General features: G+C 30.4%; 66 protein-coding genes and 3 tRNA genes (1 of these 69 only partly in view). 51 read left to right on the forward strand and 18 right to left on the reverse strand.

The window, feature by feature from the left end:
- On the reverse strand, positions 1-273 hold a 273-nt coding region (locus AMN99_RS04315), incomplete at its 3' end, for an abscisic acid-deficient protein Aba4 family protein (RefSeq protein ID WP_256998109.1).
- 24 nt (positions 274-297) lie between these two features.
- Here AMN99_RS04315 and AMN99_RS04320 point away from each other — a divergent pair.
- Entirely contained in the window at positions 298-861 is a 564-nt protein-coding gene (locus tag AMN99_RS04320) for a regulatory protein RecX (RefSeq protein ID WP_075506598.1), read from the forward strand.
- Here AMN99_RS04320 and AMN99_RS05790 read toward each other — a convergent pair.
- The 3 genes from AMN99_RS05790 to AMN99_RS04330 are packed head-to-tail and all read right to left on the reverse strand — an operon-like array spanning position 853 to position 1934.
- A complete protein-coding gene (locus tag AMN99_RS05790) occupies positions 853-996 on the reverse strand; it encodes a hypothetical protein (RefSeq protein WP_179850440.1) in 144 nt (47 codons plus the stop codon). The genes AMN99_RS04320 and AMN99_RS05790 overlap by 9 nt on opposite strands.
- The gene (locus AMN99_RS04325) at positions 996-1760 is read right to left on the reverse strand and encodes a 3'(2'),5'-bisphosphate nucleotidase CysQ family protein (protein WP_075506599.1); all 765 of its coding nucleotides are present in this window, start codon (positions 1758-1760) and stop codon (positions 996-998) included. The genes AMN99_RS05790 and AMN99_RS04325 overlap by 1 nt, the downstream gene beginning before the upstream one ends.
- Positions 1761-1763: 3 nt before the next feature.
- Positions 1764-1934: a DUF3553 domain-containing protein gene (locus tag AMN99_RS04330; RefSeq protein ID WP_075506600.1), complete on the reverse strand. Its 171-nt coding sequence runs from the start codon at positions 1932-1934 to the stop codon at positions 1764-1766.
- Positions 1935-1975: 41 nt separating this feature from the next.
- On the opposite strand from AMN99_RS04330, the gene mnmA reads away from it, so the two are divergent.
- From mnmA to AMN99_RS04390, 12 genes are all read left to right on the forward strand, one after another.
- Positions 1976-3094 carry a tRNA 2-thiouridine(34) synthase MnmA gene (mnmA, locus tag AMN99_RS04335; RefSeq protein ID WP_075506601.1) on the forward strand — a complete coding sequence of 373 codons (1119 nt, stop codon included), beginning with the start codon at positions 1976-1978 and terminating at the stop codon, positions 3092-3094.
- 163 nt (positions 3095-3257) lie between these two features.
- A complete protein-coding gene (locus tag AMN99_RS04340) occupies positions 3258-4433 on the forward strand; it encodes a trans-sulfuration enzyme family protein (protein WP_075506602.1) in 1176 nt (391 codons plus the stop codon).
- 3 nt (positions 4434-4436) lie between these two features.
- A complete protein-coding gene (locus AMN99_RS04345) occupies positions 4437-5651 on the forward strand; it encodes an MFS transporter (RefSeq protein WP_256998110.1) in 1215 nt (404 codons plus the stop codon).
- Positions 5617-6837 carry a chorismate-binding protein gene (locus tag AMN99_RS04350; RefSeq protein WP_075506603.1) on the forward strand — a complete coding sequence of 407 codons (1221 nt, stop codon included), beginning with the start codon at positions 5617-5619 and terminating at the stop codon, positions 6835-6837. The genes AMN99_RS04345 and AMN99_RS04350 overlap by 35 nt, the downstream gene beginning before the upstream one ends.
- Positions 6834-7394 (forward strand): aminodeoxychorismate/anthranilate synthase component II, encoded by a 561-nt coding sequence (locus tag AMN99_RS04355; RefSeq protein WP_075506604.1) that lies wholly within the window; start codon positions 6834-6836, stop codon positions 7392-7394. The genes AMN99_RS04350 and AMN99_RS04355 overlap by 4 nt, the downstream gene beginning before the upstream one ends.
- Complete coding sequence (locus AMN99_RS04360; RefSeq protein WP_075506605.1) at positions 7354-8097, forward strand: aminotransferase class IV; 744 nt, start codon at positions 7354-7356, stop codon at positions 8095-8097. Before AMN99_RS04355 ends, AMN99_RS04360 begins: the two co-directional genes overlap by 41 nt.
- Before the next feature lie 2 nt (positions 8098-8099).
- Positions 8100-8498 carry an HIT family protein gene (locus tag AMN99_RS04365; RefSeq protein ID WP_075506606.1) on the forward strand — a complete coding sequence of 133 codons (399 nt, stop codon included), beginning with the start codon at positions 8100-8102 and terminating at the stop codon, positions 8496-8498.
- A gap of 98 nt (positions 8499-8596) precedes the next feature.
- Positions 8597-9391 carry an adenylyl-sulfate reductase gene (locus AMN99_RS04370; RefSeq protein ID WP_075506607.1) on the forward strand — a complete coding sequence of 265 codons (795 nt, stop codon included), beginning with the start codon at positions 8597-8599 and terminating at the stop codon, positions 9389-9391.
- A gap of 33 nt (positions 9392-9424) precedes the next feature.
- Positions 9425-9895, forward strand: coding sequence for an adenylyl-sulfate reductase subunit beta (aprB, locus tag AMN99_RS04375; protein ID WP_075506608.1), 471 nt, complete (start codon positions 9425-9427; stop codon positions 9893-9895).
- A complete protein-coding gene (aprA, locus tag AMN99_RS04380; RefSeq protein WP_075506609.1) occupies positions 9895-11754 on the forward strand; it encodes an adenylyl-sulfate reductase subunit alpha in 1860 nt (619 codons plus the stop codon). The genes aprB and aprA overlap by 1 nt, the downstream gene beginning before the upstream one ends.
- Before the next feature lie 27 nt (positions 11755-11781).
- Entirely contained in the window at positions 11782-12132 is a 351-nt protein-coding gene (locus tag AMN99_RS04385; RefSeq protein WP_075506610.1) for a hypothetical protein, read from the forward strand.
- Positions 12133-12360: 228 nt separating this feature from the next.
- Positions 12361-13440, forward strand: coding sequence for a sulfite exporter TauE/SafE family protein (locus AMN99_RS04390; protein WP_075506611.1), 1080 nt, complete (start codon positions 12361-12363; stop codon positions 13438-13440).
- On the opposite strand, the gene AMN99_RS04395 is transcribed toward AMN99_RS04390, so the two are convergent.
- From AMN99_RS04395 to AMN99_RS04405, 3 genes are read right to left on the reverse strand one after another with little or no spacing between them, the layout of a single operon-like run.
- Positions 13437-14510, reverse strand: coding sequence for a YeiH family protein (locus tag AMN99_RS04395; RefSeq protein ID WP_075506612.1), 1074 nt, complete (start codon positions 14508-14510; stop codon positions 13437-13439). The two genes, AMN99_RS04390 and AMN99_RS04395, sit on opposite strands and share 4 nt — an antisense overlap.
- Before the next feature lie 16 nt (positions 14511-14526).
- The gene (locus tag AMN99_RS04400; RefSeq protein WP_075506613.1) at positions 14527-15693 is read right to left on the reverse strand and encodes a UxaA family hydrolase; all 1167 of its coding nucleotides are present in this window, start codon (positions 15691-15693) and stop codon (positions 14527-14529) included.
- A 4-nt stretch (positions 15694-15697) separates the two neighbouring features.
- Positions 15698-15982 (reverse strand): UxaA family hydrolase, encoded by a 285-nt coding sequence (locus AMN99_RS04405; RefSeq protein ID WP_075506614.1) that lies wholly within the window; start codon positions 15980-15982, stop codon positions 15698-15700.
- Between the two features lie 116 nt (positions 15983-16098).
- Between AMN99_RS04405 and xsc the strand changes: the two genes are divergently transcribed.
- Both xsc and AMN99_RS04415 read left to right on the forward strand, forming a co-directional pair.
- Complete coding sequence (gene xsc / locus AMN99_RS04410; protein WP_075506615.1) at positions 16099-17883, forward strand: sulfoacetaldehyde acetyltransferase; 1785 nt, start codon at positions 16099-16101, stop codon at positions 17881-17883.
- A gap of 39 nt (positions 17884-17922) precedes the next feature.
- Positions 17923-19227, forward strand: a complete 1305-nt coding sequence (locus AMN99_RS04415) for an NAD(P)/FAD-dependent oxidoreductase (protein WP_075506616.1) — start codon at positions 17923-17925, stop codon at positions 19225-19227.
- Here the strand turns inward: AMN99_RS04415 and AMN99_RS04420 are convergent.
- Positions 19224-20000: a fumarylacetoacetate hydrolase gene (locus AMN99_RS04420; protein ID WP_075506704.1), complete on the reverse strand. Its 777-nt coding sequence runs from the start codon at positions 19998-20000 to the stop codon at positions 19224-19226. The two genes, AMN99_RS04415 and AMN99_RS04420, sit on opposite strands and share 4 nt — an antisense overlap.
- 13 nt (positions 20001-20013) lie before the next feature.
- On the reverse strand, positions 20014-20874 hold the full coding sequence (locus AMN99_RS04425) for a DMT family transporter (protein ID WP_075506617.1): 861 nt from the start codon (positions 20872-20874) through the stop codon (positions 20014-20016).
- A 50-nt stretch (positions 20875-20924) separates the two neighbouring features.
- Between AMN99_RS04425 and AMN99_RS04430 the strand changes: the two genes are divergently transcribed.
- On the forward strand, positions 20925-21524 hold the full coding sequence (locus AMN99_RS04430; RefSeq protein ID WP_075506618.1) for a LysE family translocator: 600 nt from the start codon (positions 20925-20927) through the stop codon (positions 21522-21524).
- Here the strand turns inward: AMN99_RS04430 and AMN99_RS04435 are convergent.
- Genes AMN99_RS04435 through AMN99_RS04450 form a run of 4 tightly spaced genes read right to left on the reverse strand, consistent with a single transcriptional unit; the run spans position 21521 to position 25255 of the window.
- Positions 21521-22324: a M23 family metallopeptidase gene (locus AMN99_RS04435; protein ID WP_075506619.1), complete on the reverse strand. Its 804-nt coding sequence runs from the start codon at positions 22322-22324 to the stop codon at positions 21521-21523. The two genes, AMN99_RS04430 and AMN99_RS04435, sit on opposite strands and share 4 nt — an antisense overlap.
- Complete coding sequence (locus AMN99_RS04440; RefSeq protein WP_075506620.1) at positions 22309-23067, reverse strand: SDR family NAD(P)-dependent oxidoreductase; 759 nt, start codon at positions 23065-23067, stop codon at positions 22309-22311. Before AMN99_RS04440 ends, AMN99_RS04435 begins: the two co-directional genes overlap by 16 nt.
- The gene (locus AMN99_RS04445) at positions 23067-23660 is read right to left on the reverse strand and encodes a TerC family protein (RefSeq protein WP_075506621.1); all 594 of its coding nucleotides are present in this window, start codon (positions 23658-23660) and stop codon (positions 23067-23069) included. The genes AMN99_RS04440 and AMN99_RS04445 overlap by 1 nt, the downstream gene beginning before the upstream one ends.
- Positions 23660-25255, reverse strand: coding sequence for a GMC family oxidoreductase (locus tag AMN99_RS04450; RefSeq protein WP_075506622.1), 1596 nt, complete (start codon positions 25253-25255; stop codon positions 23660-23662). Before AMN99_RS04450 ends, AMN99_RS04445 begins: the two co-directional genes overlap by 1 nt.
- A 140-nt stretch (positions 25256-25395) precedes the next feature.
- On the opposite strand from AMN99_RS04450, the gene AMN99_RS04455 reads away from it, so the two are divergent.
- The 6 genes from AMN99_RS04455 (at position 25396) to AMN99_RS04475 (ending at position 31002) form a co-directional block, all read left to right on the forward strand.
- Positions 25396-26490, forward strand: a complete 1095-nt coding sequence (locus tag AMN99_RS04455; RefSeq protein WP_075506623.1) for a TRAP transporter substrate-binding protein — start codon at positions 25396-25398, stop codon at positions 26488-26490.
- 72 nt (positions 26491-26562) lie between these two features.
- Complete coding sequence (locus tag AMN99_RS04460; protein WP_075506706.1) at positions 26563-27177, forward strand: TRAP transporter small permease subunit; 615 nt, start codon at positions 26563-26565, stop codon at positions 27175-27177.
- Complete coding sequence (locus AMN99_RS04465) at positions 27177-28511, forward strand: TRAP transporter large permease (RefSeq protein WP_082255158.1); 1335 nt, start codon at positions 27177-27179, stop codon at positions 28509-28511. The genes AMN99_RS04460 and AMN99_RS04465 overlap by 1 nt, the downstream gene beginning before the upstream one ends.
- A 26-nt stretch (positions 28512-28537) precedes the next feature.
- Entirely contained in the window at positions 28538-29758 is a 1221-nt protein-coding gene (locus AMN99_RS04470; RefSeq protein ID WP_256998111.1) for a cytosine permease, read from the forward strand.
- Positions 29718-29996 (forward strand): cytosine permease, encoded by a 279-nt coding sequence (locus tag AMN99_RS05895; RefSeq protein ID WP_256998112.1) that lies wholly within the window; start codon positions 29718-29720, stop codon positions 29994-29996. Before AMN99_RS04470 ends, AMN99_RS05895 begins: the two co-directional genes overlap by 41 nt.
- Position 29997: 1 nt before the next feature.
- Positions 29998-31002: an alcohol dehydrogenase catalytic domain-containing protein gene (locus AMN99_RS04475; protein ID WP_075506624.1), complete on the forward strand. Its 1005-nt coding sequence runs from the start codon at positions 29998-30000 to the stop codon at positions 31000-31002.
- Here AMN99_RS04475 and AMN99_RS05900 read toward each other — a convergent pair.
- Entirely contained in the window at positions 30986-31120 is a 135-nt protein-coding gene (locus AMN99_RS05900; protein ID WP_256998113.1) for a hypothetical protein, read from the reverse strand. The genes AMN99_RS04475 and AMN99_RS05900 overlap by 17 nt on opposite strands.
- Positions 31121-31195: 75 nt before the next feature.
- On the opposite strand from AMN99_RS05900, the gene AMN99_RS04480 reads away from it, so the two are divergent.
- Together AMN99_RS04480 and AMN99_RS04485 are read left to right on the forward strand one after the other, a co-directional pair.
- Positions 31196-31846: a DUF3047 domain-containing protein gene (locus AMN99_RS04480; protein WP_075506625.1), complete on the forward strand. Its 651-nt coding sequence runs from the start codon at positions 31196-31198 to the stop codon at positions 31844-31846.
- A 199-nt stretch (positions 31847-32045) separates the two neighbouring features.
- Positions 32046-32462 carry a YbgC/FadM family acyl-CoA thioesterase gene (locus AMN99_RS04485; protein WP_075506626.1) on the forward strand — a complete coding sequence of 139 codons (417 nt, stop codon included), beginning with the start codon at positions 32046-32048 and terminating at the stop codon, positions 32460-32462.
- Here AMN99_RS04485 and AMN99_RS04490 read toward each other — a convergent pair.
- Positions 32455-33135: a uracil-DNA glycosylase gene (locus AMN99_RS04490; RefSeq protein ID WP_075506627.1), complete on the reverse strand. Its 681-nt coding sequence runs from the start codon at positions 33133-33135 to the stop codon at positions 32455-32457. The genes AMN99_RS04485 and AMN99_RS04490 overlap by 8 nt on opposite strands.
- Positions 33136-33137: 2 nt before the next feature.
- Here AMN99_RS04490 and AMN99_RS04495 point away from each other — a divergent pair, with 2 nt between their 5' ends.
- Both AMN99_RS04495 and AMN99_RS05795 read left to right on the forward strand, forming a co-directional pair.
- On the forward strand, positions 33138-33695 hold the full coding sequence (locus AMN99_RS04495) for a histidine phosphatase family protein (protein WP_075506628.1): 558 nt from the start codon (positions 33138-33140) through the stop codon (positions 33693-33695).
- Positions 33696-33705: 10 nt separating this feature from the next.
- Entirely contained in the window at positions 33706-33843 is a 138-nt protein-coding gene (locus AMN99_RS05795; RefSeq protein ID WP_179850441.1) for a hypothetical protein, read from the forward strand.
- Here AMN99_RS05795 and AMN99_RS04500 read toward each other — a convergent pair.
- The 3 genes from AMN99_RS04500 to AMN99_RS04505 are packed head-to-tail and all read right to left on the reverse strand — an operon-like array spanning position 33840 to position 34717.
- Positions 33840-34268: a hypothetical protein gene (locus tag AMN99_RS04500; RefSeq protein ID WP_075506629.1), complete on the reverse strand. Its 429-nt coding sequence runs from the start codon at positions 34266-34268 to the stop codon at positions 33840-33842. The genes AMN99_RS05795 and AMN99_RS04500 overlap by 4 nt on opposite strands.
- Positions 34255-34425, reverse strand: coding sequence for a hypothetical protein (locus AMN99_RS05800; protein WP_179850442.1), 171 nt, complete (start codon positions 34423-34425; stop codon positions 34255-34257). Before AMN99_RS05800 ends, AMN99_RS04500 begins: the two co-directional genes overlap by 14 nt.
- Positions 34418-34717: a DUF1289 domain-containing protein gene (locus AMN99_RS04505; protein WP_256998114.1), complete on the reverse strand. Its 300-nt coding sequence runs from the start codon at positions 34715-34717 to the stop codon at positions 34418-34420. Before AMN99_RS04505 ends, AMN99_RS05800 begins: the two co-directional genes overlap by 8 nt.
- Positions 34718-34753: 36 nt before the next feature.
- Here AMN99_RS04505 and AMN99_RS04510 point away from each other — a divergent pair.
- The 25 genes from AMN99_RS04510 to AMN99_RS04625 all read left to right on the forward strand — a co-directional run.
- A tRNA-Leu gene (locus AMN99_RS04510) sits at positions 34754-34838 on the forward strand.
- A gap of 10 nt (positions 34839-34848) precedes the next feature.
- A complete protein-coding gene (tig, locus tag AMN99_RS04515; RefSeq protein ID WP_256998115.1) occupies positions 34849-35841 on the forward strand; it encodes a trigger factor in 993 nt (330 codons plus the stop codon).
- Entirely contained in the window at positions 35768-36301 is a 534-nt protein-coding gene (locus AMN99_RS05905) for a trigger factor (RefSeq protein ID WP_256998116.1), read from the forward strand. The genes tig and AMN99_RS05905 overlap by 74 nt, the downstream gene beginning before the upstream one ends.
- Before the next feature lie 32 nt (positions 36302-36333).
- Positions 36334-36945, forward strand: coding sequence for an ATP-dependent Clp endopeptidase proteolytic subunit ClpP (clpP, locus tag AMN99_RS04520; protein WP_075506631.1), 612 nt, complete (start codon positions 36334-36336; stop codon positions 36943-36945).
- Between the two features lie 89 nt (positions 36946-37034).
- Positions 37035-38303: an ATP-dependent Clp protease ATP-binding subunit ClpX gene (gene clpX / locus AMN99_RS04525; RefSeq protein ID WP_075506632.1), complete on the forward strand. Its 1269-nt coding sequence runs from the start codon at positions 37035-37037 to the stop codon at positions 38301-38303.
- 60 nt (positions 38304-38363) lie between these two features.
- On the forward strand, positions 38364-40742 hold the full coding sequence (lon, locus tag AMN99_RS04530) for an endopeptidase La (RefSeq protein WP_075506633.1): 2379 nt from the start codon (positions 38364-38366) through the stop codon (positions 40740-40742).
- 50 nt (positions 40743-40792) lie between these two features.
- Positions 40793-40868, forward strand: a tRNA-Val gene (locus AMN99_RS04535).
- Positions 40869-40880: 12 nt separating this feature from the next.
- Positions 40881-40957: transfer RNA gene (locus AMN99_RS04540), tRNA-Asp, on the forward strand.
- Positions 40958-41045: 88 nt separating this feature from the next.
- A complete protein-coding gene (locus AMN99_RS04545; RefSeq protein WP_075506634.1) occupies positions 41046-41414 on the forward strand; it encodes an NADH-quinone oxidoreductase subunit A in 369 nt (122 codons plus the stop codon).
- A gap of 10 nt (positions 41415-41424) precedes the next feature.
- The gene (locus AMN99_RS04550) at positions 41425-41940 is read left to right on the forward strand and encodes a NuoB/complex I 20 kDa subunit family protein (protein ID WP_075506635.1); all 516 of its coding nucleotides are present in this window, start codon (positions 41425-41427) and stop codon (positions 41938-41940) included.
- Positions 41941-41942: 2 nt separating this feature from the next.
- Complete coding sequence (locus AMN99_RS04555) at positions 41943-42548, forward strand: NADH-quinone oxidoreductase subunit C (protein ID WP_075506636.1); 606 nt, start codon at positions 41943-41945, stop codon at positions 42546-42548.
- Positions 42532-43707, forward strand: coding sequence for an NADH-quinone oxidoreductase subunit D (locus tag AMN99_RS04560; protein ID WP_218836792.1), 1176 nt, complete (start codon positions 42532-42534; stop codon positions 43705-43707). The genes AMN99_RS04555 and AMN99_RS04560 overlap by 17 nt, the downstream gene beginning before the upstream one ends.
- Complete coding sequence (gene nuoE, locus AMN99_RS04565; RefSeq protein ID WP_075506638.1) at positions 43704-44312, forward strand: NADH-quinone oxidoreductase subunit NuoE; 609 nt, start codon at positions 43704-43706, stop codon at positions 44310-44312. The genes AMN99_RS04560 and nuoE overlap by 4 nt, the downstream gene beginning before the upstream one ends.
- Entirely contained in the window at positions 44305-45636 is a 1332-nt protein-coding gene (gene nuoF, locus AMN99_RS04570; RefSeq protein WP_075506639.1) for an NADH-quinone oxidoreductase subunit NuoF, read from the forward strand. The genes nuoE and nuoF overlap by 8 nt, the downstream gene beginning before the upstream one ends.
- Positions 45629-47659, forward strand: a complete 2031-nt coding sequence (nuoG, locus tag AMN99_RS04575; RefSeq protein ID WP_075506640.1) for an NADH-quinone oxidoreductase subunit NuoG — start codon at positions 45629-45631, stop codon at positions 47657-47659. Before nuoF ends, nuoG begins: the two co-directional genes overlap by 8 nt.
- 1 nt (position 47660) lies before the next feature.
- Positions 47661-48659, forward strand: a complete 999-nt coding sequence (gene nuoH / locus AMN99_RS04580; RefSeq protein ID WP_075506641.1) for an NADH-quinone oxidoreductase subunit NuoH — start codon at positions 47661-47663, stop codon at positions 48657-48659.
- Positions 48660-48661: 2 nt separating this feature from the next.
- A complete protein-coding gene (gene nuoI / locus AMN99_RS04585; protein ID WP_075506642.1) occupies positions 48662-49147 on the forward strand; it encodes an NADH-quinone oxidoreductase subunit NuoI in 486 nt (161 codons plus the stop codon).
- The gene (locus AMN99_RS04590) at positions 49148-49780 is read left to right on the forward strand and encodes an NADH-quinone oxidoreductase subunit J (RefSeq protein ID WP_075506643.1); all 633 of its coding nucleotides are present in this window, start codon (positions 49148-49150) and stop codon (positions 49778-49780) included.
- A complete protein-coding gene (nuoK, locus tag AMN99_RS04595; RefSeq protein ID WP_075506644.1) occupies positions 49773-50084 on the forward strand; it encodes an NADH-quinone oxidoreductase subunit NuoK in 312 nt (103 codons plus the stop codon). The genes AMN99_RS04590 and nuoK overlap by 8 nt, the downstream gene beginning before the upstream one ends.
- Positions 50085-50086: 2 nt before the next feature.
- Entirely contained in the window at positions 50087-52000 is a 1914-nt protein-coding gene (nuoL, locus tag AMN99_RS04600) for an NADH-quinone oxidoreductase subunit L (protein ID WP_075506645.1), read from the forward strand.
- A complete protein-coding gene (locus AMN99_RS04605) occupies positions 52000-53481 on the forward strand; it encodes an NADH-quinone oxidoreductase subunit M (RefSeq protein WP_082255160.1) in 1482 nt (493 codons plus the stop codon). Before nuoL ends, AMN99_RS04605 begins: the two co-directional genes overlap by 1 nt.
- A 1-nt stretch (position 53482) precedes the next feature.
- On the forward strand, positions 53483-54901 hold the full coding sequence (nuoN, locus tag AMN99_RS04610; protein WP_075506647.1) for an NADH-quinone oxidoreductase subunit NuoN: 1419 nt from the start codon (positions 53483-53485) through the stop codon (positions 54899-54901).
- Positions 54901-55437 (forward strand): biotin--[acetyl-CoA-carboxylase] ligase, encoded by a 537-nt coding sequence (locus AMN99_RS04615; RefSeq protein ID WP_075506648.1) that lies wholly within the window; start codon positions 54901-54903, stop codon positions 55435-55437. The genes nuoN and AMN99_RS04615 overlap by 1 nt, the downstream gene beginning before the upstream one ends.
- A 5-nt stretch (positions 55438-55442) precedes the next feature.
- Complete coding sequence (locus tag AMN99_RS04620) at positions 55443-56189, forward strand: type III pantothenate kinase (RefSeq protein ID WP_075506649.1); 747 nt, start codon at positions 55443-55445, stop codon at positions 56187-56189.
- A 1-nt stretch (position 56190) separates the two neighbouring features.
- Positions 56191-56712: the 5' end (the start) of a ribonuclease J gene (locus tag AMN99_RS04625; protein WP_075506650.1), read on the forward strand. The gene runs 1137 nt beyond the window's last position; 522 of the gene's 1659 nt are visible here — the first part of the coding sequence; the start codon lies at positions 56191-56193; its stop codon lies beyond the right edge, outside the window.

Consider the following 56712-nt stretch of genomic DNA (forward strand, 5'->3'; position numbering starts at 1 on the left):
GTATAGATTGTCTTCAAATAGCCGAGATAACTCAACCAAACCAAGGTACAAACTAAAATTAGCATCGAAGTCATAACCAACGATGAAAGATCTATATAAAATATAAATATAAACCCCGCCTAATAATAGAAATGGAAATATAGTGGTTACTACATATCTACTCAAATGAGACTGGGGAAATACAATTAATATGAACCAAAAAGGTATAACTCCTAAATTGATCCACATATACAGCACATCAATTGTGAAATAGTTATAAATTTGTTCGATCATGTTTATATTATATAAAATCTAACGATGATTCCTATAAGAAATAAGAGAAAAACACTTCAAGTTACTGTCGATGAAATGAGGAATTTTGCGTTTGCCTATGTTGAAAAATATGCACCTTCAAAACAACAGCTTAAAACGTATTTATTAAAAAAATATATGAAACTTTCTGCGACAGATACAAGGAAAAAAGATGTAAACAAATTAATTGATATTGTTTTGTCTGATCTAGAAAAAAATAAATTTATTAACGATAAATTTTATTCAGAAAGCAAAGCGAAGAGCATGATCCAAAGAGGAAATTCGATAAATAAAATTAGAAATTTTTTAATGGGAAAAGGAATAGATGATGGTTTTATCAAGGATACAGTTGATAAAATAAAAGAAGATAATTCTGATCAGGATTTCTTTTCAGCTATAAAATTATGTAAAAAAAAGAGAATAGGACCTTCAAGAGCAGAAGATAATAGAACTTTGTTTTATAAAAAAGATATTTCTTTATTAGCAAGGAATGGATTTGATTTTGAAACATCAAAAAAAGTAATGGATATTGATAAAAACGAATATGAAAAAATAATTAAATTACTTTAATTTTCTTTTTTTCTCTTCATCAACAAGATGATTTATTTTGTTTCTAATATAATTTTTAACAAAAACAAAAACTAGTAATCCAAAAATTGAGACTGATACTATTATAATTAAAATAATTCTTAATTGCTCATCCATTAAATTATATTTTTACTTTTCAAAATTAAACTTGGATTTTTTAAATCTTTCTTACCATATAAAATTTCATTACCATCAAAGTCTCTAACAGTTCCTCCTGCATTTTCTAAAATTGCATGTCCTGCAGCAATATCCCACTCGAAAGCTCTAGGCTCAGCAACATAACCATCAAATTCACATGCAGCAACAACGCAAAATTTTAAAGAACTTTTCATTCTTGTGTGTTCTTTCACACCTATTTCATCATAAATTTTTTGTATCTCAGGTTTAATTTTATTGCTGTAAGAAATGAAATTAAGCGGCTCTGTTCTTTTAGATGGTAACTCAGAAAGGTTTATTGTTTTTTCATTAGTAAACTCAAAAGATTTACCTCTCCCATACGAATAAAACATTCTTTTTTTAGCAGGTGCATTTATTAAACCTGCAACAGGTTTATTGTTAATAATTAAACCTGCATTAATAGTAAATTCCTCTAAATTGTTTATGTAATCATAGGTTCCATCAATAGGATCCACCAACCAAAAATCTTTTAATTTAGAGTTATCTTTGTTTTCAGAAGTTTCTTCTGAAATAATTGGAATATCGGGTGTTACTTTTGATATTTGAGAAGAAATAAAATTATTTACTTCAATGTCACCATTACTAACCGGTGTATTGTCAGATTTAATTTCTTTACTTAATCCTTTTTCTCTAAGCTGAAGAGACAAGTCTCCTGCTGATAAAAAAGTATCAACTAAATCCTCAATAATTTTTTGTAAGTCCATTTTTTATTTACCAATTTTTTTTAATTCTATATTTTTTGCATTTATTACTTTTTTACCTGCATTTTCAAAATTGACAGTAACCTTATCTTTTATGATTGATTGTACTTGTCCAATACCCCAATCTTTATTCTCAGGATTAGTGACTTTGTCGCCTGGTTCATAATCTAAAATCATTTAATTTAACTTATATTGTAAATCAGTATAAATACCACCTAATGAATAAAGAATTAAACTCTATCGGAATTGACAAAAAACCTGAAGATACAACTGTCGTAGTTGCAATGTCTGGTGGGGTAGACTCGTCAACTGTAGCTGGGATTATGAAAAATGAGGGTTACAAAGTTATTGGAATAACTCTTAAACTTTATGATGATGGAAAAGAAGTAGCGCAATCTAAACAGTGTTGTTCAGGTCAAGATATAATGGATGCAAAACGTGTTGCTCACAAATTAGGTATTGAGCATAAAATTTTATACTATCAAGATAAATTCAAGCAAGGGGTAATAGATAACTTTGTAGATAGTTATTTAAAAGGTGAAACCCCAATTCCATGTGTTCAATGTAATCAAACAGTAAAGTTTAAAGATTTATTTGAAGTTTCAAAAGATCTTAAAGCAGATGCATTAGTTACAGGGCATTATGTAAAAAATATTACATCAAACAACACCAATAATATGTATAGAGCAATTGATGAAAATAGAGATCAAAGTTATTTTCTATTCAACACAACTAGAGAGCAATTAGATTATTTGAGATTTCCATTAGGTGGAATGTTAAAAGATAAAACAAGAGAAATTGCTAAAGAATTAGACTTAAATGTAGCAGATAAACCAGACAGTCAGGATATTTGTTTTGTCCCTAATGGAGATTATGCATCAGTAATTAGAAAATTTAGACCAGACTCTTTTCAAAAAGGTAATATTAAAAATTTAGATGGAAAAGTAATCGGTGTTCATGATGGTATTATTAATTTTACAATTGGACAAAGAAAGGGAATCAAGGTTTCAGATAAAGAAGCTTTATATGTTTTAAAAATAAATTCAGATAAAAATGAAATTATAGTAGGGCCTAAAGAAAACCTTGGAAAAAAAGAAATATCTTTAAAAGATTTAAATTTATTAACTGATAAAAAAGATCTTGATCAAAATATATTTGTAAAGGTTAGATCAACAGGTAGTCTTCTTGAGGCAAAAGTAGATTTAAAAGATAATAATACTGCAAATGTTCATCTATTAAATCCTGAGGATGGAATATCTCCAGGACAGGCATGCGTATTCTATAGCAAAGACCAATTTGGTCATAGAGTTCTTGGCGGTGGTTGGATTAAAGAATAAAAGAATTATTTCTTCTTATTTTTTCTTTTTGCTCTTCTTTTTTTGGAGCCTTGTTTTCTTCGACCCCTATGTTTCTTCGGATAACTCATTTAGTCCTATTTATTAATTTATTGACGTTTTTTACGGGATATAGCATTGTCTTTTAAACATATCAAATTTTATTATGAGTAATTCTTTTAAAACATTTCTAAAACATACAGCGAAAGACTTTCATAATCAGTCTGTTAATCCACCAATTGTACGAGCATCAACGATTATTTTCAAATCGATGCAAGATATTAGAAAAACTCAAGACAAGGCAAAAAAAAACCCAACAGGTGGACATTTTGATTATGGCAGACAAGGAACTTCTACGACTCATATTTTGCAGCAAATTTTATCTAAACTTGAAGACAGTTATTTTACTTTTTTAACACCTACTGGGTTTGGAGCGGTATTCCTTGCAATCTTCAGTGTTACAAGACCTGGTGATGAAATTATTGCAGCTGACCCAGTTTACAGTCCAACAAGACTTTTGACACAAGATTTTTTAAAAGAATTTAATATTAAAACAACTTTTTATGATCCACATGATCTTAAAACACTAGAAAAAGCAATTACCAAAAAAACAAAATTAATTTTTGTGGAAAACCCAGGAAGTAACACTTTTGATTTTCAAGATTTAGGGAAGATTGTCTCCATTGCAAAAAAACATAAAATTTTAACAGCAATTGATAATACATGGGGAACTCCATATTTTTTAAAACCTATTAAACTTGGTTTTGATATGGCAATCGTTTCAGCAACAAAATATTACTCAGGTCACTCTGATGTAATGGGTGGAAGTCTAGCAGTAAATAAAAAAGTTTTTCCTAAAGTTAAAGCAACTGAAAGAGTTACAGGTTTAAGATTAGGACCTGATGATGCTTATTTAATTACAAGAGGATTAAGAACTTTAGATGTAAGATTAGATAGACATAGAGAAAATGCAAAAAAAGTAGCAGAATTTTTATCTAAATTTAAAAATATAAAATTATTGTATCCTTACAAAAAAGATTCTTACAATTTTAGAATGTGGAAGAAATATTATTCAGGTGCTTCAGGTTTAATGGGCTTAAGAATTAAAGCTAAAAGTGAAAAAGCAGTTGTTAAATTTGTAAATAATTTAAAATTATTTGGTCATGGTTACAGTTGGGGAGGTTTTGAGAGTTTGGCATTGCATCAAAATGTTAGAGAACAAGGAAATAGAAGTTATCTTAAATTAGCAAAAAATGAGTACATAGTTAGATTACACATCGGTTTAGAAGATCCAAACGACCTTATTGCTGATATTAAGCAGTCAATGAGACACTTAAAGTAAATTGTGAATAATTTTTTTCCAACTAAAACAGCAATGGTCACCCTAATTGCATGTTGTTTAGTTGTAATTATATCTCTTGGAATTAGACAAACATTTGGTTTGTTTTATTTTGATTTTTCAACAGATCTAGACATCACTATTTCTCAATTTGGTTTTGCAATGGGTTTACAATTATTTTTATGGGGTGCTTTCAATCCTCTGTTTGGAGTAATTACAGATAAGTATGGAGGTAATATTGCAATTTTCATTGGTTTCTTTTTTTATTTACTAGGAGTTTTTCTTTTTTATTTGGGTTTTAATACTGGTGTTAATTTTATTTATACAATAGGTATTTTAATAGGTGTAGGCTTAGGATCTACAGCAATCAGTATACCTGTTTCTGTTGTAGCTAAACATTATCCAGCATCTAGAAGGACAATGGCCACAGGAATAGTCACAAGCGCAGGTTCTTTTGGTTATTTTGTTTCACCTTTAATTGTAAGTTATTCTCTTGTTGAAAATGGTTGGGAGAGCACGATGCTTTACTTCTGTTTTTTATTGGGACTAGGATTAATCATTTCTTTGTTTGTTAGTACTCCAAAAACTCTGGTTGGCGTTAAAGATAATAACAATCAAACTGCGAGAGAGGCTTTGAAAGAAGCACTTAATAATAAAAGTTTTATTTATTTAACTTTAGGATTTTTTGTATGTGGATGGCACATAGCACTAGTGGCAACACATATACCAACTTATATGGTAGACAAAGGTTTGCCTGACTGGTGTGCAACAACTGTTCTTTCATTAATAGGACTTTTTAATATGGTAGGAACTATTGTGAGTGGTTATCTGGCAACAAAATATAGTAAAAAATATTTATTGAGTGCAATTTATTTATTAAGAGGTGTCTCTATAATTGTTTTTATTTCTTTTCCCCCAAGTGTAATTAATTCAATAATATTTGGTATTACGTTTGGTTTCTTGTGGCTTTCTACCGTTCCACCAACCAATGGGATAGTTGCTCATATATTTGGAACAAAGTATGTGGGAATGCTTTATGGTATCGTGTTTGTGAGTCATCAATTTGGATCATTTTTAGGAGCATATTTAAGTGGAGTTTTTTATGAACTTACAGGAAATTTTGATTATGCATGGTACGGATCTATCGCATTATCAATTTTTGCAGGTTTGATACATTTGCCTATTAATGAAAAAGCAATTGAAAGAACTCAACCGGCATAAATTTAATCCTTATTTAGAGGATCTTTATCAATCAGATAAACCCATGATTATCTACAAGGTAAGTGGAGGGTATAATATTTATACTGATTTTTCTAAAAAGATTATTTTAACAAATAAAAATATTAATAATTTTTTAAACAATTTTAATAAATCAAAAAAAAAATCAGAAACGGATATGTTTATAGGTTTTTTTGGCTATGAAATTTTATGCAATTTGCTTGGATTAAAAATTAAAAAACAAAAAAAGTTAAATTTTTATAAAGGTGCGTTTTATAAACCTGAAACAGTAATAAAAATTAGAAAAAAAATTTCAATATTTTCTAAAATTAAAAAACAAAGGTTTAACAGCAGCTTTAAAGCTACAAAAATATTATCACCTTTTAAATTAAATATTGATTTCAAAAAATATGAAAAAATTTTTAATGTTTTTTCAAAAAAAATTAGACAAGGGGAAACTTACCAAATTAAAATTTGCACTAAATACAAAAATAAATCAGATATAGATCCTATCAACTTTTTTTGGAAATTAATGAAAGTTAATGCGTCCCCAGAAGCTTTTATGATAAGAGATAAAAATTACTCTATAGTAAGTTGCTCACCTGAAACATTAATAGATAAAAAAGGACTAAATATTTTAACAAAACCTATTGCTGGAACACTTAGAAAAAATAAAAATCTTAATAAAACTAAAGCGTTAAGTTTTTTTAGAAGAAATATTAAAGAAACCAAAGAACATAATATGATTGTAGATATGGAAAGAAGTGATCTTTCAAAAATTTGTAATCCAGGAAGTGTAAAAATTATCAAAGAGAAAACTGTTGAAGAGTATAAGGATCTTTATCACTATGTTACTTTAATTAAAGGAATATTAAAGAAGAGTGTTAAAAATATTGATATAATTAAAGCCATGATGCCTGGAGGTTCAGTAATAGGTTGTCCTAAAATAAGCACTCTAAATCTTTTAAATAATCAAGAAAAAGAAAATAGAAACATTTACACAGGAAGTTTTGGTTATATGAAATTTAATGGAGATATGAGATTTAATATTATTATTAGATCAATTTTAAATTATAAAAATACATCAGAAATTTCCGTAGCCTCTGGAGTTGTTGTGGATAGTAATGCCAAACATGAATTCAATGAAAATTATATAAAGGCAAAAGCATTAATAGATTTATTTAAATGATTTATGTGATTGATCATAAAGATTCTTTTACTCATAATGTAGTACATCAACTTTCTATATATGATGAAGTTGAGTGCAGTGATTTTAATGAAATTAATTATTCTAAACTTCACAAAGCTTCAACAATAGTACTATCACCAGGGCCAGGTTCACCAAAAGATTATCCTTTAACAACTAAAATTTATAAAAAATTTAAAGGAAAAAAAAAAATACTAGGAATTTGTTTGGGATTTCAACAAATCTTATTTTCTGAAGGAGGAAAAATAGTTGAACAAAATAAAATTTATCATGGTTTTCAATCCAATGTCATAGTGAATAAACAGAGTAAGTTATTTAAAAAAGGTCAAATTTTTAAAGTAGGAAGATATCATTCATTAAAATTAAGAGAGCCTTTTAAGGCTAAAAATTTTGATATAACTATGAGATGTGCTATCTCAGGTTCTGCAATGTCTATAGAAAATAACGCTGATAAAGTTTATGGATTTCAATTTCACCCAGAATCATTTTTAACAATCAATGGTAACACTCTTATTAAAAAAATCTTATCAATTAAGTAATCTTAAAGAAGTTTCTTTTAAAGATCTTTGGGGGTCCAGAGGTGTATTTACAACAATGCGAATGGTTGGAAAACCTTCAAAGTTAATATTGTTAAAACCACATATCGAAAACTTAATTAAATCTACAAAAAAATATGGAATTAGAAAAAAAAACTTAAAGAATATTATTTTAGATCTAATTAAGAAAAATACACTCTATAAAGGTCCTGACAATTTATTTCGAATTGCTTTAAATAAAAAACTAATATCTGTATCTATAAGACAAAGACCAAAACTTAAAAAAAAATTTAGTCTTTTATTATTTAAATATAAAAGAATTGAACCAAATTATAAAAATCTTTATTATAAAAAAATTTTAGCAAAACTTAGTAAGATTGACTCATCTAAATTTGATATTGCTTTAGTTGCAAACAATAAAATTTTAGAAACTGGTACTTCAAATTTAGTTTTTGTTAAAAATGGAAAAATATTTTCTCCAAAAAAAAATTGTTATTTTGGAAACACACTTAAGTTCATAAGTAAAAAAGTTAAAATTAATTTTAAAGATGTATCAATTAAAGAAATTAATGATTATGAAGAAATAATTCTTATTGGATCAGGTAAGGGAGTTACATCAGTATCAAAAATTGATGAATTAAAATGGCAAAGTCAAAATAATGTTTCCTTTAAAAAACTTAGAAAAATATATAATACTCTAATTTAAATATGAGAGATCCTAACAACCCTTGTTTATTCTGCGATTCAAAAAAAAGTGGTATTGCTCACGAAAATGATCTTGCTTATGCAAGTTACGACTCTTATCCTGTTTCTGATCATCACTGTTTAATAATTCCTAAGCGACATATTAAAGACTATTTTGACATGACTAATGATGAGTTGATTGCATGCAATGATCTTATCCAAATAGTTAAAAATGAAATTTCAAGAAAAGATGTTAATGTAAAAGGATTTAATGTTGGCACAAATGCTGGAAAAATTGCAGGTCAATCTATAATGCATTGTCACATACACTTGATACCAAGAAGAGAAGGTGACGTTGATAACCCCCAAGGTGGGGTAAGATCAGTAATTCCTAATAAACAACATTACAAACGCAAACCGTAAGTTGTTATTAATGACAAAATTGACCAATAGTTTTAGTTGAACTCTTTATTTAACTAGACTAGAAAATCTCAAACTAACTTTAAAAATAATTAAAAATTATGTTATCTACAAATCCTTTTTCAATTTTAGCTGAAACAGTTTCACCTTTTGCAATGCAAAGCTTCATTATTGCTATGGTAATTTTGATTGCAGCAGGAACAATAATTCAAATGATTGTTCACAAAAACGTTACTTATTTTTTTAATAATGCAAAAAAAGCAAAAGCTAATGCTGTTAAGGAATTGAGTTCAGGAGAAAGAGCTTCAATTATCGCAAAGACAACAGTTTATGATATCGGCACAACTGCAGAACTTGGATTTGGAAAAAGAAGACTTGCACATGTTCTTGGAATGTATGGAACAATATTATTTTGGGTTGCATCAGCAGTTTTAGTATTTTGCTACACAGGAGCTGACAAACCTACTTCATCTACTTGGTCTATGATTTGGCATGTAGGAGCAATACTTACATGTGTTGGTGGTTATTGGTTTTGGTTTTTTTTAAGAGTAGATGTATCTGCGGAAGCGCATCCTTGGTACAGAATTATTAAAGCTGATTTATTTGTTTTAGCTTTATTAGCTTGTTCGACTTTTGGTTTATTGTGGTCTTACACACAATCTAATGGTCAAGCAGGATTATCTTATTTATTTTTGACTTTATTTGTCCTTTCAAATTTAGTTTTATTTGGAGGAGTTTATTGGTCTAAATTTGCACACATGTTTTATAAACCTGGTGCAGCAATCCAAAAAAATTTAGCAGAAGCAGATGGTTCACGAGACAACTTACCTCCTCCTGCTGACGCGCCTGAACAGTTTGGTTTAGGTATTAAAAGAGAACAACCTAAACACTATTAATATGATGAAATTAAAAAAGGAGAATAAATAATTATGTCAACTTTCGTATACATGACAAGATGTGATGGCTGTGGTCACTGTGTGGATATTTGCCCATCAGATATTATGCACATAGATGAAAATATCAGACGTGCAAAAAATATTGAACCTAACTTTTGTTGGGAATGTTATTCATGTGTAAAAGCATGCCCAAATCATGCGATAGATGTAAGAGGTTATGCTGATTTTGCTCCTATGGGTCATAGCGTTAGAGTTAGAAGAGAAGAAGAAAAAGGAACAATCTCATGGAAGATCAAATTTAGAAATGGAACAGAGAAAAACTTTGTTTCTCCAATTACTACAAAACCATGGGGTAAATTTATTCCAAAACTTGCTGAAGGTGACAAACCAAACCAAGGTGAGATTAATTCACAAAGACTTTATACTGAGCCAGAAGGTTTAAATATTGATGGTGAGTTACCATCAGTTCCAAAAGAGTCGTTTAAAAAAGGAGTTTACTACTAATGGCTAGACATAAGACACATTACGAGGATTGCGATATATTAGTTGTGGGTGGTGGTATGGCTGGAACGGGTGCTACGTTCGAAGCTAGACACTGGGGAAGAGATATGAAAATTGTTTGTGTAGAAAAAGCAAACATAGATAGAAGTGGAGCTGTTGCTCAAGGTCTTTATGCAATCAATTGTTACATGGGAATGCAATGGGGAGAAAATCAACCTGAGGACCATGTTAGATATGCAAGAAATGACTTAATGGGAATGGTTAGAGAAGATTTAGGTTATGACATGGCTAGACACGTAGACTCTACTGTTCATATGTTTGATGAATGGGGTCTTCCAATGATGAAAAATGAACAAACTGGAAGATATTTAAGAGAAGGTAAATGGCAGATCATGATCCATGGTGAAAGTTACAAACCTATTGTTGCTGAGGCAGCAAAAAAATCTGCTGACAAAATTTATAATAGAATAATGATCACTCATTTACTTATGGATGAGTCTCAAGATAATAGAATTGGTGGAGCTGTTGGCTTTAACATGAGAACAGGTGATTTTCATGTTTTTAGAGCAAAAGCAGTAATAGTTGCAGCTGGTGGTGCTTCTCACATCTTCAAACCAAGAGCGGTTGGAGAAGGAATGGGTAGAACTTGGTACGCTCCTTGGAGTAACGGTTCAGCATATGCTCTTCCGATTGCTGCTGGAGCTAAAATGACACAAATGGAAAATAGAATTGTGTTATGTAGATTTAAAGATGGTTATGGTCCTGTTGGAGCTTATTTCTTACACTTAAAAACATATACTCAGAACGCTAATGGGGAAAATTATGAGAAGAAATGGTATGATCAAACCAAAGAGTTAGTTGGCGAATATATTGATCATCACCCAACACCTACTTGTTTAAGAAATCATGCTTTCATTCAAGAAGTTGCTGCTGGCGGTGGACCAATTCATATGGTTACAACTGAAGCTTTCCAAGATCCACATTTAGAAACAGTTGGTTGGGAGAATTTCTTAGGTATGACTGTTGGTCAAGCTGTAGTATGGGCGTCTCAAAACATTGATCCTAAATACACGAATCCTGAATTAACAACTTCAGAACCTTATGTAATGGGTTCACACGCTACTTGTTCAGGAGCTTGGGTAAGCGGTCCTGAAGATTTATCTCCACCAGAATATTTCTGGGGTTATAACAGAATGCTTACAATTGATGGTTTATTTGGTGCTGGAGACACTGTGGGTGGAAGTGCTCATAAGTTTTCATCTGGATCTTTCACAGAAGGTAGATTAGCTGCTAAAGCTGCTGTTAAGTATATCGAAGATAAAAAAGCTGAAGGGGTTGAGGTTTCAGACAAACAATGTGAGGATTTCAAAGCTATGGTCTACAAACCACTTGAAAACTTCACTGTTGCACAAAACGAAATCACCGGTGGAACTGTTTCTCCTAGCTATATATCACCAATTCAAGGTCTACAAAGACTACAGAAGATTATGGATGAATATGTAGGTGGAATTACATCTAATTATATGACTAATGGCAATATGTTGAAAAGAGGCCTTGAATTGCTTGAATGGCTTCAAGAAGATCTTGAGCATGTTGGCGCTGAGGATTATCACCAATTGATGAGAGCTTGGGAATTGAAACATAGAGCTTTAACATCTCAGTGTGTAACTGAACATACTTTATTTAGAGAAGAAACTAGATGGCCAGGATACTATTATAGAGGAGATCATATGAAACTTGATGATGATAATTGGCATTGTCTTACAGTTTCTAGAAGAGATCCAAAAACTGGTAAATTTAGTATGGAAAAGGTTCCTGTCTACCACATCGTGGATGAGAACGAGAAGAAAAAAGCTTCTTAAGATACTTTAATTAGAATTAGACAAGTAATGGATATTTTATCAAAAAAAGATGATGAAATATATGAGTTGGCTAAACCTATTTGGTTCAACTTGGTAAAATCATCAAACCTTAAAGATTATGGTGGATTTACTAGAGATTTTTCAACTCAGATGCTCTTTGGAGCCAATGAAGTAGAGCTTGGAAAACAATGGGCTAACAATAAGCTTATCACTAATCTTCACGAAACGTTTGAGCCTTTTGGGTGTCTTAGAAGAGGAGAGCATATAACCGTTCTAATAAAACAAACCAACAAAGAAATACCAGGAGAATTTTTGGGAAGGTTAGTTTTAGGTGTTGAAGATGAAATGGTTAAAGTTTTTGGTGCTACGATCTATTAGAAAAAATTTATCTAATTTTAAAATAATATTTGACAATTTGTTTTCTGGGTGTATTGACGCACTTAATGCAGATCTCCAACGTAAAAATTTTCAATAAACTTACAAGCTTAAAGATTTCTTTAATGAAAACAGGTATATTTTTAAGTCTAGCTGCTTATTGGGGAGTTATTATAGTTGGAACTTTTATTACTTTTAACTAAGTTGTTTTTGAACAATTTATTTATTTAAATGGATGTATTTTTACCCATCGCTCAAGTTTTTGTTAATCCAATAGAAATTCTTATATTAAGCGCAATCGTTGGTGTCCTTTCTGGATTATTTGGAGTGGGAGGTGGTTTTTTAATGACACCTTTTTTAATTTTTTTAGGCATTCCTCCTGCATATGCAGTTGCAAATGAAGCAAACAATATCTTAGCTACATCAGTTTCTGGTTCAACAACACATTATCTAAAAAACACTTTGGATTACAAAATGGGTTTAATGATTGTTATTGGCGGTGCCATAGGAACTTCATTAGGAATTTTTACTTTTTCCTATTTTAAAGGTATTGGAAAAATTGATACCGTAATCTCTTTAGCTTACATGTATATTTTAGCGATCATTGGATCTTTAATGTTAGTCGAAAGTCTTGGTGAAATAGATAAAGCTAAAAGAAACGTTTTAGTTAAAAAAAAATTACATGTTCATTATTGGATCCATGGTCTTCCTTTAAGAATGAGATTTCCAAAATCAAAATTATATGAAAGTATTTTTACCCCAATAGTTATTGGTTTAGTAGTCGGTTTTATTGCTGCAATAATGGGAATAGGTGGAGCATTTATATTAGTGCCTGCAATGATATATATAATTAAGATGCCAACTAAACTTGTTCCAGGAACATCTCTTTTTGTTACTATTTTTGTAAGTGTAATTGTTACTTTCTTACATTCATTTAATTATGGTTCAATTGATTTACTTTTAGTATTTCTACTTGTTATCGGATCTATAATTGGTGTTCAAATTGGACAAAAACTTGGAGAAAAAATTGATAGCTCCGGATTAAGAGCATTGATGGCTATTTTGATTTTAGCAGTTGGTATTGCTATTGCTTATGATTCATTTTTTGCAGATCATGATACAAATTCGACAACCATTTCTGCAATTCCTGATTTAAATTTTTTCTCACAATTTATTTTAGATTTTTCTAATGAGATGCCATTCTTTTATGGATTATTTTCAATTATGTTTGCAATATTTTTAGGTGTAGCAGCAGCGTTTATTAGAAGATTTTTTTCAAATCTTAAAAAACAAATTTTGTTGAAATCTTAATTGAATAAATAAAGATATAACTCAATAGTCCCCAAACAAACAATTCCAACAGTAGCCATTCCAATAAATCCTACCACAAAAGGTTTATACCCCATATCTTTTATATCTCTTAAATTGGTAGACATACCAATTGCTGCCATTGCCATTGTTAGGAATATTTTTGAAAAAGACTTAATGCCATCCACAGTGTTAAACCAAAGTTCACTGTTGTTTGAAATAAAAAGTTGATCACCAACATTTCGAACAATAATCATTGCAACAAATCCAAGAACAAAATATGGAAAAATATCAATTATTGAGTATTTTTTTTCTTTAGCTTGTCCTCTGTTATAAAGATAAGCAAATAATGGTATCATTATAATCAAAAAAGTATTTCTGATTAGTTTAGTAACTGTTGCTACATTTAAAGTCTCTGGACTATTGAATTGCTGATCATAGATCAATCCTGCGGCTGCTACTTGCGCTGTTTCATGTATAGAAGTTCCTAAAAACAAACCGATTAGAAGTGGCTCACCATTAAAATAAAAATTTGCAAAGTATGGGTAGATCAACATTGAAAGAATTCCAAACAAAGTGATGTTTGCAATTGCGTAAGATATCTCATTTTTTTTGGCACCAATTACAGGTGCAGTCGCCATGATTGCTGTTGTTCCACAAACTGTACTGCCAATTGATATTAAATAAGCCATTCTTGTTGGGATTTTTAATTTTTTAATTAAAAGTTTAATTACTGCTAATACACTTACAATACAAATTACAATTAAAGGAATAGCAATTGCACCAAATTCAAGAAACTCAAAAGGTTTTAATTGAATCCCTAAACAAATTATTCCAAGTTTTAAAATATTTTTTTGAGTAAAATCTAAACCCCTTTTGAAACTTTCTCTTATTTTAAAAATGTTTCCAAAGAACATTCCTGATAGGATAGCTATCATTGCAGTGGATATAGGACTTTTTTCGTATCCTAATAATTCAATACCAATAATATTATTAAAGCCTTGAGATAATGTGTAGAGAACAAACGCAAGTATAATACCAGGTAAAAGTACCAGGTACTTATTTTTATCCATAAAGTAGGATTTTTAATTAAGCACTTCTGTAAAGCTTAGTCATTACAAATTCTCTATGACCTAAAGCTTCAGCACAAGTTAACCTTCCATTAGCTGTTCTAATAGTTGCTTTAATTAGCTCATCACCAGCTTGATCCAAATTCATTTCTCTAGAAAGTATTTTAGAAACATCGCAGTCGATATGTTCTTTCATGCTGACTGCTGTTAATGGATTGGCTGTTAATTTTACAACTGGTTCAATTGGGTTTCCAATAATATTTCCCTGTCCTGTTGGGAATAAGTGAATATTAAAACCACCTGCAGCTTGTAACGTAACACATTCTGCTGCAGCTGAAGAAGTATCCATAAAATATAACCCTGGACCTTTTTGTGGTTCTTCAGCAGGTGTTAGAACATCTACAAATTGTCTTGATCCTATTTTTTGGAAATTACCAAATGCTTTTTCTTCAATTGTAGTTAGTCCTCCAGCAATATTTCCAGCAGTGGGTTGACTTTCTGATAAATCATCTGTTGCTTCTTTTAAAATGAAATCATTGTATTCATTCCATGTTTTTTTAAACTTTTCTTGTGCTTCTGGAGTTTTACCTCTTTTTTCACAAACAGTTTCAGCACCTGTAAGTTCTGAAGTTTCACCAAAACATAAATGAACTCCTAATGGCTCTAATTTATCCATTAAATTTCCAACTGTTGGATTAGATGCAAGACCTGAAGTAGTGTCAGACTCTCCGCATTTTACTGAAATCCAAAGATCACTTATTGGACACTCTTCTCTTTGTTTTTCAGAAGCCCACATTGAAAATTCTTGAGCTTTTTTTGAAGCTTTCATGATTGTTTCAATGTCACCAGCACCCTCAATACTAAAACCTTCAACAGGTTTTCCAGTTTTTGCTACTTCATCAACAATTCTTTTAGTCCATTTAGGCTCAATACCAATAATTATAGCAGCAGCAACATTTGGATTTTTTGCTGTACCTATCATTGTTCTAAAGTGTAATTCTAAATCAGCACCAAACTGCAATCTTCCATACGAGTGAGGTAACGCAATTGTGCCTTTAATATTGTTTGCGACAGCTTCAGCACAAGCATTTGAAATGTCATCAACAGGCAAAATGATTACATGATTTCTTGTTCCAGCTCTGCCATTTTCTCTTTTATAACCTAAAAAACTTTTTGGGATTTCCATATTACTACCACTTCTTTGTTTTAACGTTGTGAACATGTACGTGTTCACCTTTTTTGATTGATTTGACTACTTTACCAATATCATGACCATATTTAATAATAGTGTCACCTTCATTTAAATCGCTCATAGCAATTTTGTGTCCTAGAGGGATTTCATCTTCAGATTGAATGTTAACTGTCTTGTCATTTTCCATAATCCAGCAAGAACAGTCCTGTTTCGGAGTGATTTTTTCAATAACAACTACTCCTACGTTGTCTTTTTCGTCGTGTATAATGATGTCTGTAGCCATAATGTTGTGTCGAATTGTTTGTTTGAAATTTAGAAAATCTTATATATTAATCGCGAAAATTGACAAACGAATTTTATAAATTCTTAATAATTATACTTTAGAGGGGTTCTAGTCTTATGACAAAAATGACAACAGAAGAAGCTTTTGTAAAAGTTTTACAAATGCATGGTATCGAGCACGCTTTTGGAATTATTGGTTCTGCTTTTATGCCAATATCAGATATTTTTCCTGATGCAGGAATTACTTTTTGGGATGTAGCCCATGAAACAAATGGTGGTTTAATTGCTGATGGTTACACAAGAGCTACAGGTAAAATGTCTATGGTTATAGCACAAAATGGACCAGGAATTACAGGACTAGTAACTCCAATTAAAACTGCATATTGGAACCATACTCCTCTATTGTTGGTAACACCACAAGCTGCAAACAAAACTATGGGTCAAGGAGGTTTTCAAGAAGTAGAACAAATGAATCTCTTTAAAGATATGGTTTGTTATCAAGAAGAAGTTAGAGATCCCTCAAGAATGGCAGAAGTTCTAAATAGAGTAATTGAAAAAGCTATAAGAGGCTCAGCCCCTGCACAAATAAACGTTCCAAGAGATTATTGGTGCCAAGTTATTGATATAGATTTACCACCAATTGTAAGATTAGAAAGACAAGGTGGAGGTAACGACGCTGTTTCTAAAGCTGCTGATTTGTTATCTAATGCAAAATTTCCAGTAATACTTTCAGGTGCTGGTGTTGTTATTGGTGGAGCTATTGATGCTACTAAAAATCTTGCTGAAAAATTAGATGCACCAGTATGTTCTGGTTATCAACATAACGATAGTTTTCCAGGAAGCCACCCATTAGCAGTAGGACCTTTAGGTTACAATGGTTCTAAAGCTGCAATGGAATTAATTTCAAAAGCCGATGTTGTTTTAGCACTAGGTACAAGATTAAATCCATTTTCAACTTTACCAGGATATGGAATTGATTATTGGCCAAAAAATGCAAACATCATACAGGTAGATATTAATCCTGATAGAATTGGTTTAACAAAAAAAGTAACAGTTGGAATTAGTGGTGATGCAAAATTAGTTGCAGAGCAAATTTTAGCAAAACTATCTTCGAACGCAGGAGATACTGATAGGCAAGCTAGAAAAGATTTAATTCACCAAACAAAATCTGCATGGTTACAAAAACTTTCAAGTTTAGATCATGAAGATGATGATGAAGGAACAGTTTGGAATAAAGAAGCTAGAGAAAGAGATTCAGATAGAATGTCACCAAGACAAGCTTGGAGAGCAATTCAATCTGGTATGCCTGATGACGTAATTATTTCAAGTGATATTGGAAATAACTGTGCAATAGGAAATGCTTATCCTACTTTTGAAAAACCAAGAAAATATTTAGCTCCAGGTTTATTTGGACCTTGTGGATATGGATTTCCATCAATATTAGGTGCAAAAATTGGTTGTCCTGATACTCCGGTAATTGGTTTTGCTGGTGATGGAGCTTTTGGAATTAGTATGAACGAAATGAGTTCATGTGCAAGGGAAGAATGGCCCGCAATAACAATGGTAATTTTTAGAAATTATCAATGGGGTGCAGAGAAAAGAAATACTACTCTATGGTTTGATAATAATTTTGTTGGAACTGAGTTAGACCCTGAATTGAGTTACGCTAAAGTCGCTGATGCATGTGGTTTAAAAGGTGTAACTGTTAGAACAATGGAAGAAACAACAAATGCAATCAAGCAATCTTGTGAAGATCAAAAGAAAGGAATTACAACATTTATAGAAGTAATTCTAAACCAAGAGCTTGGAGAACCATTTAGAAGAGATGCAATGAAGAAACCGGTAAGAGTTGCTGGTATCAACAAAGCAGATATGAAGAAACAACCTTCGTTAAACTCTTAAAATCTTTTAAAAATTTATCAATTATCGTAAAGTCACTTCATGGAAGTGACTAACGATAATAGCTGTAGTTGGATTAATGACCTTAATCCAAGAACAAACATCAAGTCTCTTCTATCAAACGATGAGTGTGATTGGTTAATAATAGGAGCTGGTTATACAGGTCTGTCTGCTGCAAGAAAATTAGCTCAAATAAATTCAAATTTAAAAATTATACTAGTAGATGCTCAACTAGCAGGTGAGGGTGCTAGTGGAAGAAATTCTGGTTATTTGGTTGATACAACTTTGAACGATGGTTTTACATCAAATAAAGAACTGCAAAATTACAAAAAGAAAGCTGATATTTATTCATTAGGAATAGATGTAGTAAAAAAATTTATTAAAGAACATCAAGTAGATTGTGATTGGAATGAATGTGGTAAATATTTTGCTTCATCAAAAATTGAAGATAAAAAAATTTTAGAAAATTTTTCAAATACATTATCAAAGTTAGGATTTGAACACAGTTTATTAGGAAACAAAGAATTGTCTGAAAAATTAAGTACTAGTTTTTATAATATTGGACTTTACACAAAGGGTGGTATTTTAATACATCCAGGAAAATTAGTTAGAGCAATGGTTGATGCTCTTCCTACTAATGTTTTTTTGTATGAAAATTCTTGTTTATTAAATTGGACTAAAAATAAAGATTTCATTTTTTGTAATTTCAAAAATGGAAAAATTAAATCAAAAAATATTATTTTTGCTACGAATGGTTTCTTAAAATCACTAGGGATAAAATCAAATTATAATTTTCCTATTACATTAACTGCGAGCATGACAAGAAGATTATCTGATGAAGAATTTAAATCTATTGGTGAACCAAAAGAATGGGGTGTACTACCTGTAAGGCCGATGGGCGCAACAATTAGAATGACAAAAGATAGAAGAATTTTGATAAGAAATACAGCAGAAGTCCACAATCCATTTGGTATGTCAAACCATAACCTTCAAAAAAGATCTATAAATCAGAAAATTGGAATACAAAAAAGATTTCCACAATTACCTAATGATATAATTAAATCATCTTGGTCTGGAATAGTATCAAGAACAAGGAATAGTTCTCAAATATTCGAAAAAATTGATAGCAATATATTTGCTGCTGGTTGTTACAACGGTTCAGGTATTGGTGTAGGATCTTTATTTGGTGAACAAATCGCAATTAAAGCAATTGGTGAAAATAGTTTAGAAATAGAGACTATCGAAAAAAGAAATAAACCAACTTGGTTACCCCCTGAACCATTTTTAAGCTTTGGAGTTAAATCAAGACTTATTTACGAACGTTTAAGAGCAAGATCTGAAATTTAAACTATATTCGCTTTTACAGATCCAAGTTTATCAATCTTAGCAGAATATATTCCTTTTTTAATTATTGGAACAACTCCAACTGTAGATCCTGTAAAAACATAAAAATCTTTGTCTAAATTAATTTTATCTTTTTTAACTTTATTTAAAACAAATCTTAATGAATTTATTGGATTTACGTAAACAGCATTACTGTTTCCATCTACACTTTGCTTAGCTTTTTTATTTGAAATATTCGTTTTTAAATTTCCTATATTAATTTTTTTAAATTTTTTCTTTTGCCCTATTAAAAATTTAATATTTCCACCAAAATCACTACTTAAATCACCAAAAGAAGTAATACCTTTTCTTTTTTGCCTATATCCAACTACTTCTATACACGGTGCCATGTGTGAAATATATTTAGTGACGTTACTATTTGTCAACTTACCTTTTGAAGTGAAAAAAGTTTTTTTGATTAAATAACAAACTTCAAGTTCAATCCCTAAAGCATATTTATTTATTTTTACTTTCTTTCCACTTTTTATTAAGTTTTTTTTGAAAACTGATGCAATAAAAGGTTCTTTTTCTTTTAATTTTTTCATTAATGGAATGCCAGTTCCACCAGCTTTAAAACCTATTGTTGGATCTTTTATTTTGCTTTCACATAATTTTCTAAATTTGTCCGCCTCAGTAAGTTTTTTTGTAAATCTACTTGGTATAGGAGAGATAATTTTATTATTAAGAAAAGCATTAACTAATTTATCTGAAATTTTATCTTTAAGTGTTTTTGTCATAAGAATTTTTAATTTATTTTTTTGATGTTTGATTAATAACAAATATTCCTGAAGTTGTAATTATTATTGCACCTATAATAGTAAATAAATCTGGAACATCATCATAGAAGAAAAATCCAAAAATTATTGCCCAAAAAATTAAAGTATAATGAAATGGTTGTATTATGCTAGCTCTTGCATTTTTAAGTGCTAATATTTGGAAGTATATACCTAATGAAAAAAATAAACCAATTGGCACAAAGAAATAGAAAGAATTAAAATTAACAGGTTGCCAAAAAATAAATGCCATTATTGAGGTTATAACAATCCCAACTAAAGAAGAGTAGAACAAGGATACTTCAGGAGCATCATATTCAGTTATTTTTTTTGTTGCGATTTGATACAGACCCAGAAAAAAAGCTGCTAGCAATGGAATAAAAGAATTTACACTAAATACATCAGATGCAGGTCGAATAATTATTAAAACTCCAATAAAACCTATAAAGATTGCTATCCAAGTTTTGATTGATACTCTCTCATTTAAAATAAATACAGATAAGACAACTATAATTATAGGTGCTAGTGCACCTATGCTATGAGCGTTTGCTAAAGACAGGTGTTTAAAAGATAAAACAAAAAAACCAGATTCTAAAATAGATAGTAGACTTCTTATAATTTGAAGTTTTAAATTATTAGATCTATAAAAATTATTATTGTTAGCTCTTTTTGCTTCTATCAAGCTCAACAAAAGCACAAAAGTATATTTGATAAATAATAATTGAAATATGGAGTAATGAATAACTGCAGTTTTCTGAATTGCATCAAGGATTGAAAACGAAAAGTAAGCAATTATTGCAAAAATAATTCCTATTGTTTCTTTTGATTTAAATTTCATTTTTTTATTTTAATTTTTTTTAAGATTGTTAATGATTAATTCAGACTGACATGGATTTTGTATTACTATATTTTGTTATAGCAAGTTTTTTAATAGTGATAGTGCCTGGCCCCACTGTTAGTCTGATAATTGCTAATTCTTTAAGATCTGGTGTAAAAGCAGGATTATTAAATGTTTTTGGTACCCAAGTTGGCGTTTTAATTTTGTTATTTTTATTAGCACTTGGATTTGAGATAGTTTCTCCTTTTCTAGAAGTTATTATTAAATATGTAAGAATTCTAGGTTCAATTTATTTAATTTCACTTGGAGTAATTACAATTAAGTCAGATATTGATTTAAACAAAACTCAAGTAACTAAATTTGAAAAAAAATATTTTCTCCAAGGATTAATAGTGATTTTAACTAATCCAAAAATATTTTTATTCCTTGGTGCATTTATTCCTCAATTTATTAATATAAATGAACCTGTTAGCTATCAGATAATTTATTTTGGAATTATCTTTATAATTGTAGCTACAATATTTGATAGCTCATATGCATTTGTATTTGGCAAGTTTAGAGAATTCATAGCATCAAAATATTTAAAATTTTTAAATAAAATTGGCGGATTTATATTAATTCTTGTTGGTATTTGGATGTTTTTTTATTAATTTTCCAAAACAGACATTGGGTCCAATCTAGTTTGAAACCAATTAATTCTAAAATCAAGATGAGGCCCAGTTGATCTTCCTGTCGATCCGACGGTTCCGATAATATCTCCTTGATTAATTAAGTCTCCAACAGAAACTAAAACATTTTCTAAATGTGAATATATAGTTGATATGCCATGACCGTGATCCATAATGACTGTACCACCTGTGTAATATAAATCGTCTTCAGCCATTGTAACTTTTCCTGAGCCAGATGATTTAATCATTGTCCCTTGTTTTGCTGCTATATCAATTCCATAGTGTGGCCATCTAGGTTTACCGTTTAAAATTCTTTGACTCCCATAAACACCACTAATTATTCCTTCAACAGGCATTATAAATTTTTGCTTAAAAAACTGTAATTCAGAATTAATTGCTCTTGCTTCACCAATTGCATTATTTTCTTTTTTAATTCTTTCATAGACTGACTCGGGTGGGGTTACTTTGCTTTCTTCTAAGCCATCAATTCTTTGAATGTTGTATTTTCTTTTTAAAACTTTTTTGGTTATTGTAGATTTCTTTCCATCAAAGATTTTTGTAAAAGTAAGATCATATTTTTGATCTCTATCAATACCAAAAACAAAAAAACCATCCTTTGATACTCTTACTTCTTTTTTTCCAACAATTATCTTTGCACCAGGATTTGTTTTTCCTAAGATAAAATGACCTTGTAAGAATTTACCTTGAAATTCTATCGCGTTTGCAGTTGAAAAAAATAAGAAAAATATTAAAAAAAATCTATTTATTACTGAGCTGTCCATCCACCATCTATTATAATTGATGTTCCAGTTATCATTGAGGAAGCAGGTGAGGCTAAGAAACAAACTGTTGTCGCTACATCACTTTCAGTTGCTGCTTTTCCCATTGGAATATTTCCGAGTGCTAGTTTTTTAAATTTTTTATTTTTAAAGAAATTTTTAACCATTGGAGTTTCAACAAACGTAGGAGCTACTGTGTTAACTCTTATATTTCTTTTAGCTAATTCTACTCCCATACCTTTTGTCAAACCTTCAATCCCAAATTTAGTCATATTGTAAACATTTCTCCCACCCATACCAACATGACCTAATTGAGAAGACATATTGATAATAGAGCCAGGTCTCTTTTTATTTTTAAGCATTTTTTTAACTACTAGTTGAGCAACATTAAATGCAGCTTTTAGATTTAAATCTACCAAGTAATTCATGCTTTTTTGTTTAATTTTTTCAAAAGGTTCAGGAATATTAGTTCCAGCATTGTTTACTAATACATCAATAATTTTGATTTTTTCTAATTTTGTTTTTAGATCTTCATAATTCATTACATCACAAGGAACTTTGATTACTTTACCTTTAATTTTTTTAATATCTTTTTCTAATTTATTTAAATCAGATGGAGTTCTGCTTAATGCTATTACAGTTGCCCCAGCTTCTGCGAGTGCAACAGAACAAGCTCTTCCAAGTCCTTTACCAGCACCAGTAACTAATGCGTACTTATTTTTAAGATTAATTTTTTGAAGATACATTAAAAGAATATTATTTTAATATCTGTATAAATCAACTCAACAGCTACTATTAATATTGCTAATAACCCAACCCATGCAATCCATTTGTATTTTTTTATCCATCCAGAAATTAATGTTGCAGCAGTTGCCATTAAAACAATCGATAGAACCAATCCAAATACAAGTAATCCATAATGATCACCTGCAGCACCAGCAACACCCAAAACATTATCTAAACTCATTGTGAAATCAGCAAGTAAAACCGTCCAAATTGCTTTTAAAAAACTTGAGTTATCTACTTTTATATCTTCCTCTGAATCTGATCCTTTGATTACATCAACATAAAGTTTGTAGACAATATAAAGAAGTAAAATTCCACCAATAAGTCTCAGTCCAGTAATTTGTAATAAATAAGCTGTTAGTAACGTTAATATTATACGTAATATTACTGCACCACCAATTCCCCAAAATATAACTTTCTTCCTTTGCTCAACAGGAAATTTTGAAGCTACCATTCCAATTATAATGGCATTGTCACCAGCTAGTACTAAATCAATAAAAATAATTTGTGTTAAAATAGCAATTTGTTCGGGAGTAAAAAATTCTGCAAACATTATTGTTGTAGTATCATGTCAGCACCTTTTTCTGCAATCATAATCGTAGGTGCGTTAGTATTTCCCGAAGTAATGTTGGGCATTATCGATGCATCAATAACTCGAAGATTTTCTATTCCTCTTACTTTTAATTTTTCATCAACTACTGACATCTCATCTTGACCCATTTTGCATGTACCAACAGGATGAAAAATTGTTTGTGCAAAATTTGATGCTTCTTTTACTAATTCCTCGTCATCATTAATATGAATACCTGGTCTATATTCCTCAGGTTTATATTTCTTAAAAGTTTCAGATTCCATTATAATTTTTCTTGTCAATTTTAATCCTTTGGCAGCAATCATTCTATCGTGATCAGTTGACAGGTAATTTTGTTTTATTTTTGCGTAAACGCGTGAATCTTTATCAACAATACTTACGTGACCTCTACTTGTGGGTCTTATATTAGAAACAGTTGGAGTGAATGCGTGAAAATCGTGATTTTTTGTAGCTCCCAATGTATCCATACTCATTGGTTGAACGTGCCATTGTAAATCAGGTAGTTCTAAAGAAGGATCACTTTTTGCAAACATACAAAGCTGACTTGCTCCCATAGTCATTGGACCACTTCTTTTAAAAACATATTCTAATCCGATAAGTAAATTTCCAAACAAACTATTAATTTTTTTGTTAAGAGATTTTAAACCATTAATTTTATAAATAGGTCTTAACATTAGGTGATCGTGTAAATTTTCACCAACACCATTTAAATCATGAACCATATCAATTCCCAATTTTTTTAATTTTTCTGGATTTCCAATTCCTGATACTTGCAATATTTGAGGAGAACCAATTGCACCTGAAGAAACTATAACTTCTCTATTTGCTTCAGCTGTTTTCAATTCATTATCTTGCCAATACTCAACTGATTTTGCCTTTTTATTTTCAAAGTTTATTTTTTTAACATGAGCGTGAGTAATAATTGTTAAATTTTTTCTATGCTTAACAGGATTTAGATAACCAACAGCAGTACTGCATCTAAATCCATCTTTTTCTGTTACCTGAAAATAACCACAACCATGATTGTCACCTGTATTAAAATCTTTCGTTTTTGGTACACCAAATTCCTCAGCAGCGTTTTGAAACTCATCTAAAAGAGGAAGATGTATTCTTTGATCTGAGACAGAGAGAGGTCCACCAACTCCATGATATTCACTTTTGCCTCTTTCTTGATTCTCTGCTTTTATAAAATAGGGAAGAACATCATCCCAACCCCAGCCAGTATTTCCAAGCTGTCTCCAAATATCATAATCTCTGTGTTGTCCTCGTATATATAAAAGTCCATTGATAGAAGAGCTTCCTCCTAAAGTTTTTCCGCGGGGATATCGTATTGAAATATTATTCATGCTTTCATCTGGTTCTGTCCTGTAGCACCAGTCAGTATTAGGATTGTGCATCGTTTTAAAATAACCAACTGGAATATGGATCCATGGATAATTATCTTTACCTCCAGCCTCAATCAAAAGAACTTTGTGTGAAGAGTTTTCTGATAGCCTATTTGCTAAAACACAGCCTGCAGATCCAGCTCCTAGTATAATGAAATCAAAATTATTCATAAATTAGAACTCTTATAAATTAAAAAAATTATATTTCTAACAAATCTGTTAAAAATTTTAAAATATACCAATATTAACACTTGTTTTAGTTTTCATTCTTTGACAAAGTTTCGACTTTAAAAATAAAGAGAGGGAAACAAATGAAAAAAATCATTTCAATGTTATTTGCAGTTGCAATGGTGTTTGGATTTATTTCAAGTGCTAATGCTGCAAAAACACTAAAATGTCAGACAGTTCTTAACACAAAAGCTGATGAAGTTAAGATGTTAAAGGACTTTACTGACACAGTAACAGCGTTAACTGGTGGATCTCTTAAGTTTGAAATTATGCCAGCCGGAGCTGTTGTTGGTGTAAAAGAAACTTTAGATGCAGTTGACAAAGGCTTAATCGATTGTGGTTTCGCATGGACTCACTATTGGTCAGGTGACCATCCTGCAGCTATGTTATTTGGATCTCCAGTAGCTGGTGGTGGTGTTGGTATTGACAACATTGCATTCTTATCATGGTTTCAGTATGGCGGTGGAAAAGAGTTATACGACAGACTATGGAAAGAAATGGGAAGAGACATCAAAGGATTTATGATTCAACCAGTTGGACCAGAAGCTTTAGGTTGGTTTCCAAAACCAATTAAAGATATGGCTGACTTTAGAAAATATAAGTTCAGAACTCCTCCAGGAATTCCAGGACAAACATATAAAGATATCGGTATCGCATCTGTAGCTATGGGTGGTGGAGATATTTTACCAGCTTTAGAAGCAGGAACAATTGATGCTGCTGAATGGTGTTGTCCAAAACCAGACTTAACGTTTGGTTTCCAAAAAGTATTAAAGCACTACTACCTACAAGGTTTACACCAAGTAGTCGTAAATGCTGACTTTTATATTACTGGGAAAACATACAACGCTATGAGCGATCATGAGAAGAAGTCTCTTGAAGTTGCAGCTAATGCATCATTAGCTAAATCTTTAAGTTACAGAATCTATGAAAATGGTAAAGCTTTAAGAGAGCTTACCGAAGTTCATGGAGTTAAATTAGAGGACACACCTTCTGATTACTTCACAGAATACATGGCTGCAGCTAAGAAAAGTTTGGAAACAAACGCTGCAAACAATGCATTCTTTGCAGAAGTATGGGACTCTATGAAAGAATTTGCTGATATAGCGGTTCCTTTCTGGAGTGGTGCTCAAATGTCTAATGCGAAGCTAGGAATGGCTCACGCAGCAACATTAAAGTAATCCAATAATTAATCTATAATTCAATTAGAGCGGACTTAATTGTCCGCTCTAATTTTTCTAACAAAATTTTTTATGGCTGAAGAACCAACTAAACTAGATATATCAGATGAAATGATAGCCGAAAGGCGAGGTGGTTCAGGAAAGATGCCAAATGACATGCCATCATGGATGGCAAGTTCTATTGTAAATATTGATAAATTTAGCAAATGGATAGGTAATGTTGTTTGTTGGATATTGATGCCACTTATCTTTGCTATGACTTACGAAGTTTTGGCGAGAAAACTTTTTCATGCACCTACAATTTGGGCTTATGACATAAGTAGATTTTTGTATGGTGCACTATTCATGTTAGGTGCAGGTTATGCACTTTCAAAAGGTGTTCATATAAGAGCAGATTTTTTATACAGAAATTTCAAAACAAAAAACCAAGGTACGATTGATTTTTGGTTATATATTTTATTTTATTTTCCAGGACTAATTGTCTTTCTTTATATGACAATTGGTTATGTAGGTGAGTCTATTCAAAGAGGTGAAAGAGGAATGGATACTACATGGATGCCTTATATGTGGCCAATTAAGAGTTGTTTATTGATTGGTATCGTATTTTTATTAATCCAAGGTATTTCAGAATTATTAAAAAGTTATTGGGCCGCTACCAGAGGAAAATGGCCAGGAGAAGATGAATAATGTTAGCTGAATTTATAGATCCAGCATATTTAGGTTTTATTCTGGTAGGAGTAATGCTTTTTGCAATTTTCGTAGGATTTCCTATTTCATTTACACTTATATTTTTAGGTTTTGTATTTGGATATTTAGGGTTTGGTAAACTGGTCTTTTATTTAATGACACTCCAGTTTTCGATGGTCATGACCGAACAAACTCTCGCCGCCGTCCCGCTCTTTGTCTTTATGGGTATTATGATGGAGCAGGCAGGTTTGATGGAAAGATTATTCTCATCATTTCAAATGATGCTTGCAAAAGTTAGAGGAGCGTTATATTACGCTGTTCTTTTTGTTTCAGTTATTTTTGCAGCAGCAACAGGGATTGTTGGCGCTTCAGTAACTATACTCGGTATCATGGCTGCAAAATCAATGAATAGATCTGGCTATGACGTCAGACTTGCTGCAGGTACGATAACAGCTGGTGGTACTTTAGGAATTTTAATACCTCCAAGTATCATGCTTGTTGTTATGGGCCCAATTATGGAAATTCCAGTTATTGATTTATTTGCAGCTGCTATAATTCCAGGAATTCTTCTAGCTAGTTTATACGCTGGATACACAACAATAAGATGTATGATCAATCCTAAATTGGGACCTGTAATTCCTGAAGAGATGAGAGCTGCTAGCATGAAAGAAGTTTGGATTGAATTCTTCTTAGGTTTAGTTCCACCAGCAGCGTTAGTTTTTGCAGCATTAGGAAGCATACTTTTTGGTTTTGCAACTCCAACAGAAGCAGCTGGTTGTGGTGCAATGGGAGCTTTACTGCTTTCTTTAGCATACAAAAAATTAACTTTTTCAAAACTTCAAGAAGCACTTGTTAAAACTTTAGAGATAACAGCTTTAATTATGGTTTTAGTTGCTGCATCAAACTTTTTTGGTGCTGTTTTTGCAAGACTAGGTACTCCAACTCTATTAACTGAATTCTTGTTAGGTTTAGAAATGAACAAATATTTAATTTTAGCGATTGTAATGGTTGCAATATTTTTATTGGGTTGGCCTTTAGAGTGGGTACCAATCGTAATGATTATTGTTCCAATTATTTTACCATTGATTGAAGCTCTTGGCTTTAATCTTACTTGGTTTGCAATATTAGTTGCCGTCAATCTCCAGACCGCCTGGCTGTCCCCACCAGTGGCATTGTCTGCGTATTTCTTAAAAGGGGTGGTGCCTGAATGGGATTTAAAAGATATTTATTATGGAATGATGCAATTTATGGTGCTTCAAATAATTGGTTTGGTTTTAATTATAATATTTCCTAAAATTGCACTTTGGTTACCAACTCTCCTATATGGACAGTAGAAATTATTAGTTTAAAATAATTTTTAGTGAATCAACCTAAAGTTAAATACTCTCTATCAAATTGGGATTTAGTTTCGGTAAATCCAAATTATAAAACTTGGAATTGGAAAGACCTTTTTTGTTACTGGGGAGTTAATGTACAAAGTGTAATTGGTTTTTCTCTAATTGCCTCACTTTATATAATGTACAATCTAAACACCTTTGTGGTTTTAATAGGAACTTTATTAGGTTCATTTTTTGTTTATTTATTTGCTAATTTTATTGGAAAACCTTCACAAAAATTTGGATTACCTTTTGTAGTTTTGTTGAGATCTTCTTTAGGATTTAATGGAGCGAAATTTTTTGGATTAATCAGAAGCTTGGTTGGAATTTTCTTATTTGGAATTCAAACTTATTTTTTATCAAAAATTTTAACTTATCTTATTAGAATATTACTTTTCACTATCGATGAGTCATTGTTAGTACAAGATATATTTATTTTTTATTTTTTTGGTTTAAATATTATAGATTGGTCATCAATTTTAATTGTAATTATTTTTCAAACATTTTTGTTTAGTATTGGTGCTCAATATAATAAAAAAATAATAAATTTTTCAGCAATCAGTGTTTATGTAGGAATTATTGTTTTTTTCTTCCTTGTTTTTTTAAGTGATGTCAAATTAACATCAAAAGCCTTTGTAAATATTTTTAATAACAAAAACTTTTTTGATCTTAATAATTTATTACCACTTTTAACTGTAGCAGGAACTGTCTTTGCTTATTTTTCAATATTAATAATTAGTTTTGGGGACATTTCTAGGAATGTTAAAAATACTAAAGAGTTGGGTAAAGGGAATTTAAGTTTGCTTGTTAATTTAATTATTTTCTCTTTTTTCACTATATTTATTGTTGCCGGATCTGATGCACTTTTAAATCAAAAATTTTCAGACATAGACAGAATTTTTACAAATCCAACTGATATAATTGGCAAATATGACAATATTCAAATAACTACATTGGTACTATTTTTTATCGTAATTGCTTCAGCATCCACAAATTTAGTAGCCAATTATATTCCTTCTCAATATTCACTAATAAATTTTGTTCCAAATAAATTATCTTTAAGGAGTGCAAGTTATATAATTTCTTTCCTCGGTTTGTTGGTAGCTATTTTTTGGCTTACAATTTTGAGTCAAATTGGCATTTTATCTTTTATAGATACATTTGGTGCATTTTTTTGGACCGTTATTTGGAGTAATAGTTGCTGACTATTATCTGATCAATAAACAAAGGTTGAGTAACAAAGATTTGTATTCAGTAGAAAAAGAAAGTAGTTACTATTATTCAAGAGGGTGGCATATCAAAGGTGTTTACTCAGTATTTCTAGGTTTTATTTTTTCAGCATCAACAATTTGGAACACAAATTTAATGTTTTTACAGTCTTATGCGTGGTTAATTGGTGCATTTGTAGCATGGATAACGTATTACTTGTTGGCAAAAAAATAATATGAAAGCTTTAGTATATACTGGAACACAAGAATTAATTTACAGAGACGAACCTAATCCAATTGAAGTTTCGGGAGAAAGTATTTTAAAAATCCATGCTTCAGGAATATGTGGTTCTGATATGCACGCATATCATGGACATGATGAGAGAAGAATTCCTCCGTTAATATTAGGCCATGAAGTTAGTGGTGAAGTCCAAAATGGTAAATTTAAAGGTAAAGACGTTGTTTTAAATCCTCTGATAACTTGTGGTAAATGTGAATACTGCACAAGCGGAAGAGAACATCTTTGTCCTCATAGAATTATTTTAGGTATGAATAAACCAATTGAAAGACAAGGGGTTTTTGCAGAATTTGTCTCAACACCAGACACAAATATTTATGAAATCCCAGATGGATTAGATAAAAATGAAGCGCCAGTAGCAGAGCCAACTGCAGTTTCTCTACATGCAGTATTAATTGGTGAACAATCTTTAAAAAAACCTTTGTCTGAATGCAAAATTTTGATCCAAGGTGGTGGTGCAATAGGATTATTATGTGGTTTAATTTTATCTAAAATTAAAAATAGTAAAAATATAATTCTCTCTGATCCTAATAAATTGAGATTAAATGAGTGCTCAAAATATTTAGATGCAAAATATGTTGCACCAGACCATAACGAAATAGAAAGTAATAAATTTGATATTGTATTTGATACGGTAGGGTTGGAAATTTCAAGACAACAGGCTATTGAAGTAGTTAAGCCGGGCGGTTCAATTATACACATAGGCTTAACTCAGCCAGCTGGAACCTTTAATTTTAGAAAAATGACACTTCAAGAGGTGACTGTAATAGGAACTTATTGTTATACTAATAAGGATTTTGAGCAAACTTTGGCAATATTAGCTAATAAAGATATAGGTTCTCTAGATTGGATTGAATTTAGAGATTTAAAAAATGGTGGTGATGCCTTTAAACAAATTCATGATGGCACCTGTGTTGCACCTAAAATTATACTGATACCTTAGAATTAGAATTTAATTTTATAGCTCTAGAACCACCCATTTTGAGGTCATTAGACATAATTGGTGCAGATATCATTATTGACCAATAAATTAAAAGTAAAAAAATTGAAATTGTTTTCATATTATTTATTTAAAAATTAATTCTGATTTTTGCATGTTTAAATCTTGTCTAAATAATGTATTAAGAACTTAAATTATGAAAATATTTTTTAAATCCATTTCAATTTTTTTGATTTCAATCAGCTCAGTTATTGCAAATGAAGTTGTAGTTTTTGAGTTTACAGAAACAGAACTTTCAGAATTAACTGTTAGAAAAGTAAGAGGGGCAAAGAACGAGACAAACTATACGGTCGGGAAAAATGAAAATGGAAATTTTTTAAAGGCGGTTGCTGATAATGCAGCATCTGGTCTTGGAAAAGAGGTTAAAATTGATCTTAACAAGACACCTTTTATAAATATCACCTGGAAAATTGAGCAAGATTTGTCTGGAATTAAGGAAGACACAAAAAAAGGGCATGATTTTGCGGCGAGAGTTTTTGCTGTTAAAAAAACAGGTGCAACACCATTATCAAATAGAGCAATTAACTATGTGTTTTCAAGCAACAATGATGTTGGACAAAGTTGGCCAAGTCCTTACACAAAAAAATCTATAGATAATGTGATGGCAACAACAAAAACTAATTTAAATGAATGGGTAACAGTTAAATCAAATGTAAAAGAAGATTTTAAGAAATTCCACGATTTAGATTTAGATGAATTAGATGGCTTGGCGGTTATGGCGGACACAGATAATTCTAAAATGAAATCTGTGGCTTATTTTCAAAACATTTATTTTTCAGCAAATTAATTAAAGTTTAGTATATTTTTTTAGACCCATACTCAGGAATGACAGTATGATTGCTACAATTACGTCCTCTGTTGGAGTGGCATTAGGAACACCAAAGTTCCATAAAATTACTCCAATCAACCAAATTATATAAACTTTCATTGTAGTTATTATATCTTAGTTTATATAAAAATTTCTCATTATTTGATATTAATGAACAATGCATAAAACTTTTAGCCATAATGTTAAAATTTACTATGAAGATACCGACTCTGGAGGAGTAGTTTATTACGCAAATTATTTAAAATACTTTGAAAGAGCTAGAACAGAAGCATTATTAGCTATTGGTTTAAGTAATTTGAAAATTAAAGATGAGTTTAATTCTTTAATAATCGTCAAGTCATGCAATATTGAATATAAAAAATCAGCATACTTAGAAGATAATTTAACAATAAAATCTTTTATTTCCTCTTTGTCCAAAACCTCTTTTGTAATGGATCAGTCAATTTACAGAAATGATTTATTAATTGTGGATGCAAAAATACATTTAGTATTTGTAAATACAATCGGAAAACCTACAAAAATTCCTGAGATAGTTTTAAATAACTTTGAGCCTTATATTTTAAAATCTAAATAGCTGTTACTCTTTTTATTTTTTTGAAAAAATTAACTATCATTTTTTCAGATATTAATTTTGTATTTACATTTCTAGGACTTGGATGATAACAAGCGTATAATCTGATTTTGTTTGATAAATCATAATATTTCCCGTGCTTAAAAATATACTTTCCATTTAATTTATTTTTACTTTTGTAATATTTAATACAATTATCAAAAGCAATTTTACCTAAAGCAACAATTGTTTGGATTTTGCTTAAAGTTTCAATCTCATTTTGAAAATGATTTGAGCAATTTGATAATTCTTCATTTGTTGGTTTGTCACCAGGAGGAACACATTTCAGTATATTGGTTATAAAAGTTGATTTTAATTCTAATCCATCATTTAAATTTTCTGAATAAGGTAGATTAGAAATATTTGCTTTTTTTAGACAAGAAAATAAGAAATCGCTTGATTTGTCTCCAGTGAAAGGTCTTCCAGTTCTCGTTCCTCCATGAGCCGCTGGCGCCAAGCCTAAAATTAATAATTTTGAATTTGCCTTACCAAATCCAGGAACTGGTTTTCCCCAATAAGTTTCGTTTAGGTTTTGTTTTCTTTTTTCAGTTGATATTTTTTTAATAAAATTAATTAATCTAGGACATTTTCTACATTTAATAATTTTCTTATTAAGTTGTTTTAATTTATTGTTCATCTATGAAAATTTTAAAATATTTTTTAATTATATTTATATTTTTAAGTTCTCCAATTAAAGCAGATTCAAATGAAGCTATGATTGGTGAGCTTCAAAAAGGTGGTAAATTAATATTTATTCGTCATGCTTATGCACCGGGAGGAGGAGATCCTTCTAATTTTGATGTCAATAATTGTGAAACCCAAAGAAACTTAAATGACGAGGGAAGAGTACAATCAAAAAAAATTGGAAATTTTTTTAAACAAAATGATATTTTAATAAACAAAATTTACTCTAGTGAATGGTGCAGGTGTAAAGAGACAGCAGAAATAGCCTTTACAAATTATGAAACAAAAAATTTTTTGAATTCATTTTTTAGTACAAAATTTGCTAAAAATAGAAAACAACAAGTTATTGATTTTAATAAATTCTTAAACACGTGGGATCAAAAACAAAATATAATTTTTGTAACACATTACGTTGTAATATCTGAGCTTTTAAACTACGCACCATCATCAGGTGAGATTGTTATTTCAGATAAAAATTTAAAAGTAATTGATACTTTAGAAATAGAATATTAAATTAGAAATTATGTCTTCAAAAAGAGCTATGCGACAAGCACAAAAACAAGCATTCGCTAAACATAGATCTAATATTTCAAATAGTAGATTTGATTTTAAAAAAAAAAATTTAGATAAACTTAAGGAAAATAAAAAAAAGAAAACCTAACTTTGGTTTGCAAATTTTTCTATTTTTTTACATGTAGAAATTTTTGAAATCCCTTCGATATCGTTCATAACACTTTTAATAAAAATCTCAGGCTTGTTCTTTTCAATTAATATTTGAGTATAAAATTGAGGATAACCATGTTTTAAAGTAAAAATTTTACCATCCTCTTCGTAAATATTTCTTACATAGGAGTTTGATTTTTTCACACTTAAATCAGTAATTCTATATTTTTGATAAGTTTTTTCTGCATAAACATAATTTCTAGTCATAATTAATTCATTAAGATTAAATATGTATTCATTTTTTAAATATTTATCTTCTTTATGATCACATTTACTTAATATTATAATTTCTGAAAATGAATGATTTATAAATGAGAAAGAAAATAAAATGAGAGAAAAAAAAAATAATTTATTTTTTTTCATTTTTTTCAGCAAAAAATAATCCAATTAAAAAAAGTGCTGTCCACCCAATACCCAGTAATGCTTTAGGGCTAGTCTCAGCGCTCCACATATCTAAAACTAAAGCACCAAAGATTAGTCCTATAATATAAATTATAACTACAATTGTTGATTTACTCATTTTTAAGATTTTTTTTGAATAGAGATATTCCGTTATTTATTTTATGCTCGTAAGACTCGTTAAAACTATCTAATTGCCAACCAGTTAATCTTTTTCTGATACTTTCTAAATTATTTTGTTTCCATTCATCTGTAGTTTCTTCTAGTTTCCACAGTTTTTTTTCATCATTATTTCTTCCACATCCATAACAATAACCGGTTGAGGGATCTGTTTTGCAAATACTAATACAAGGCGAAATAATCATATTATTTATATTTTTATATCCTTTTACACTATTATTCGGATTGGACAAATGAGTTCAATAATATATAAAGCACCTAATTTAACTGGGGCGATGGCGGAATTGGTAGACGCGCTGGTCTTAGGAACCAGTCGAGCAATCGGTGAAGGTTCGAGTCCTTTTCGCCCTACCATTAAATAATTATGAAAGTTACTGTAGAAAATAAAAAAGGTTTAAATAAAGATCTAAAAATTTTTATCGATAAAGAGACTATGAACTCTTATATGGATGAAAAATATGAAGAGATTAAAGGAACAGTAAATTTAAAAGGTTTTCGACCAGGAAAAGTACCAAAAGAAATTTTAAAAAGACAATTCGGCAAAGCTGTATTTGGTGAAGTATTAGACAAAGTTTTAAAAGATACATCTACAAAAGCTTTAGAAGAAAACAAAATTAAACCAGCGGGTCAGCCAAAATTAGATCTAAAAACATATGGTGAAGATAAAGAATTGGAATATGTCTTGTCAGTTACAGAGTTACCTAAAGTAGAGATTAAATCATTAGAAAACATCAAATTTGATGAATACACTGTTAAAATTGATGATAATGAGACAGATAAAAGAATAAAAGAAATTGCTAAGAACCAACCAAATTTCAAGGAAGGTGCTTCAGATACAAAAGCAAAAGAAGGTGATTTAGTTGCATTAGATTACAAAGCAACAATTGATGGAAAAGAATTTAAAGGAAGTGAAGGAAAAAATACACAGCTTACATTAGGTAAAGATTTATTTTTGAAAGGTTTTGATAAGCAACTAATTGGTGTTAAAAAAGATGATGAGAAAGTTGTTGAAGCAACACTCCCAGAGAATTATCCTGAAAAAGAATTAGTTAATAAAAAAGCTAAATTTAATTGTAAAATTTTATCAGTCAAACAACCACAAGAGGTGAAAATAGATGATGATTTTGCAAAAAATTTAGGAGCTAAAGATTTGAAAGATCTTAAAGCTTTAATTTCAAAACAAATAAATGACGAATATAAAAATTCTTTAGATCAACTTTCAAAAAATCAAATTTTAAAAGAAATTGAAAAAATTAAAGTTGAAGAAGTTCCAGAAAACTTAATTGAAGAAGAGGTTAAAATTCTTTCACAAGGTATGTCTGAAGAGGAGGCTAAAAAAAAACAAAAAATCTTTTGAAGAAAAAGCAAAAATAAGAATTAAAACTGGGTTAATCTTAAATGAATTTGGTGAAAAAAATCAAATCAAAGTTAGTGAACAAGAAATTCAAGCTGAAGTACAAAAACAATTGAGAATGATGCCAGGACAAGAGAAAATGGTTATGGATTTTTATCAAAAAAATCCATCTGCTTTGGCAAGTCTAAGAGGGACAGTCTACGAAGAGAAAATTTTAAATCTTATAAAAGAAAAAGGTAAACCAAATAAAAAAGAAATTTCAAAAGATGAGGCGGAAAAAATCTTAAAAGAAGCTCATAAACATGATCACGATCATGACCATGATCATTCACATGATCACGAACCAAAAAAAGAAACAAAAAAGAAACCTGCAGCAAAAGCTTCAGAGAAAAAAAAACCTTCTGCTAAAACAGCAAAAGCGAAACCAGCCACCAAAAAAACAAAAAAAGTTAGCAAAAAGTAATCACAAGTTGTATAAGTAGAAAGAATCAACTTATGACAACAAAATTATCAGAAAATATGAGCAATCTAGTGCCGATGGTTGTAGAGCAATCAAGCAAAGGTGAGAGAGCTTATGATATTTATTCAAGACTTTTAAAGGAAAGAATAATTTTTTTAACGGGTCAGATAAATGACAATATTGCATCCTTAGTAACAGCTCAGTTATTATTTTTAGAAGCTGAAGATCCTAAAAAAGAAATTTATTTATATATCAATAGTCCTGGTGGATTGGTTACAGCTGGTCTTGGGATTTACGATACCATGCAATATGTAAAACCTGATATTTCAACATTATGTATTGGGCAAGCTGCATCAATGGGATCATTTTTGTTGGCTGCAGGAACTAAAGGTAAGAGATTTTCTTTACCCAACTCAAGAATAATGGTTCACCAACCTTCAGCAGGTTTTCAAGGACAAGCTACAGATATAGAAATTCATGCTAATGAAGTCTTGTCATTAAAGAAAAGATTAAATGAAATTTATTCAAAACATACAGGTAAAACTGTTGATGAAATAAAATCTGCTTTAGAGAGAGATAACTTCATGACTGCTGATGTCGCAAAATCATTTGGTCTTATTGACGAAGTAGTAGAAAAAAGATCATAATACACAATATATTGATAACTTACTAATCCAAACTTGATTAGTATGAGTCATCTATAATAAAGTAATGAAATTGATTCGTTTAAAAAATTATGAGTACAAATAATAAAAATATTCTTTACTGTTCTTTTTGCGGAAAGAGCCAACACGAGGTTAGAAAATTAATTGCAGGTCCAACTGTATTTATTTGTGATGAATGTGTTGAGCTTTGTATGGATATAATAAAAGAGGAAAGCAAAGACACTTTTGTTAAACATCAAGACGGACTTCCTTCACCAAAAGAAATTTGTACAGTGCTAGATGATTATGTAATTGGTCAAGCACATGCCAAGAAAGTTTTGTCGGTGGCTGTACACAATCATTACAAAAGACTAAATTATGAAAACAAAACTAGTAAGAATGTAGAATTATCTAAATCCAACATTTTATTAGTTGGTCCTACTGGTTGTGGTAAAACTTTATTAGCACAAACTCTAGCTAGAATTTTAGATGTTCCATTTACAATGGCAGATGCAACAACATTGACTGAAGCAGGATATGTTGGTGAAGATGTTGAAAATATTATTTTAAAATTACTTCAAGCTTCAGATTATAATGTTGAAAAAGCACAACGTGGAATAGTGTATATCGACGAAGTTGATAAGATTAGTAGAAAATCTGAGAACCCATCTATTACAAGAGATGTATCTGGTGAAGGCGTTCAGCAAGCTTTATTAAAAATAATGGAAGGAACTGTTGCAAGTGTTCCACCTCAAGGAGGTAGAAAACATCCTCAACAAGAATTTTTACAAGTAGACACAACAAATATTCTTTTTATTTGTGGAGGTGCATTTGCTGGATTAGACAAAATTATTTCTCAAAGAGATAAAGGCACTTCAATCGGTTTTGGAGCGGACGTAAAAAACACTCAAGATAAGAAAACAGGAGAGTGGATGAAGGGACTAGAGCCTGAGGATTTATTAAAATTTGGATTGATACCAGAGTTTATTGGAAGACTACCAATGATAGCAACTCTTGAGGATTTAGATGAAAAATCATTGATCAAAATTTTACAGGAACCTAAAAACTCTTTAACTAAACAATATCAAGAATTATTTAAGTTAGATGGAGCGAAATTAACATTTAAAGAAAATGCTCTTAAAGAAATAGCCCAAAAAGCAATTAGCAAAAAAACAGGAGCAAGAGGATTGAGATCAATTTTAGAAAATATATTATTAAAAACTATGTATGATCTCCCAAGCCAAGATAACATTGAAGAAGTAATTGTTGATGCAGGAGCTGCAAAAGGTCAATCACAACCAATTTTAGTTCATTCTAAAGGCGAAAATAAATCCAAGTCTGGCAAAACATCAGCGGCTTAATACCCTTAATAAGTAACAAAAACCTATTGCAATATAATATATAATATCCATATTAAACTCATGGACGTTAAAATATCATTGCCGTTATTACCTTTAAGAGACATTGTAGTCTTCCCAAGTATGGTAATACCTCTGTTTGTCGGAAGAGATAAATCGATTTCTGCACTTAATGAGGTGATGAAAAAAGATAAGAAGATTATTCTTGTAACTCAAAAAAATTCAGAGATCGATGATCCTAAAAAAACAGACGTATTTATGTATGGCTGTGAAGGAAGCATTCTACAATTATTAAAGTTACCTGATGGAACTGTAAAAGTTTTAGTAGAAGGAATTAAAAGGGTTAAAATTTTAGATTTTAAAGATAATGAGAAGTTTATTACGTGTGACTATACATATTTCAATGACATTTTGCCAAAAGACGAAGATTTATTTCCTTTAGCAGCTACTGCTTTAAGAAGATTAGAAAAGTTAACTTCAATAAATAAGAAAATTTCTAACGAGACAATAAACACAATTAAGCAGTTAAAAGATCCTTCTCAAATAGCTGACAATATTGCTTCACATATCACAGCAACAATTTCAGAAAAACAACAAATTTTTGAGACCGTTGATGTGAAGAAGAGATTAAATGCCATAATTAAAATTATGGAAAATGAAACAAGTATAATTGGAGTAGAGAAAAGAATTCGAGGACGAGTTAAAACTCAAATGGAGAAAACCCAGAGAGAATATTACTTAAATGAACAACTTAAAGCTATTCAAAAAGAACTCGGCGAGATTGAAGACGGCAAAGATGAAACAACTAGTTTAAATAAAGCTATCACAAAAGCAAAAATGCCAAAAGAAGTTGAAAAGAAATGTCTACAAGAGCTTAAAAAATTAAAGAACATGAGCCCAATGTCAGCTGAAGCCACAGTGGTTAGAAACTACTTAGATTGGATGACAGAATTACCTTGGCACAAGAAAAGTGAAGTTGATATCGATTTGACTAAGGCATTAAATATTCTTGATAAAGATCATTTTGGACTAGAGAAAGTTAAAGAAAGAATAATAGAATTTTTAGCTGTTCAAAAAAGAATGGAAAAAATTAAAGGACCAATATTATGTTTAGTTGGCCCCCCTGGAGTTGGTAAAACATCTTTAGGTAAATCTATCGCAAAAGCAACTAACAGAGAATTTGTTAGAATGTCTGTAGGTGGGATGAGAGACGAAGCAGAAATAAGAGGGCATAGAAGAACTTATATCGGATCATTACCAGGTAAAATAATTCAAATGATGAAAAAAGCTGGAACAAAAAATCCTTTAATTTTATTAGATGAGATAGATAAAATTGGAAATGATTATAGAGGTGATCCATCATCAGCGTTATTAGAAGCATTAGATCCAGAACAAAATACAACTTTTAACGATCACTACTTAGAAGTTGATTATGATTTATCCGATGTAATGTTTGTAACAACAGCAAATACTTTAAACATATTACCTCCATTATTAGACAGAATGGAAGTCATAAGATTAGCTGGTTATACAGAGGATGAAAAAATTAGTATAGCTAACAAATATCTACTTCCTAAACAAATCAAAGATAATGGTGTTAAAGAAAAAGAAATGAAACTGGAAGATGACATTATAAAAGAAGTAATTAGAGGATACACAAAAGAGTCAGGAGTTCGAAACTTAGAAAGAGAAATTTCTAAACTTGCTAGAAAAGTTGTTAAGAAAATTGTAGCGGGTGAGGAAAAAGAAGTTCAAATTAATAATAAAAACTTATCTGATTTTCTTGGTGTAGCTAAATTTAAGTTTGGAGAATTAGAATCTGAAAATAGAGTGGGTATTGTAACTGGACTTGCTTGGACTGAGTATGGTGGGGAAATTTTAAAAATTGAAACAGTAACTATGCCTGGAAAAGGAAGAATGCAGATTACTGGTAAGCTAGGTGATGTAATGCAAGAATCTGTAAAAGCTGCAAAATCTTTTGTTAGATCAAAATGTTTAGAGTACGGAATTATTCCTCCTCTATTTGAGAAAAAAGATTTTCACATTCATGTACCAGAAGGAGCAACACCAAAAGATGGACCATCTGCTGGAATAGGAATGGTTACTTCAATTGTTTCGTCGATTACAAATATTCCTGTAAGAAGAGATGTTGCGATGACTGGTGAGGTAACATTAACAGGTCAAGTGTTGCCAATAGGAGGCCTTAAAGAAAAATTACTAGCTGCTCATAGAGCTGGAATTAAAGAAGTTTTGATTCCTAAAGAAAATGAAAAAGATTTAGTCGATATGCCTAAGAAAATTATAGATGATATTAAAATTACACCAGTCGAATATGCCGACCAAGTAATTAAAATTGCTTTAACCAAAGAACTAAAACCTACGGAATGGGTTGAGGTAGATTTGGCTAAAAAAGACGATAAATCTCAAGCTAGTATTCAATAATAATTAATTTACTTTATTTAAGTGTTGATGTAATAAGTAGCTCTGTTTTGGGGCGGTTAGCTCAGTTGGTAGAGCATCTCGTTTACACCGAGGGGGTCAAAGGTTCGAGTCCTTTACTGCCCACCAAACAAATTAAGTGGGGGTGTAGCTCAGTTGGTTAGAGCGATCGCCTGTCACGCGATAGGTCGAGGGTTCGAGTCCCTTCACTCCCGCCACTTTTTCCCAATAAACTGTCTGTTAATATTAATAAAATGTGACTTATCTTCCCTTCAACATCAGATAAAAACTGATATATAGATTTTCATGTTATCTGAATTTTTAAAAGATTACCTACCAATTATTCTATTTTTAGTTATCGCTCTTGGTTTAAGTGTTGCTTTTGTGGTGTTAAATTTTTTACTTTCTCCAAAAAAACCTGATCCAGAAAAATTATCTGCATATGAATGTGGTTTCGAACCGTTTCAAGACTCTAGAATGGAGTTTGATGTAAGATTTTATTTAGTTGCAATTCTATTTATCATATTTGATCTCGAAATTGCCTTTCTATTTCCATGGGCAATATCATTAGGGAACATTGGTTTATTAGGTTTTTCATCAATGATGATTTTTCTATTCATACTAACAGTTGGTTTTATTTATGAATGGAAAAAAGGTGCTTTAGATTGGGAATAAAATTAATTTAATGAACGATAAAATAGAACAAGTTCCTGAAGAATTTAAACAGCTTGCTAAAGATTTTAGTAAAAATGGTTTTATAACTACATCGCTAGATAATTTAATTAATTGGTCTAGATCTGGCTCTTTGCATTGGATGACTTTTGGTCTTGCGTGTTGCGCAGTCGAAATGATGCAAACAGCAATGCCTAGATATGACTTGGAAAGGTTTGGAGCTGCACCCCGTGGTTCACCAAGACAATCAGATGTAATGATTGTTGCTGGAACGTTAACAAATAAAATGGCACCAGCTTTAAGAAAAGTTTATGATCAAATGCCAGAACCTAGATATGTAATTTCTATGGGTAGCTGTGCTAATGGTGGAGGTTATTATCATTATTCTTATTCAGTTGTTAGAGGGTGTGATCGTATAGTTCCAGTTGATGTTTATGTTCCTGGATGCCCTCCTTCAGCAGAGGCATTATTATATGGAATTTTACAATTACAAAAAAAAATTAGAAAAAAAGGATCTTTTTCAAGATAGCCATGAATAGTTTAGAGGATCTAGAAAAAAAAATTAATTCTGAATTAACCACGAAAATTAACAATTCAGAAATAAAACATAATCAAATTTATCTAGAAACAGATAAAGATGATTTTTTAGATGTAATTTTATTCTTAAAAACTAATTTAGATACAAAATTTCGTCAATTAATAGATATTACAGTTGTAGATTATCCTGAAAATAATCAAAGATTTCAAGTAGTTTACTTATTTTTAAGCCATGAATTTAATCAAAGACTAGTTTTAAAATACTCTATTTCTGAAAATGAAGTTATACCTTCTTTAACAAGTGTTTTTCCTGCCGCAAATTGGATGGAAAGAGAAGTTTTTGATATGTATGGTGTAAATTTCAAAGATCATCCTGACTTAAGAAGAATACTCACAGATTATGGTTTTGAAGGACATCCATTAAGAAAAGATTTTCCTTTAACTGGTCACTCTGAAGTTAGATATAGCGAAGATCAAAAAAAAGTAATTAGCGAACCAGTTAAACTAGAGCAAAACTATAGAAATTTTGATTACGAAAGCCCTTGGGAAGGAACAAAATACATTAAAGAAGAAATTGAAAATAATGACAAAAAAAATTAAAAATTTAAATCTAAACTTTGGTCCTCAACATCCAGCAGCTCACGGTGTATTAAGATTAATATTAGAATTAGATGGTGAGGTTGTTGAAAAAGCAGATCCGCATATAGGCTTGCTTCACAGAGGTACAGAAAAATTAATTGAGAACAAGACATACATGCAAGCCGTTCCGTATTTTGATCGTTTGGATTATGTAGCTCCAATGAATCAAGAACATGCTTTTGCCCTTGCTGTAGAAAAAATTCTTAAAATAGATGTACCGATTAGAGCTCAGTATATAAGGGTTATTTTTTGTGAAATTGGAAGAATATTAAGTCATATTCTTAACGTTACAACTCAAGCGCTTGATGTTGGTGCCTTAACCCCATCACTTTGGGGTTTTGAAGAACGAGAAACTTTAATGACTTTTTACGAAAGAGCTTCTGGATCAAGATTACACGCTAACTACTTTAGAGCCGGTGGTGTTCATCAAGACTTACCCAAAGGTTTAGAGGAAGATATCTCAAACTTTTGCGATACATTTCCAAAAGTGATTAATGATTTAGAAAGTCTCTTAACAGATAATAGAATTTTTAAACAAAGAAACGTCGATATTGGAATTGTAAGTAAAGAGGATGCTTTAGATTATTCGTTTTCAGGAGTTATGATTAGAGGATCAGGGGTGCCTTGGGATTTAAGAAAATCTCAACCTTATGATTGTTATGAGGATTTAGATTTTAAAATACCAGTTGGAAAAAATGGTGATTGCTACGATAGATATTTATGCAGAATTGAAGAAATGAAAGAGAGTGTTTCTATTATTAAACAGTGTTTATCTAAAATGGAAAAAGGTCCAATTAAATCATTAGATGGTAAAATTAGTCCACCATCAAAAAAAGATATTAAACAATCAATGGAAGCATTAATTCATCATTTTAAATTATTTACAGAGGGTTATAGAGTACCAAAGGATGAAATTTATACAGCTGTTGAAGCACCTAAAGGAGAATTTGGTGTTTATTTAATTTCTGATGGTTCAAGCAAGCCTTATAAATGTAAGATAAGAGCCCCAGGTTTTTCACATCTGCAATCAATGGATTATCTAATTAAAGGACACATGTTAGCAGATGTGCCAGCTGTTCTAGGTTCATTAGATATTGTTTTTGGTGAGGTGGATAGATGAGTTTAAGAAAACCAGCAAAAGATCAACCAGAAAGTTTTGAATTTAATGCTTCTTCTTTAGAGGCAGCAAATAATATTGTTGCAAAATATCCAAAAGGAAAACAACAAAGCGCTGTAATGGCCTTACTTTATATTGCTCAAAGACAAAATAATAATTGGATACCATTAGCTGCAATGAAGTATATCGCTAAGTTTTTAGACATGCCTTATATAAAAGTTTATGAGGTGGCTACTTTCTACACAATGTACAATCTATCACCTGTTGGAAAATATTTTGTTCAAGTATGTACCACAACACCATGCATGATAAGAGGTGCAAATAAATTGGTTGAAGCTTGTAAGGAAAAAATTTCTGAAAATGAATGTGAATTATCAAGCGATAAGAGTTGTTCATGGATGGAGGTTGAGTGTCTTGGCGCATGTGTGACCGCTCCTATGATGCAAATAAATGATGATTATTACGAAGATCTTGATAAAGAAAAAACATCTGAGATTTTGGATAAAATTTTAAATGGAGAAACTCCAAAACCAGGTTCATACAGAGGAAGAATTAATAATGAGCCAGAGAACAATAGAAAAACACTAACGGATTTAAAAAATGCTTAAAGATCAAGATAGAATTTTTCAAAATTTATATAACGATAAAGGCTCTGATGTAGCAGCGTCACAATCAAGAGGTGATTGGGTAAACACTAAAGAAATTACTGAAAAAGGAAGAGATTGGATTATTAATGAAATTAAAGAATCTCAACTTAGAGGTCGAGGTGGTGCAGGATTTCCTACAGGTTTAAAGTGGTCATTTGCACCAAAAGAAGTTGGCTCAAGACCACATTATTTGGTTATTAATGGTGATGAGTCTGAACCAGGCACTTGTAAAGATAGAGATATTTTAAGATTTGAACCTCATAAATTAATAGAGGGTTGTCTAATAGCATCATACGCAGTTCAAGCACACGTCTGCTACATATATATTAGAGGAGAATACTTTGTTGATGGTCAAAAACTCCAAGCTGCAATTGATGAGGCTTATGAGAAAAAACTATTAGGAAAAAATGCAGCTGGAACTGGGTGGGATTTAGATATTTATATCCACTATGGAGCAGGAGCGTATATTTGTGGTGAAGAAACAGCATTACTTGAAAGTTTAGAGGGTAAAAAAGGTCAACCAAGATTAAAACCACCTTTCCCAGCTTTGATTGGTTTATATGGATGTCCAACTATAATTAATAATGTTGAAACGATTGCTGTGGTGCCAACTATTTTAAGAAGAGGAGCGAAATGGTTTGCTTCTTTAGGAAGAGAAAAAAATACAGGTACTAAAATATTCTGTATTTCTGGAAATGTTAATAATCCGTGTAATGTAGAAGAGGAAATGAGTATTCCTCTAAAAGAATTAATAGAAGTTCACGCTGGTGGAGTGATTGGTGGATGGGATAATTTACAAGCTGTAATACCTGGAGGATCTTCTATGCCTCTAATTCCAAAAGATAGATGCGAAACATTAAAGATGGATTTTGATGCGTGTGTCGAAGAAAAAAGTGGATTAGGAACAGCAGGAATAGTGGTTATCAATAAAGATCAAGACATTATTAAATGTATGGCGAGAATTGCTAGATTTTACAAACATGAAAGTTGTGGACAATGTACACCTTGCAGAGAAGGTTCTGGATGGATGTGGCGAATGCTTGAGCGTATGGCAAAAGGCGATGCAACTAAAGATGAAGTTGACATGTTAGGAGATGTAACAACTCAAATCGCTGGTCATACAATTTGTGCGTTTGGAGAAGGTTCTTCATGGCCAGTTCAAGGTTTGTTAAGACATTTTAAAAAAGAAATTCAAGAAAGAAACAATTTGGACCCAATTGTTCAGAAAAAAAATAATATACCTTATTTGGTTGATCAACATTTATTAGATAAAAAAAATGCTTAAATTAAAAGTAAATGACATTGATGTAGAAGTTGAAGAAGGACTAACAGTTCTTCAAGCCTGTGAAAAAGCAGGAGTTGAGATACCTAGATTTTGTTATCATGAAAAATTATCTATAGCTGGAAATTGTAGAATGTGTTTGGTGGAAATGGAGAAATCACCGAAACCGATTGCATCATGCGCAATGCCTGCTGCCGAAGGAATGAACATTAAAACAAACACAAGTTTAGTTGAAAAGGCTAGAAAAGGTGTAATGGAATTTTTACTAGCAAATCATCCTCTAGATTGTCCTGTGTGTGACCAAGGTGGTGAGTGTGATCTTCAAGATCAATCAATGTTTTATGGGGTAGATAAATCAAGATTTAAAGAAAACAAAAGAGCAGTTCCTGAAAAAAATATGGGACCATTAATCAAAACTCAAATGACAAGATGCATACATTGTACAAGATGTGTGCGATTTGCTACTGAAGTTGCAGGCGTTCCAGAACTTGGTGCTATAGGTAGAGGTGAGGATATGCAAATTACAACATATCTTGAGCAATCAATGCAATCAGAATTATCTGCCAATGTAGTTGATTTATGTCCTGTTGGAGCTTTGACATCAAAACCTTATATTTTTGAAGCGAGACCATGGGAGTTAAAAAAGACTGAAACAATTGATGTCATGGATGCAATAGGTTCAAACATTAGAGTTGATACATACGATTGGGAAGTAAAAAGAGTTCTTCCAATAATTAATGAAGATATTAACGAAGAATGGATTTCAGATAAAACTAGATATGCGTGTGATGGTTTACTTCATCAAAGATTAGATACTCCATATATTAAATACAACGGTAAATTTGAGAAAGCTTCGTGGCAAGAAGTTTATAAAATAATAAAATCTAAATTAGAAAATACATCTAAAGAAAAAGTATCTGGTTTTGTTGGAGACTTAACAAACATGGAAACTGCTTACATTTTTAAAGAATTTTTTGAGCGAACAATTGAAACTGATAATTATGAGTCAAGATCAGATAATAGATATATTGATATTTCAAAAAGAGAAAATTATTTGTTTAATTCCTCAATTAATGGAATTGAAGATGCTGATTTAATTTTATTATTGGGCACCAATCCTAGATACGAAGCTACAATTTTAAATGCAAGAATTAGAAAATCTTATCTAAATAATAGTACAAGAATTGTATCATTAAATGATTGTGGAGATCTAACTTATCCTTATGAAAGTTTAGATGGGCAAACTAAAACAATTAAAGAAATTATAGATGACACACATAAACTTTCAAAAGAAATAGAAAGTGCAAAAAAACCAATGATCATAATTGGTGAGTCCTTACTAAGATTAGAAAATGCACAATATCTGTTTAATAATTTAAAAGATTTTTTGAATAAAAAAAACAAGTTCTCAGAAGATTGGAATCCTTTGAATGTTCTATCATGTGATGCAGCAACTGTAGGAAATTTTGATTTAGGAGTTTTAAACAATAAAACAAATTTAATAGAAGATTTAAAATCAAATAAATTTGAAATAGTGTTTTTAATAGGTCAGGATAATTTAAATTTTGCTAAAAAAAATGAATTTGTTATTTATCAAGGAAGCCATGGTGACAAAGGGGCAGAATGTGCAGATATAATTTTACCTGGCTCTGCTTACACAGAACAAGACGGTTATTATACAAATTTAGAGGGAAAAATTCAAAAAGCATTTAAGGCTTCTTATCCACCTGGAGATGCAAAAGAAGATTGGCAGATAATAAATGAACTAGCTGAATTCATGAATAATAGAAAATTGTTTAACGATAAAGAAGAGCTCGATAGCAGCATGTTAAATTATTTAAAATTGCAAAGTGAAAAACAAACTGAACAAAATAACAACAAATCAAATTCTGATTTTAATAATGAAAATTTAAAAATTGAAATTAAAGATTATTATTTTTCTAATGTTGTTGCTAAATCATCAAAAACAATGATCGAGTGCAATAATGCAAAAATGAATTTAAAATCAACAGGCACAGAAGGTTAAGATGGAATATTTAAATATAGTCTTTCAAGAGGTATACAAAATTTTATTTTTGTTAGTTCCAGTTTTGGTTTCTGTAGCTATGATTGTTTGGCTAGATAGACGAGTTTGGGCTTTTGTCCAAAAAAGACAAGGACCTAATGTAGTTGGACCATTTGGATTACTTCAATCATTAGCTGATGCGTTGAAATATATTTTTAAAGAAATAATCATCCCATCAAGCTCAAACAAAGTAATCTTCATATTAGCACCTATCGTTACTATGACATTAGCCTTGATAGCTTGGGCTGTTATACCATTTGGTGCAACACAGGTCTTAGCTGATATTAATGTTGGTATACTTTATCTATTTGCTGTTTCATCCCTAGGTGTTTATGGAATAATTATGGGAGGATGGGCTTCAAACTCTAAATATCCTTTCTTAGGTGCAATTAGATCTGCGGCTCAAATGGTATCATATGAAGTTTCAATTGGGGTTATTATTATCAATGTATTGTTGTGCGTAGGCTCATTGAATTTGAATGACATCGTAATTGCTCAACAAAATCTATGGTTTGTAATCCCGTTATTTCCAATGTTTGTAATATTTTTTATCTCTGCTTTAGCTGAAACTAATAGACCACCTTTTGATTTACCTGAAGCTGAAGCAGAATTAGTTGCTGGATACCAGACAGAATATTCAGGAATGATGTATGCAATGTTTTGGTTAGGTGAGTATGCAAACATCTTATTGATGTGTGCTATGGGAGCTATATTATTCTTAGGTGGTTGGTTATCTCCAATAGATATTTATCCATTTACTTTAGTTCCAGGTGCAATTTGGTTAATTTTAAAAATTTTACTTTTATTTTTCTTATTTGCTTTAGTAAAAGCAATTGTACCAAGATATAGATATGACCAATTAATGAGATTAGGTTGGAAAGTATTTCTTCCTTTGTCATTAACTTGGGTTGTTTTAACTGCAAGTTATTTATTTTACTTTAACCTTTTACCAACAAACTAATTATGAATTTATCCAGATTTTTTAAAACTATTTTTATGGTTGATTTTGTAGGCGGTTTGTTCATTGCAATAAAAGAATTGTTTAAACCAAAAAAAACAATCAATTATCCTTTTGAAAAAGGAAAAATTAGCCCAAGATTTAGAGGTGAGCACGCTTTGAGAAGATATCCAAATGGAGAAGAAAGATGTATTGCATGCAAACTTTGCGAAGCTGTATGTCCTGCCCAAGCAATTACAATTGAATCTGCTCAAAGAGAAGATGGCAGTAGAAAAACTACTCGTTATGACATTGATATGATGAAATGCATTTATTGTGGTCTATGTGAAGAAGCTTGTCCTGTTGATGCTATAGTCCAAGGTCCAAATTTTGAATTTTCGACTGAGACAAGAGAAGAATTATATTACACAAAAGAGAAATTATTAGATAACGGTGACAGATGGGAGAATATTCTAGACGCTAATATTAAAGCTGATAGTTCACATAGATAAATGATTGCTCACGCTATTTTCTTCTACACTTTTTCTATAATTGCGGTTGTGTCTGCAATAATGGTTACTGTATCTAAAAATACTGTCCACTCAGTTTTCTTTTTAATATTAGATTTTATCAGTATTTCTTGTCTATTTATTATGATTGGTGCCGAGTTTTTGGGTATGATAATGTTGATTGTTTACGTTGGGGCCGTAGCAGTTTTATTTCTTTTTGTTGTAATGATGTTAAATGTTGCTCAACAAAAAAATCAATGGTTTGCCTCTGCTGCTAGCTCAAAACATATTCCTGTTGGATTAATTATTAGTACAATCATTTTCTTTGAACTAATTATTGTGATTGGCGGATGGAAATACAAACCAGAGATTTTTGATATTAACAATTCATTAAAAGTTTCAGACTTAAGTAACACACACTCATTAGGTCAAATATTATACACTGATTACATACATGTATTTCAAATTAGCGGTATGATTTTGTTAGTTGCGATGGTTGGAGCAATCGTTCTGACTTTTAGACAAAGGTCAAACGTCAAAAGACAAAGTTATATAAAACAAATTTCTCGTGAAAGAGCTGAAGGAGTAAGTGTTGTAGAAGTTGCTTCTAACAAAGGAGTTAAAATAGATGACTGAGATAGGTTTAGGACATTATTTAACTTTAGGCGCTGTTATATTTTCAATTGGAGTAATTGGAATTTTTCTTAATAGAAAAAATATCATTGTTATATTGATGAGTATTGAGTTGATTTTATTAGCTGTAAATATCAATTTAGTTGCTTTTTCAATTTTTCTCGGAGATTTAGCTGGTCAAGTATTTACCTTATTTATTTTAACCGTAGCAGCTGCAGAAGCTGCGATTGGTTTAGCTATAATCGTTGTTTACTACAGAAACTCTGGAACTATCAGAGTTGAAGAAATTGATGAGTTGAAAGGATAATAATGGAACTTTCAATTTTATTTCTTCCATTAATAGCATCAATTATATCAGGATTTTTTGGACGTTACATTGGTGATAGAAATTCTGAAATAGTAACTAGTGCACTAGTTTCAATATCTGCAATTTTATCAATAATTGTTTTATATCAGGTAATCATTAATCAATATGAAGAAAATATTGTTATAGCAACCTGGATTAATTCAGGTTCACTTGATGTTAATTGGTCAATGTTAATTGATCCTCTATCAGCTGTGATGTTGGTTGTAGTTACTTCTGTATCAGCATTAGTCCATATTTATTCTATCGGATACATGTCTCACGATCCACATAAACCAAGATTTATGGCTTACCTATCATTATTTACATTTGCAATGTTAATGCTTGTAACGTCAGATAATTTTATTCAACTATTTTTTGGTTGGGAGGGAGTTGGTCTCTGTTCTTACTTCCTAATTGGTTTTTGGTTTAAAAAAGAAAGTGCTAATGCAGCTGCAATCAAAGCATTTGTGGTTAATAGAGTGGGTGACTTTGGTTTTGCATTAGGTATTTTTTTAGTTTTTTATTTATTTGGAACTGTAAATTATGATGAAGTTTTCCAACAAATTCCAACAGTTGTAGATAAAGATTTATCCTTCTTAGGTTTTGAGGTTAAAGCGATAGATTTGGTTTGTTTGTTGTTATTTATCGGAGCTATGGGTAAATCAGCTCAAATTTTACTTCATACTTGGTTGCCAGATGCAATGGAAGGACCAACGCCAGTTTCTGCTCTAATTCATGCTGCAACAATGGTTACTGCAGGTGTATTTTTAGTTGTTAGATGCTCACCTATTTATGAATTTTCTCCAGTAATTTTAAATTTGATTACTGTAGTTGGAATGACAACAGCTTTTTTTGCTGCAACGGTAGCTTTAGTTCAAACAGATATTAAAAAAATAATTGCTTATTCAACTTGTAGTCAGTTAGGTTACATGTTTTTTGCAGCTGGTGTAGGCGCTTACAATGTAGCTATGTTTCATTTATTTACACATGCCTTTTTTAAAGCTTTATTATTTTTAGGATCAGGATCAGTAATTCATGCTTTTAAAGATGAGCAAAATATTAATAACATGGGAGGTGTATGGAGAAAATTACCTTACACTTATGCTTTAATGATTATAGGAACTCTTGCTTTAACAGGTTTTCCTTTCTTATCAGGCTTTTATTCAAAAGATGCAATTATTGAATTTGCATATTTGAAAGGAAATACAACAGGTTATTATGCAGCTGGTATTGGAATAGTTACTGCATTTTTAACGTCAGTTTATTCGTGGAGACTAATATTCAAAACATTTCATGGTGAATATAATAATAAAGAGATTAAAATTGAGGAAACGCACGAGTCACCTTTGGTAATGCTCGTCCCGTTATTTGTACTTTCTATTGGTGCAATTTTTGCAGGCATGTTATTTAAAGATTTGTTCATTGGACATGGTGGTGATAATTACTTTTGGTCAGAATCTATCAAATTTTTAGAACCTCTAAGCACAGATCATCCACCGACATGGTTTTTACTTTTAACACCGAGTTTAGTTATTCTATCAATACCTATTGCTTATTATTTATTTGTTAAGAACAAAGAATTGCCAAATGAAATAGCGTCAATGAATAAACCTTTATACAATTTCCTTGTTAAAAAATGGTACTTCGATGAGTTGTATGAGGTTATCTTTATTAAATCATCGAAAAAACTTGGGACATTTTTATGGAAAGTCTGTGATGGAACTATAATAGATGGATTTGGTCCAGATGGAATTTCTTCTTTTATAAAAAAATGTTCAATTAAAGCAAATAAATTTCAAAGTGGTTTTATCTATCAATATGCTTTTGTAATGTTGTTAGGTTTTTCTGCTTTATTAACCTTTTTGATAGTTAAATAATGAGCTTTCCAATTTTATCATCTTTAATCTTGTTACCTACTATAGGAGCTCTTTTTTTATTTTTTACAAAAGATAAAGATGGAAATAATTCAACAGCTAAATATGTAGCTTTATTTACAAGTATAGTTAATTTTTTAATTTCTATTTATTTATGGATATCTTTTGACCAAAGTATATCTGATTTTCAATTTGTTGAAGATAGAACATGGATTGAAGGATTTATTAATTATAAAGTTGGTGTTGATGGAATTTCGATATTATTTATAATCTTAACAACCTTTATAACTCCACTTTGTATCATTTCAGTTAACAATTCAGTAAAAAATAGATTACGAGATTTTTTAATTGCAATTTTAATCATGGAAAGTTTCATGATTGGTGTGTTTTGTGCACTTGATTTAGTTGTTTTTTATTTATTTTTTGAGGCTGGATTAATTCCAATGTTTTTAATTATTGGTATTTGGGGTGGTCCAAAACGTGTTTATTCTGCATTTAAATTCTTTCTATATACTTTACTTGGATCAGTCTTAATGCTGGTTGCGATCATTTCAATATACTGGATATCAGGCACAACAGATGTGGTTAAACTTTATGAAATTGGAATTGATGCTAAATACCAAAATTTATTATGGTTAGCTTTCTTTAGTTCTTTTGCAGTAAAAACACCCATGTGGCCTGTTCACACTTGGTTGCCAGATGCCCATGTTGAAGCTCCTACAGCCGGTTCAGTTTTATTAGCTGCAATTTTATTAAAAATGGCAGGATATGGTTTTATTAGGTTTTCACTTGGGTTATTTCCGGTTGCTTCAGAAGTATTCACACCTCTTATTTATACTTTAAGTGTTATAGCAATAATTTTTACATCCTTTATCGCTTTAATGCAGGAAGATATGAAAAAGTTAATTGCATATTCGTCTGTTGCACATATGGGTTTTGTAACTTTAGGTATTTTTACTCTTCAACAACAAGGTATAGAGGGAAGTATAATCCAGATGATTAGTCATGGATTAGTGTCTGCAGCTCTATTTTTATGTGTTGGTGTTGTTTATGACCGTATGCATTCAAGGATGATAAATTCTTATGGTGGTATAGTTGCCATAATACCAAAGTATTCGATTTTATTTATGTTGTTTACATTAGCTGCCTTAGGGTTACCTGGAACAAGTGGTTTTATTGGTGAATTTTTAATTTTAATGGGTGCCTTTAAGGACAATTTTTTAGTAGCTGTATTAGCAAGCCTAGGAGTTATTTTAGGGGCCGCTTATATGCTTTGGTTATATAAAAGAGTTGTATTTGGAAAATTAGTTAATGAGGATTTAAAGAAAATGTTAGATTTAAATAAATCAGAGTATTTAATCTTAACATGTTTAGCTATTCCAACTTTATTTTTTGGTTTTTATCCCGATCCTTTGATTAATACAATTGAGGTTTCAGTTTCAGATTTAATAAATATGCATAATATTAATTTAGCGAGCAAATAATATGGAAAATTTAAATTTAATTTTACCTGAGATTTTTATCTCATTATCAATAATGTTTTTACTTGTATTGGGAGTGTTTAAAAAAAATAGTTCAGGCATTACTTTTAACTTGTCTTTGTTTGTATTTTTGATTTCTGCTATTATTGCTATTAACGAAACTTTCTCTGTGAATAGAGAAACTTTGTTTAATGGAAGTGTTGTAATAGATAAGATGTCTTCATTTATGAAGATAATAACATTGTTGGGTGGTTTTCTAGTATTAGTTATTTCTTCTAGTTATTTAAAAATTTTTAAAATTTTTAATATTGAATATCCAGTTTTAATTTTGAGTTCTGTACTGGGAATGATGGTCATGATTAGTTCTAATGATTTAATTGTATTTTATATGGGTCTAGAGTTACAATCATTAGCCTTATATGTTTTGGCAACTTATAACAGAGATCAACTAAAATCATCTGAAGCAGGTTTAAAATATTTTGTATTAAGTGCATTATCATCAGGATTATTACTTTATGGATGTTCACTAATTTATGGTTTTTCAGGATCTACAAACTTTGATGTGATCTCTACACAACTTAATTCAAATGAGTATGTACTGACTTTTGGGATAGTTTTTATTTTAGTTGGTTTAGCATTCAAAATTTCAGCAGTACCATTCCATATGTGGGCACCAGACGTATATGAAGGATCTCCAACTACAGTAACTTTATTTTTCACAATGGTACCAAAAATTGCTGCGTTAACTGTATTTATTAGATTTTTATATGTTCCATTTTTAAATCTAATCGATCAATGGCAAATGATAATTGTATTTTTATCTATTGCCTCAATGCTATTTGGTGCAATAGCAGCTATTGGACAAACAAATATTAAAAGACTAGTTGCTTATAGCTCTATTGGACACATAGGCTATACATTGGCTGGTCTTGCCACTGCTTCTAATGAAGGAATTCAAAGTTCAATAATTTATATTTCAATTTATGTTGTAATGAATTTGGCCCTTTTTTCTTGTTTGTTAATGCTTAGAAGAAATAATCAATATTACGAAGATATTGATGACTTATCTGGTTTATCGAAAAATCATCCATTATTATCACTATCTTTACTTGTAATATTGTTTTCATTGGCAGGGATACCACCATTAGCAGGATTTTTTGCTAAGTTTTATGTTTTCAAAGCAGTTTTAGAACAATCAATGTATTTTTTAGCTATTGTTGGATTGTTATCTACTGTGGTTGCAGCTTTTTATTACCTAAGAATAATCAAGATTATGTACTTTGATAAAGAAAAAGGTAAATATGATACAGATCATAGTTTATGGTTAAAATTTTCATTAACTTTTTCTACAATATTAATTCTTTTATACTTCATATTTCCAAGCCAATTAATTGAGGTAGTATCAAGAATTAATATTATTTAATGAAATTTAAGAAATTTAATTTTAAAATAATAAAAAGTACCAACGATACAGCTGCAAGAATAATAAAAAAAACTAACTTTAAATTTGGTATGGTTGTTGCTGAAAAACAATTTAGTGGTCGAGGTCAGTATGGAAGAAAATGGATTTCATATAAAGGTAATCTATTTGTCTCTTTTTTTCATCCATTTGATGAAAATAAATTCTCAATAGAAAGAGTTACAAAGTTAAATTGTAAATTAGTTAAACAAACACTCTCTAAATATATAAAAAATAAAATTAACTTTAAAAAACCAAACGATTTATTAATTAATAAAAAAAAGATTAGTGGGATTTTACAAGAAATTATAACGAAATCAGATAAAAAATTTTTAATTACAGGAATAGGGATTAATGTAATAAAAAATCCAAATATTAAAAATTATCCAGCAACAAATTTATATAGAATAACAGGAAAAAAAATTAATAAATCTGAATTAGAAAAAAATTTGAAACTAGTTTTTGAAAATAGAATATCAAAAATGTATAAAATAAATTAATTAATATGTATATTTTAGGTGACATAGGAAATACTGACACTAAAATTTTTTTAGTTTCCAAAAGAAATAAAATTTTAAAAAGAATTACTTTTATTTCAAAAAAAATAAGCAATAACCAATTAAAAATTTTATTTAAAAAAAATAAAATTCAAATAAATAAAATTGAAAAAATATTATTTTGTAGCGTTGTACCAAACACTTTTAAAATTATAAAAAACTACTTTTCTAAAATCACTAAAGTTAAATGCAATGAAGTAAAAAATTTGAATTTAAAATCAATGATTAAAATTAAAGTTGATTACAAGCAGGTAGGTTCTGATAGAATTACGAATGCCATAAGCTTATTGGATAACAAAAATAATTATATAATTTTAGATTTTGGTACTGCTACAACATTTGATGTTTTAATAAAAAATACGTATATGGGAGGCATAATAGCTCCTGGTATTAAGTTGTCTCTTAATACTTTGTCAGACAGAGCTACTTTAATCCCAAAAATTGAGCTTAAACGTATGAAAAAAGTAATAGGCAGCAACACACTTTCTGCTGTTAGATCAGGTTTTTTTTGGGGTTATGCTGGTTTAATTGACAATATGATTAATTTAATTAAGAAAGAAACAAGAAAATCCTTTAAAGTTGTATTGACAGGTGGATTTTCTGATTTATTTACAAGTTCAATAAAATCAAAAGTTAAACATAACCAAGATATTACAATTAAAGGTCTAATAAAGATTTCTGAGCAAATAAAATAATATGAAAGATGAATTGTTATTTTGTCCACTAGGTGGATCTGGTGAGATTGGTATGAACATGAATTTGTTTGGTTACGGTCAACCAAGCGATCATAAATGGATAATGGTAGACATTGGTGTAACTTTTGCTGATGACACTATACCAGGTGTTGATTTAATTTATCCTGATCCTGGATTCATTGTTGAGAGAAAAGATAACCTGTTGGGTATAGTTTTAACTCATGCACATGAGGATCACATTGGAGCAATCGCACATTTATGGCCAAAATTAAGATGTAAAATATTTGCTACACCATTTACAGCAGTTTTGATTAGAGAAAAGTTTAGAGAAAAACAAATAGATATTACTAGTGATTTACAAATTGTTGAATTAAATGGAACTGTTTCATTAGATCCATTTGAAATTGAATATATAACTTTAACTCATTCAATTTTAGAACCCAATGGCTTAAGAATAAAAACTCCAGCTGGTGTAATTTTACATACAGGAGATTGGAAAGTAGATCCCAATCCACTTATTGGT

The sequence above is a fragment of the Candidatus Pelagibacter communis genome, assembly GCF_001180225.1.
In the GTDB taxonomy this organism is placed as follows: Bacteria; Pseudomonadota; Alphaproteobacteria; order Pelagibacterales; family Pelagibacteraceae; genus Pelagibacter; species Pelagibacter ubique_D.

What these genes read in the sequence shown, in the direction of transcription:
- AMN99_RS04430 (WP_075506618.1), top strand. Translation starts at nt 20,925, where the DNA reads ATGGATTTTGTATTACTATATTTTGTTATAGCAAGTTTTTTAATAGTG.
- AMN99_RS04490 (WP_075506627.1), bottom strand. Translation starts at nt 33,135, where the DNA reads ATGAACAATAAATTAAAACAACTTAATAAGAAAATTATTAAATGTAGA.
- AMN99_RS04385 (WP_075506610.1), top strand. Translation starts at nt 11,782, where the DNA reads ATGGATATTTTATCAAAAAAAGATGATGAAATATATGAGTTGGCTAAA.
- AMN99_RS04370 (WP_075506607.1), top strand. Translation starts at nt 8,597, where the DNA reads ATGTTATCTACAAATCCTTTTTCAATTTTAGCTGAAACAGTTTCACCT.
- AMN99_RS04390 (WP_075506611.1), top strand. Translation starts at nt 12,361, where the DNA reads ATGGATGTATTTTTACCCATCGCTCAAGTTTTTGTTAATCCAATAGAA.
- AMN99_RS04560 (WP_218836792.1), top strand. Translation starts at nt 42,532, where the DNA reads ATGACAAAAAAAATTAAAAATTTAAATCTAAACTTTGGTCCTCAACAT.
- AMN99_RS04425 (WP_075506617.1), bottom strand. Translation starts at nt 20,874, where the DNA reads ATGAAATTTAAATCAAAAGAAACAATAGGAATTATTTTTGCAATAATT.
- lon (WP_075506633.1), top strand. Translation starts at nt 38,364, where the DNA reads ATGGACGTTAAAATATCATTGCCGTTATTACCTTTAAGAGACATTGTA.
- AMN99_RS04550 (WP_075506635.1), top strand. Translation starts at nt 41,425, where the DNA reads ATGAACGATAAAATAGAACAAGTTCCTGAAGAATTTAAACAGCTTGCT.
- nuoG (WP_075506640.1), top strand. Translation starts at nt 45,629, where the DNA reads ATGCTTAAATTAAAAGTAAATGACATTGATGTAGAAGTTGAAGAAGGA.
- nuoF (WP_075506639.1), top strand. Translation starts at nt 44,305, where the DNA reads ATGCTTAAAGATCAAGATAGAATTTTTCAAAATTTATATAACGATAAA.
- AMN99_RS04605 (WP_082255160.1), top strand. Translation starts at nt 52,000, where the DNA reads ATGAGCTTTCCAATTTTATCATCTTTAATCTTGTTACCTACTATAGGA.
- AMN99_RS04435 (WP_075506619.1), bottom strand. Translation starts at nt 22,324, where the DNA reads ATGGACAGCTCAGTAATAAATAGATTTTTTTTAATATTTTTCTTATTT.
- AMN99_RS04395 (WP_075506612.1), bottom strand. Translation starts at nt 14,510, where the DNA reads ATGGATAAAAATAAGTACCTGGTACTTTTACCTGGTATTATACTTGCG.
- nuoI (WP_075506642.1), top strand. Translation starts at nt 48,662, where the DNA reads ATGAATTTATCCAGATTTTTTAAAACTATTTTTATGGTTGATTTTGTA.
- AMN99_RS04455 (WP_075506623.1), top strand. Translation starts at nt 25,396, where the DNA reads ATGAAAAAAATCATTTCAATGTTATTTGCAGTTGCAATGGTGTTTGGA.
- AMN99_RS04480 (WP_075506625.1), top strand. Translation starts at nt 31,196, where the DNA reads ATGAAAATATTTTTTAAATCCATTTCAATTTTTTTGATTTCAATCAGC.
- nuoE (WP_075506638.1), top strand. Translation starts at nt 43,704, where the DNA reads ATGAGTTTAAGAAAACCAGCAAAAGATCAACCAGAAAGTTTTGAATTT.
- AMN99_RS05790 (WP_179850440.1), bottom strand. Translation starts at nt 996, where the DNA reads ATGGATGAGCAATTAAGAATTATTTTAATTATAATAGTATCAGTCTCA.
- AMN99_RS04465 (WP_082255158.1), top strand. Translation starts at nt 27,177, where the DNA reads ATGTTAGCTGAATTTATAGATCCAGCATATTTAGGTTTTATTCTGGTA.
- AMN99_RS04420 (WP_075506704.1), bottom strand. Translation starts at nt 20,000, where the DNA reads ATGACAAAAACACTTAAAGATAAAATTTCAGATAAATTAGTTAATGCT.
- AMN99_RS04360 (WP_075506605.1), top strand. Translation starts at nt 7,354, where the DNA reads ATGGTAACACTCTTATTAAAAAAATCTTATCAATTAAGTAATCTTAAA.
- AMN99_RS04320 (WP_075506598.1), top strand. Translation starts at nt 298, where the DNA reads ATGATTCCTATAAGAAATAAGAGAAAAACACTTCAAGTTACTGTCGAT.
- aprB (WP_075506608.1), top strand. Translation starts at nt 9,425, where the DNA reads ATGTCAACTTTCGTATACATGACAAGATGTGATGGCTGTGGTCACTGT.
- AMN99_RS04350 (WP_075506603.1), top strand. Translation starts at nt 5,617, where the DNA reads ATGAAAAAGCAATTGAAAGAACTCAACCGGCATAAATTTAATCCTTAT.
- AMN99_RS04440 (WP_075506620.1), bottom strand. Translation starts at nt 23,067, where the DNA reads ATGTATCTTCAAAAAATTAATCTTAAAAATAAGTACGCATTAGTTACT.
- xsc (WP_075506615.1), top strand. Translation starts at nt 16,099, where the DNA reads ATGACAAAAATGACAACAGAAGAAGCTTTTGTAAAAGTTTTACAAATG.
- AMN99_RS04415 (WP_075506616.1), top strand. Translation starts at nt 17,923, where the DNA reads ATGGAAGTGACTAACGATAATAGCTGTAGTTGGATTAATGACCTTAAT.
- AMN99_RS04555 (WP_075506636.1), top strand. Translation starts at nt 41,943, where the DNA reads ATGAATAGTTTAGAGGATCTAGAAAAAAAAATTAATTCTGAATTAACC.
- AMN99_RS04615 (WP_075506648.1), top strand. Translation starts at nt 54,901, where the DNA reads ATGAAATTTAAGAAATTTAATTTTAAAATAATAAAAAGTACCAACGAT.
- AMN99_RS04445 (WP_075506621.1), bottom strand. Translation starts at nt 23,660, where the DNA reads ATGTTTGCAGAATTTTTTACTCCCGAACAAATTGCTATTTTAACACAA.
- AMN99_RS05795 (WP_179850441.1), top strand. Translation starts at nt 33,706, where the DNA reads ATGTCTTCAAAAAGAGCTATGCGACAAGCACAAAAACAAGCATTCGCT.
- AMN99_RS04495 (WP_075506628.1), top strand. Translation starts at nt 33,138, where the DNA reads ATGAAAATTTTAAAATATTTTTTAATTATATTTATATTTTTAAGTTCT.
- AMN99_RS04365 (WP_075506606.1), top strand. Translation starts at nt 8,100, where the DNA reads ATGAGAGATCCTAACAACCCTTGTTTATTCTGCGATTCAAAAAAAAGT.
- clpX (WP_075506632.1), top strand. Translation starts at nt 37,035, where the DNA reads ATGAGTACAAATAATAAAAATATTCTTTACTGTTCTTTTTGCGGAAAG.
- AMN99_RS04330 (WP_075506600.1), bottom strand. Translation starts at nt 1,934, where the DNA reads ATGATTTTAGATTATGAACCAGGCGACAAAGTCACTAATCCTGAGAAT.
- AMN99_RS04620 (WP_075506649.1), top strand. Translation starts at nt 55,443, where the DNA reads ATGTATATTTTAGGTGACATAGGAAATACTGACACTAAAATTTTTTTA.
- tig (WP_256998115.1), top strand. Translation starts at nt 34,849, where the DNA reads ATGAAAGTTACTGTAGAAAATAAAAAAGGTTTAAATAAAGATCTAAAA.
- AMN99_RS04355 (WP_075506604.1), top strand. Translation starts at nt 6,834, where the DNA reads ATGATTTATGTGATTGATCATAAAGATTCTTTTACTCATAATGTAGTA.
- AMN99_RS04545 (WP_075506634.1), top strand. Translation starts at nt 41,046, where the DNA reads ATGTTATCTGAATTTTTAAAAGATTACCTACCAATTATTCTATTTTTA.
- AMN99_RS04500 (WP_075506629.1), bottom strand. Translation starts at nt 34,268, where the DNA reads ATGAAAAAAAATAAATTATTTTTTTTTTCTCTCATTTTATTTTCTTTC.
- nuoN (WP_075506647.1), top strand. Translation starts at nt 53,483, where the DNA reads ATGGAAAATTTAAATTTAATTTTACCTGAGATTTTTATCTCATTATCA.
- AMN99_RS04325 (WP_075506599.1), bottom strand. Translation starts at nt 1,760, where the DNA reads ATGGACTTACAAAAAATTATTGAGGATTTAGTTGATACTTTTTTATCA.
- AMN99_RS04400 (WP_075506613.1), bottom strand. Translation starts at nt 15,693, where the DNA reads ATGGAAATCCCAAAAAGTTTTTTAGGTTATAAAAGAGAAAATGGCAGA.
- nuoK (WP_075506644.1), top strand. Translation starts at nt 49,773, where the DNA reads ATGACTGAGATAGGTTTAGGACATTATTTAACTTTAGGCGCTGTTATA.
- nuoL (WP_075506645.1), top strand. Translation starts at nt 50,087, where the DNA reads ATGGAACTTTCAATTTTATTTCTTCCATTAATAGCATCAATTATATCA.
- AMN99_RS04475 (WP_075506624.1), top strand. Translation starts at nt 29,998, where the DNA reads ATGAAAGCTTTAGTATATACTGGAACACAAGAATTAATTTACAGAGAC.
- AMN99_RS04590 (WP_075506643.1), top strand. Translation starts at nt 49,148, where the DNA reads ATGATTGCTCACGCTATTTTCTTCTACACTTTTTCTATAATTGCGGTT.
- AMN99_RS05800 (WP_179850442.1), bottom strand. Translation starts at nt 34,425, where the DNA reads ATGAGTAAATCAACAATTGTAGTTATAATTTATATTATAGGACTAATC.
- mnmA (WP_075506601.1), top strand. Translation starts at nt 1,976, where the DNA reads ATGAATAAAGAATTAAACTCTATCGGAATTGACAAAAAACCTGAAGAT.
- aprA (WP_075506609.1), top strand. Translation starts at nt 9,895, where the DNA reads ATGGCTAGACATAAGACACATTACGAGGATTGCGATATATTAGTTGTG.
- AMN99_RS04450 (WP_075506622.1), bottom strand. Translation starts at nt 25,255, where the DNA reads ATGAATAATTTTGATTTCATTATACTAGGAGCTGGATCTGCAGGCTGT.
- nuoH (WP_075506641.1), top strand. Translation starts at nt 47,661, where the DNA reads ATGGAATATTTAAATATAGTCTTTCAAGAGGTATACAAAATTTTATTT.
- AMN99_RS05900 (WP_256998113.1), bottom strand. Translation starts at nt 31,120, where the DNA reads ATGAAAACAATTTCAATTTTTTTACTTTTAATTTATTGGTCAATAATG.
- AMN99_RS04340 (WP_075506602.1), top strand. Translation starts at nt 3,258, where the DNA reads ATGAGTAATTCTTTTAAAACATTTCTAAAACATACAGCGAAAGACTTT.
- AMN99_RS04405 (WP_075506614.1), bottom strand. Translation starts at nt 15,982, where the DNA reads ATGGCTACAGACATCATTATACACGACGAAAAAGACAACGTAGGAGTA.
- AMN99_RS04460 (WP_075506706.1), top strand. Translation starts at nt 26,563, where the DNA reads ATGGCTGAAGAACCAACTAAACTAGATATATCAGATGAAATGATAGCC.
- AMN99_RS04485 (WP_075506626.1), top strand. Translation starts at nt 32,046, where the DNA reads ATGCATAAAACTTTTAGCCATAATGTTAAAATTTACTATGAAGATACC.
- clpP (WP_075506631.1), top strand. Translation starts at nt 36,334, where the DNA reads ATGACAACAAAATTATCAGAAAATATGAGCAATCTAGTGCCGATGGTT.